Here is a 57671-nt window from a genome sequence, read left to right as displayed (position 1 = left end):
GGGCGAGTACGTCGACCTGTTCAGCTCGCTGCAGACCCAGGGCTTCTCCCGCGTCCGTGTCGACGGTGTGATCCACCCGCTGACCGAGCCGCCGACGCTCAAGAAGCAGGAGAAGCACACGATCGAGGTGATCGTCGACCGCCTCACGGTCAAGGAGAGCGCCAAGCGGCGGCTGACCGACTCGGTCGAGACCGCGCTCGGGCTGGCCGGCGGTCTCGTCGTCCTCGACTTCGTGGACCTCGCCGAGGACGACCCCCAGCGCGAGCGCACGTTCTCGGAGCACCTCGCCTGCGTCGACGACGGACTGTCGTTCGAGGCGCTGGAGCCGCGCTCGTTCTCGTTCAACTCGCCCTTCGGCGCCTGCCCGGAGTGCACCGGCATCGGCACTCGCAAGGAGGTCGACCCCGAGCTGGTCGTGCCCGACCCGGGGAAGAGCCTCGCCCAGGGTGCGGTCGCCCCGTGGTCGAGCTCGATGAGCAACGAATACTTCACGCGACTGCTCACCGGGCTGTCGCAGATGCTCGGCTTCTCCATGGACACCCCGTGGGAGGACCTCCCCGCGAAGGTGCAGAAGGCGGTCCTGCACGGTTCGCCCGACCAGGTGCACGTCCGTTACAAGAACCGGTACGGCCGTGAGCGCAGCTACTACGCCGCCTTCGAAGGCGTGCTGCCGTTCCTCGAGCGACGGCACGACGACACCGACAGCGACTACATGCGGGACAAGTACGAGGGCTACATGCGCGATGTGCCCTGTCCCGTCTGCCACGGCACCCGCCTGAAGCCGGAGATCCTGGCCGTCAAGCTCAACGGGCGGTCCATCGCCGAGGTCACCAACCTCTCCATCGGCGACGCCTGGGAATGGCTCAACGTGCTGGAGCTCGGTGAGCGGGAGCGGGCGATCGCCGACCGCGTCCTCCGCGAGATCCAGGCCCGGCTCTCGTTCCTGGTCGACGTCGGCCTGGACTACCTCTCCCTCGACCGCCCCGCCGCGACCCTCGCCGGCGGGGAGGCGCAGCGGATCCGGCTGGCCACGCAGATCGGCTCGGGCCTGGTCGGCGTCCTGTACGTCCTCGACGAGCCGTCGATCGGGCTGCACCAGCGGGACAACACCCGGTTGATCGAGACGCTCGTGCGGCTGCGCGACATGGGCAACACGCTCATCGTCGTCGAGCACGACGAGGACACCATCAAGGTGGCCGACTGGGTGGTCGACATCGGCCCCGGCGCCGGCGAGCACGGCGGTGAGGTCGTGGTCAGCGGAACGGTCGAGGACCTGCTGGCCAGCGAGCGGTCGATGACCGGCCAGTACCTCTCCGGCCGCAAGCAGATCGCCATCCCCGAGAAGCGGCGCGAGCCCACGCCGGGCCGCGAGCTGGTGGTCAAGGGGGCCCGCGAGAACAACCTGCGCGGCATCGACGTCGCGTTCCCGCTCGGCTGTCTGGTCGCGGTCACGGGCGTCTCCGGCTCCGGGAAGTCGACCCTGGTCAACGACATCCTCTACACGACGCTGGCCAACCAGCTGAACCGCGCCCGGCTCGTCGCCGGCCGGCACCGCACGATCACCGGTCTCGAGCAGCTCGACAAGGTCGTCCACGTCGACCAGTCGCCCATCGGCCGGACCCCCCGGTCGAACCCGGCCACCTACACCGGGGTGTGGGACCACGTCCGCAAGCTCTTCGCCAGCACGTCCGAGGCGAAGATGCGCGGCTACCTGCCGGGCCGGTTCTCGTTCAACGTCAAGGGCGGGCGCTGCGAGGCGTGCTCCGGCGACGGCACGCTGAAGATCGAGATGAACTTCCTGCCGGACGTGTACGTGCCCTGCGAGGTGTGCAAGGGCGCCCGGTTCAACCGGGAAACCCTCGAGGTGCACTACAAGGGCAAGACGGTCGCCGAGGTCCTCGACATGCCGATCGAGGAGGCGGCCGAGTTCTTCGCCGCCATTCCGGCGATCGCCCGCTACCTGCGCACGCTCACCGAGGTCGGCCTCGGGTACGTCCGGCTGGGGCAGCCCGCGACCACGCTGTCCGGGGGTGAGGCGCAGCGCGTGAAGCTGGCCAGCGAGCTGCAGAAGCGGTCCAACGGCCGCAGCATCTACGTGCTCGACGAGCCGACCACGGGCCTGCACTTCGAGGACATCCGCAAGCTGCTCCTCGTGCTGCAGGGGCTGGTCGACAAGGGCAACTCGGTCATCGTCATCGAGCACAACCTCGACGTGATCAAGAGCGCCGACTGGCTGATCGACATGGGCCCCGAGGGTGGTTTCCGCGGCGGCACCGTCGTGGCCGAAGGGACGCCGGAGCTCGTCGCGACGGTGCCGGAGAGCCACACGGGCAGGTATCTGGCGAAGATCCTCGACCCCGAAGCGATCGCCGCGGCCACCGCCCCGAAGAAGCGGGCGCGCAAGAAGGCCAGCTGAGGGAACGCCCCGGCCGTCAGGACGTCGGACTGTCGGCTGGGGCGACCATCCGCTCGTGGTCCGGGGGCTCCTGGGGTCGCGGTGCGGACCGCGGATGGTGTCGGCGACGGCGCGGCCGCTCGGGGCGGGCCGTGGGGTCTCGCCCGCCGGCGAGCACGACCGTCGGTGCAGCTTCCTCTCAGGAGTGCCACCGCTCCATGTGCTCGGCATGCGTGCGCAGGTAGGCGCCCGGAGCGAAGAAGCGGTCGTAGAACTCCAGGTCCAGGTGGTGGGCCTGCACGTAGTTGAGGATGAACAGCGTCGGCACGGTGCCCGGGAACTTGCCGAACGTGTCCAGCACGTATTGGGCCTGCAGCGCCACGCACGCCTTGAACCGCTCGTCATGGACCTGGGCGCTGCCCCGGAAACCCGGGCTGTCCGTCCACGGGCCGGGAGTGCGGGGGTTGAACGGGCCTCCCTCGCCGAACTTGCGCTCCGCGAACGCTTCCACGGCAGCGGTCATGTCGGCGTGGTGCGGTGGGCAGAACGCCTCGAAGACACCGGGCAGGCCCGTCGGGTTCGGCACGGCCCAGCGATCATCGGTGTCGTACCGGAAGCCCAGTCCGGGGACGTCGGGGTTCCCGGACGCGCCCAGCATCGAGAAGCGGTCGATCCCGTCGAACATCCACCCGCCCAGACCCAGGCCCTGCAGCATGAGCACGCCCGCGTAGCAGCTGGTGGCCAGCTCAGCGGTGGCCTCCGTCAGCGCGTACTGCTCGCTGAACGTGAGCGGGAACGGCGCATCGACGTCCACGAGGTCCCGGAACTCGTCCAGGCCGGGAATCTCACGGCCGTTGACGTCGTCGAAGATCGCGTACCCGTTCTGGGCGAAGAAGCACAGGATGGCGAGCATGTGCTGGGCGATGTCGGCCACCGGGATGACCAGCAGCGAACCGGGCACGTTGACGCACCAGGTGTTGTGCCCCTCCAGGTACGGCTCCTCCGCCGGCAGGTGGAGCCGTGTGCCGGACAGCCGGCGCAGCCGGGACGCGTGCCGCTCCACCATGAGCTCTGCTGTGACGTCCTCGACGGCCGGGTCCACCAGAGCACCGGCGTCACGCGTCGGGAAGAAGTACACGCCGGAGTCGTCGGTGAAGAAGAGTTCGGCGGTGTGGAAGCCGGCGGCCGAGGGGAAGGTCCGGCCCGCGGCCCCGCCGGCGTAGTTGGCGGCATGGGGCGCGTAGCGGGCATTGCGGGTGATGGAGTAGTGCCACCCGGTGGTCCCGCCCATGGCGCTCAGCACCAGCAGGCGCTCCAGCTCGTTCAGCGGCACCGGCTCGTGCCGGGATCGGTAGGCCAGCGGCCCGTCCGGGATCTCGTCGCCCAGGGCGAACCGCCGCGATCGGCGCCCGAACAGGGCCTCCACCAACGGAAAGGCCGCCAGCTCGGCCAGCGGGTCGCTGCCGACCGTGGGCCCCGCAGCCGTCGGCGTCCGTGCCTCCGGGATCGGTCCCCGGGCGTCGGGCTCCCGGGTGATCGGGTTCTGCGCCGATCCGGTCGAGTCGCGAGTCGAGCTCATCGCGCCACCTCCGGCGAGGGCTGAACCAGGTGGGACGGGTCTGGTCCCGAGGCCCTGGGATGTCGATAGAACCGGAGGGAGCCGTGCACCGGCAGGTCCGATGGTCCCGGGCCTTCGAACGGTCCCCCAGCCGGCACGGGCGCCCGACCCCCGGCCGCCATGTCGGAGGGCCGACATAATCTGGGAGCCATGGCCGACCCGTCCACGTACCGCCCAGCGGTCGGCAGCATCCCCGAGTCGCCCGGCGTCTACCGGTTCCGCGACCCCACAGGCCGCGTCATCTACGTCGGCAAGGCCAAGAGCCTCAGGCAGCGGCTGAACAGCTACTTCGCCGACGTCGCCGGCCTCCACCCGCGCACCCGGCAGATGGTCACGACGGCGTCGAGCGTGGACTGGACCGTCGTCGGCACCGAGGTCGAGGCCCTCCAGCTCGAGTACAACTGGATCAAGGAGTTCGACCCGCGGTTCAACGTCCGGTACCGGGACGACAAGAGCTATCCCAGCCTCGCGGTGACGCTGAACGAGGAGTATCCCCGGCTGCAGGTGATGCGGGGGCCCAAGCGCAAAGGAGTCCGGTACTTCGGCCCCTACGCCCACGCCTGGGCCATCCGCGAGACGCTCGACACCCTGACCCGCGTCTTCCCCGCCCGGACCTGCTCCAACGGGGTGTTCAAGCGGGCCGGCCAGATCGGCCGCCCCTGCCTGCTCGGGTACATCGGCAAGTGTGCGGCGCCCTGCGTCGACCGGGTCAGCGCCGCGGAGCACCGGCAGATCGTCGACGACTTCTGCGACTTTATGGCCGGCAAGACGGAGTCGATGATCAAACGCCTCGAGCGGGAGATGGCTGCGGCCGCCGAGGCGATGGAGTACGAGAAGGCCGCCCGGCTCCGCGACGACCTCGGTGCCCTCAAGCGGGCGATGGAGAAGCAGGCCGTCGTCCTCGGCGACGGCACCGACGCCGACGTCGTCGCCTTCGCCCAGGACGAGCTCGAGGCCGCGGTCCAGGTCTTCCACGTCCGCGGCGGGCGGGTGCGCGGTCAGCGCGGCTGGATCGTCGACAAGGTCGAGGCGGTTACCACCGGCGAGCTGGTCGAGCAGTTCCTGCTCCAGGTCTACGGCGGCGTCGACGAGCAGACCGGCCTCGGCGAGGCGGGGGAGGCCGTGCCCCGCGAGGTGCTGGTCCCGGAACTCCCGAACGACGCCGACGTCTACACCGAGCTGCTCGAGGAGCTGCGCGGCGGCAAGGTCTCGCTGCGGGTGCCCCAGCGGGGCGACAAGCGCAGCCTGCTGGAGACGGTGGAGCGCAACGCCAAGGAGGCGTTCGCCCGTCACCGGGTCAAGCGCGCCAGCGACCTCACGGCCCGCTCCCTCGCGCTCGCGGAGCTGCAGGAGGCGCTCGAGCTCCCCGACGCACCCCTGCGGATCGAGTGCATCGACATCTCGCACGTCCAGGGCACCAACGTGGTGGCCAGCATGGTGGTGTTCGAGGACGGCCTGGCCAAGAAGTCCGACTACCGCCGGTTCTCCGTCGCCAACGGAACCGACGACACCGCCGCCATGGCCGAGGTCGTCCGCCGGCGGTTTGCCCGTCACCTCAAGGAGGAGGCGGACCGCCGGGACGAGCAGGGCGTGGCGGCGGAGGAGGGCCGGCCACGCCGGTTCGCCTACCCGCCGAACCTCCTGGTCGTGGACGGCGGTGCGCCGCAGGTCGCGGCGGCGGCGCGATCCCTCGACGAGCTGGGCATCGTGGACGTCGCCGTCTGCGGGCTGGCCAAGCGCATGGAGGAGGTGTGGCTGCCGGGAGACAGCGACCCGGTGATCCTGCCCCGCACCTCCGAGGCCCTCTATCTCCTGCAGCGGGTGCGTGACGAGGCCCACCGGTTTGCCATCACGTACCACCGGCAGAAGCGGTCCACCGGCATGCTGGTGTCGATGTTGGACGATGTCCCGGGTCTCGGGGAGTCGCGGCGGAAGGCGCTGATGAAACAGTTCGGATCGCTCAAGCGGCTGCGGGCCGCCACCGTCGAGGAGCTGACGGCGGTGCCCGGCATCGGCCGGCGTACCGCCGAGGCCGTCCTGGCGGCCGTCGCCCAGCCGGCGGCCGACGACGCGTCGACGTCGCCGCCCGCCGCCGACGGGGCTGCCGTGGAGTCCACGACGGCACCCCAGGGACCCGCCGAGCGCGGCACTCCCCGAGCCGGAGCGGGCGCGACCGCCGAGGTTGGTCGGGTGGCGTCGTGACCGTGGGCGCCCCGAGCGGGCTCGACGACGCCCCCGACCAGGCGGCACCACGATCTCCGGGTGGCCCCGCCGGTCCGCACAGCGACGTGGCGCCCGGGCTGGACCCCACCACGACCGAGGTGCAGCCACTGGAGATCGTCGTCGTCACCGGGCTCTCCGGCGCCGGGAAGCTCAGTGCCGGCCGCGTCCTGGAGGACCTCGGCTGGTTCGTCGTCGACAACCTGCCCCCGGCGCTGCTGCAACCCATGGTCGAGCTGGGCGCGCGTGGCGACATCCGCCGCTTCGCCGCCGTCGTCGACGTCCGCAGCCGCGCCTTCTCCAGTGACCTGCAGGAGGCGATCCGTGTCCTGGCCGAGGCGGGCAACCGGCCCCGGGTGATCTACGTGCACGCGCGCGACGAGGTCCTCGTGCGGCGGTACGAGTCCGTGCGCCGTGAGCACCCGTTGCAGGGCACCGGCACGCTCATCGACGGGATCTCCGCCGAGCGGGGCCTGCTCACCGGGATCGCGGGCGAGGCCGACCTCTGGGTCGACACCAGCGATCTCAACGTCCACCAGTTGCGCGCGACGCTCGAGAACGCCTTCGCCCGCGAGGGCCGCACGCCACCGCTCACGGCGACCGTCATGAGCTTCGGGTTCAAGTACGGGCTCCCGCTCGACGCGGACCTGGTGATCGACGCGCGGTTCCTGCCCAACCCCCACTGGATCCCGGAACTGCGGCCCAAGACCGGCAAGGACCCGGACGTGAGCGCTTACGTGCTCGGCCAGGCCGACGCCGGCGAGTTCCTCGACCGCTACTCCGACGTGCTCCGGCTGCTGATCCCCGGCTACCGGCGCGAGGGAAAGCGCTACCTGACGCTCGCGGTCGGCTGCACCGGCGGCAAGCACCGCAGCGTCGCCATCGCCGAGGAGTTCGCGCGCCGTCTCACCGCGGAGGGGCTGACCGCCGCCGCCCGACACCGCGACCTGGGCCGCGAGTAGTGGACGGGAGAAACCCGCGGGTCGTGGCCTTCGGCGGCGGTCACGGACTGGCGGCCGCACTCGAGGCCTGGCGCCGGATCACCACGGAGCTCACCGCAGTGGTCACCGTCGCCGACGACGGGGGGTCATCGGGCCGGATCCGCCGCGAGATGCCGGTCCTGCCTCCTGGTGACCTCCGGATGGCCCTGGCGGCCCTCGCCGACGGCGGTGCGCGGGGGCGCGAGCTGGCCGCGCTGCTGCAGCACCGGCTGGGGGGCACCGGAGTGCTCGCCGGTCACCCGGTGGGCAACCTCATGCTCACCGGCCTCACCGAGATGCACGCGGGCGACACCACGCGGGCGCTCGACGCCCTGGGGAAGCTTCTCGGCTGCTGCGGCAGGGTGCTGCCGATGGCCGACGTCCCGCTCGACCTGGTGGCCAAGGTGGACACCACCGACCCCGACGACCCGGAGCGCACCCGCACGATCCGGGGGCAGGGCGCCATCGCCGCGACCCCGGGCCGCGTGCGGGAGATCCTGCTCTCGCCGCCCGACCCGCCCGTGCACCCGGCTGTCCTCGAGGCGATCGCCGCGGCGGACGTCGTCTCCCTCGGGCCGGGGTCCTGGTACACCTCGGTGCTTCCGCACCTCCTCGTGCCCAGACTGCGCAGCGCGCTGGCCTCCGCGCACGCCCGGGTGGTGGTTGTGCTCAACTTGGTGCCGCAGCCCGGGGAGACCGAAGGGTTCTCCCCGGAGGAGCATCTGAGCGTGCTGCAGTCACATCTGGACGGGGTGGCGTTGCACACGGTGATTGCGGATGCTGACTGGGTCGTTGACCGTCGTGGTCTTCTGTCTGCGGTGCGGGAGTGCGGCGCCGAGCTCGTCCTGGCTCCGGTCGCCGAGCTCGACGGTGCGCCACGGCACGATCCCGTGCGCCTGTCGGCCGCGCTGGCCTCCGTGGTCGGCGCGCGGTGAGGGAGTACGAGTGTCCGATCGGGTATCGGAATTGACTGCGACAGCTTTCGATCCTGAGCGGTCGGTACAAGGGGGAAGGGGACGCCGCACATGGCGATGACCGCAATGGTCAAGGACGAACTCTCACGGGTCGAGTGCACGAAGACCTCCGAGCGCAAGGCGGAGGTCACCGCGCTGCTGCGCTTCTCGGGTGGCCTGCACATCGTGGGCGGCCGGGTGGTCATCGAGGCCGAGCTCGACACGGGCTCGGTAGCCAGACGACTGCGTCGCGACATCAGCGAGGTGTACGGCTACACCAGCGGGGTCAGCGTGCTCGCCGGCGGCAACATCCGCCGGGGCGTGCGGTACCTCGTGCGGATCGCCAAGCACGGCGAGGGCCTCGCCCGTCAGACCGGGCTCGTCGACCAGCGCGGCCGGCCCGTCCGCGGCCTGCCGCCGTCGGTCGTCTCCGGCGGCATCAACGACGCCGAGGCGGCCTGGCGCGGCGCGTTCCTGGCCCACGGCTCGCTCACCGAGCCGGGCCGGTCGTCCTCCCTGGAGGTGACCTGCCCCGGGCCCGAGGCGGCGATGGCGCTCGTCGGCGCCGCGCGGCGCCTCGGTATCCCGGCGAAGGCCCGCGAGGTCCGCGGCGCCGACCGGGTCGTCATCCGCGACGGCGACGCGATCAGCGCCCTGCTGACCCGCATGGGAGCCCATGACGCCGTGCTCGCCTGGGAGGAGCGGCGGATGCGCCGCGAGGTCCGGGCGACGGCGAACCGGCTCGCCAACTTCGACGACGCGAACCTGCGTCGTTCGGCCCGGGCGGCCGTGGCCGCCAGCGCACGCGTGGAGCGGGCGCTGGAGATCCTGGCCAACGACGCACCCGAGCACCTCCTCGTCGCCGGCCGGCTGCGGCTGGAGTACGGCCAGGCGTCGCTGGAGGAGCTGGGTCAGCGTGCCGATCCGCCGATGACGAAGGACGCGGTCGCCGGGCGGATCCGCCGCCTGCTGGCCATGGCCGACAAGCGGGCCAAGGACCTCGGCATCCCGGACACAGAATCCGTCGTCACCGACGACATGCTGGCGCAGTAGAAGGACCCCTCTGCCTCCCACCGCTCCCACGCTCGCGGCGGGGCCCCTGCAGGGGGGCCGTTCCAGCACCTCGCCACGCTCGGCGCGGGCCCCTGAAGAGTGGCCGTTCCAGGACGTCACCCGGCTCGCCGTGAGGGCCGGCCTCCTCGCCCGTCCGGGCGACGCAGGCCGGTCCCCGCCCGGACCGATAGGGTTTCGACGAGCAAGGCCGCGCGCCGACGTGCGGCCTCCGACGCCACAGCTTCATCGTTCAATGGGAGGTCTTCAGTGACGATCCGGGTGGGCATCAACGGATTCGGCCGCATCGGCCGCAACTTCTGGCGGGCCGCTGCGGCCAGCGGCCAGGACATCGAGATCGTGGCGGTCAACGACCTGACCAGCCCGGAGGTCCTGGCCCACCTGCTGAAGTACGACAGCATCCTGGGCAAGCTCGCCGAGGACGTCGCGGCCGACGGCGAGGGCATCAAGATCGGCGGGAAGACCATGAAGGTCCTCTCCGAGCGCGACCCGGCCAACCTGCCCTGGGGGGACCTGGGCGTCGACGTCGTCATCGAGTCCACCGGCTTCTTCACCAAGGCCGACGACGCGCGCAAGCACGTCGACGCGGGTGGCGCCAAGAAGGTCATCATCTCCGCGCCGGCCACCGGCGACGACCTGACGATCGTCATGGGCGTCAACCACGAGCGGTACGACGGCTCGCAGACGATCATCAGCAACGCGTCCTGCACCACGAACTGCCTCGCGCCGCTGGCCAAGGTGCTCAACGACGCCTTCGGCATCGAGCGTGGCCTGATGACCACCATCCACGCCTACACCGCCGACCAGAACCTGCAGGACGGCCCGCACAAGGACCTCCGCCGGGCCCGCGCCGCCGCGCTGAACATCGTGCCCACCTCGACCGGCGCCGCGAAGGCCATCGGCCTGGTGCTGCCCGAGCTCCAGGGCAAGCTCGACGGCTACGCGCTGCGCGTCCCGGTGCCGACGGGCTCGGCCACCGACCTCACCGTCACGCTGTCCCGCGAGGTCACGGCCGAGGAGGTCGACGCCGCCTACCGCGAGGCCGCCGCGGGTCCGCTGGCCCCGTACCTCGTCTACACCGACGCCCCGATCGTCTCCTCCGACATCGTCACCGACCCGGCGTCGTGCATCTACGACGCGAAGCTGACCAAGGTGTTCGGCGACCAGGTGAAGGTCGTCGGCTGGTACGACAACGAGTGGGGATACTCCAACCGCCTCGTCGACTCCGTCGTGCTGGTGGGTTCCAAGCTCTGATGCGGAGCCTGGACGACCTCATCGCCGACGGCGTCTCCGGTCGGCGCGTCCTGCTGCGCGCCGACCTGAACGTCCCGCTGGACAAGAACACGGGGGCCATCACCGACGACGGCCGCATCCGGGCGAGCCTGCCCACGCTGCAGGCGTTGCGCGAGGCCGGTGCCAAGGTGATCGTGGCCGCCCACCTCGGTCGGCCCAAGGGGGCGCCGGACCCGCAGTTCTCCCTCGCGCCGGTCGCGGCACGTCTGGGCGAGCTGCTGGGGACGACGGTGCCGCTGGCCACCGACGTGGCCGGTGCGGACGCGAACGCCAAGGCGGCCGCGCTGGGCGACGGCGACGTCCTCCTGCTGGAGAACGTCCGCTTCGAGGCCGCCGAGACCTCGAAGGACGACGCCGAGCGCGGTGAGCTGGCCGACCGGCTGGCCGACCTGGCCGACGTCTACGTCGACGACGCCTTCGGTGCGGTGCACCGCAAGCACGCGTCGGTGTTCGACGTCGCCGAGCGGCTCCCGCACGTCGCAGGGCGGCTGGTCGCCCGCGAGCTGGAGGTGCTGACCCGGCTGACCGCCGAACCCGACCGGCCCTACCTGGTCGTGCTGGGCGGCTCCAAGGTCAGCGACAAGCTCGCGGTCATCGAGGCCCTGTTGCCCAAGGTCGACCGGCTCCTGGTCGGTGGCGGCATGTGCTTCACCTTCCTGGCAGCGCAGGGGCACGGCGTCGCGAACTCGCTGCTGGAGGCCGATCAGGTCGACACCTGCCGTCGGCTGCTGGCCGAGGCCGGGGAGCGCATCGTGCTTCCGCTCGACGTCGTCTGCGCCACGGCCTTCAGCGCCGAGGCAGAAACCAGCGTCGTCCCGGTGTCGGAGATCCCTGACGGGCTCATGGGCCTCGATGTCGGCCCGCGCACCGTCGAGGTGTTCGGCCAGGCGCTGGGCGCCGCGCGCACCGTCTTCTGGAACGGCCCGATGGGCGTGTTCGAGCTGGCCCCCTTCCAGGCGGGCACCCGCGGCGTCGCCGCGGCCGTCGCCGCCGTGGACGGACTGTCGGTGGTGGGGGGCGGCGACTCCGCCGCCGCCGTCCGGCAGCTCGGGCTCGACGAGCAGGCCTACGGCCACATCAGCACCGGCGGCGGCGCGTCGCTGGAGTACCTCGAGGGCCGGGAGCTGCCCGGGCTCGTGGTGCTCGCCGACGGATCGGGGCAGTGATGGCGCGCAAGGAACGCACCGAACCCAGGCGTGGCGCCTTCCAGGGGGAGGGCCGGCGCACGCTGATCGCCGGCAACTGGAAGATGCACATGACGCACCTGGAGGCCATCGGCCTGGTGCAGAAGCTGGCGTTCACGGTGCCCGAGCTGGTGCTCGACACCGTCGACGTCGTCGTCCTCCCGCCGTTCACCGCGCTGCGCAGCGTGCAGACCCTGGTGACCGGCGACAAGCTCGCCGTCGGCTTCGGCGCGCAGGACCTGTCGGCGCACGACTCCGGGGCGTACACCGGTGAGGTCAGCGGCGGGATGCTCGCCGCGCTGGCCTGCCAGTACGTCACCGTCGGTCACTCGGAGCGGCGGGCGATGCACGCCGAGGACGACGCCGTGGTGGCGGCCAAGGCGCGGGCCGCACTGCGGCACGGCGTCGTCCCCATCGTCTGCGTGGGGGAGGGGCTGGAGATCCGGCAGGCCGGCGAGCACGTCGCGTACTGCACGACCCAGCTCGACGCCTCCCTGGAGGGCCTCACGGCGGAGCAGGTGGCCTCGCTGGTCATCGCCTACGAGCCGGTGTGGGCGATCGGCACCGGAGAGGTGGCTACTCCGGAGGATGCGCAGGAGGTCTGCGGCGCACTCCGGGCGCGGCTCGCCGAGCGGTTCAGCCCGGAGACGGCCGCCTCCGTCCGTATCCTCTACGGCGGGTCGGTGAAGGCCGCGAGCACGGCCGGGATCCTGGCCGGGCCGGACATCGACGGTGCCCTCGTCGGCGGCGCGAGCCTGGACGCCGACGAGTTCGCGCAGATCTGTCGGATCGCCGCCGACGGCAGCTGAGCCCCGCTGCCGCCGCCGGCCGCATGTGGGTGGGAGCGGGCAGCAGGCAGTGGAGAGCACCCTGGAGCGGCTGCGGGACCGGCTCCCCACATGGATCCGCGACCGGCCGCGGCGGCGGGTTCTGGCCGCCGCGGCCGTCGTCCTGCTGGTGGTCGTCATCGCCGTCAGCTGCGGTGGCGGGACCGGGGGGCGCGCCGACGTCCCCGTGGTCGAGGGGACCCCCGACGCGGGAGTGACCGGCGTGCGCGCCCCCTCCGACCGGACCGGCGGGACGCTGCGGGTGGTGTCGGCGGAGATCGACAGCCTCGACCCCCAGCGGTCCTACCTCCCGGGTGTCTGGAACCTGATGCGGCTCTACACCCGCACCCTGGTCACCTACTCCTCCGAGCCAGGCCGCACCGACGAACTGGTGCCCGACCTCGCCACCGACCTCGGCACCCCGTCGGAGGACGGACTGAGCTGGACGTTCACCCTGCGGGACGGCGTCCGCTTCGAGAACGGCCGCCCGATCACCAGTCGCGACCTCAAGTACGGCATCGAGCGGTCCTTCGCCTCCGACGTGATCGTCGGCGGCCCCACGTATGTCGTGGACCTGCTCGACGACCCCGGCAACCCCTACGCCGGCCCCTATCAGGACGAGTCGCCCGACAAGCTGGACCTCGCCGCCGTCGAGATCCCCGACGACCGCACGATCACGTTCCGGCTGCGCGCACCCCAGCCGGACTTCCCGTACGTCATGGCACTGCCGTCCAGCAGTCCCGTGCCCATCGAGGCCGACACCGCCGCCGAGTACGGCCAGGACCCCGTCTCCTCGGGGCCGTACGCGATCGCCTCGGTCGACCCGGCGACGGGCATCCTGCTCGAGCGGAACCCGGAATGGGACCCCGCCACCGACGCCGTCCGCACCGCGCTACCCGACCGGGTCGTCGTCCGGACGGGGCTGACGGGCGTGGAGCGGGATCAGGCGCTGCTGGCCGGGTCCGCCGACGCGGACATCACGGGCACCGGCGTGCAGCCGGCGACCACCGCCCGGTTGGACGCGGACGAGGACCACCCGGTCCGCGACCGGGTGGACGACACGACCACCGGGGCCCTCCGGCTGCTCGCCCTGCCGACCGACGTCGCGCCGATGAACAACGCCGACTGCCGCGCCGCGGTCGCAGCGGCGGTCGACCGCGCGGCGGTGCAGGAGGAGCTGGGTGGGGCGGCCAACGCGGTCCGCCGGTCGCAGCTGTGGCCGCGTGGCCTCGGCGGCGGTCCCGAGGACTCCGACCCGGGTCCCGATCTCTCGGCCGCCCGGGCCTCGCTGGCGGCCTGCGGGCACCCCGACGGCTTCGGCACCGTCCTCGCGGTTGCCGACACGCCGACCAGTGTCGAGGTCGCCGGGCTGATCGCCGGGCAACTGGCCGAGGTGGGCATCGACGCAGAGGTCCGGCCGCTGAGCGCCACGAGCTTCTACGCGACCGATGTCGGGAACCCCGACAACGTGGCGGCGAACGGCTTCGGCATCGTGCTCGCCACCTGGACGGCGGACTTCCCGACGCCGGCCTCGTTCCTGACGCCGCTCGTCGACGGCGGCAGCCTCCGGCACGTCGGCAACACCAACTACGCCCGGCTCGACGACCCGGCCGTCAATGCACTGGTGGACGCCGCCCAGGCCGCCGATGATCCGGACGCGTGGCGCGAGGTCGCCACGGCGGTGTCGGAGACGTCGGTGTACGTGCCGCTGGCCGAGGTGCGGGTGCAGCTGGTCGCGGGCCAGCGGTTGCGCAACGGTGTGGTGATGCAGCCCTACAGCGGCTACGACCTCGCCACCGCGGGCGTGCGCTGAGCGTCGGTTAGGCTCGTAGACCAGAGCCCGGTGCCCTCCTGCCGGTCGCCTAGCCTGGAGAAGTCATGGTCGAGCTGGTCCTCAACGTGCTGCTGGTCCTCACCAGCACGCTCCTCGTGGTGCTGATCCTGCTGCACCGGGGCAAGGGCGGCGGTCTGTCCTCGATGTTCGGCGGCGCGGTGTCCTCCTCGCTGAGCGGGTCCTCGGTCGTGGAGAAGAACCTCAACCGGCTCACGGTGTTCTGTGCACTGATCTGGAGTGTCTGCATCGTCGGCCTGGGAATCCTGCTCAAGGTCGGCTGAGCGCCCGCTCGGGCTCCCGATCGATCCGGCGCAGAAACGTGACCGGAGATGGCGCCACCAGGCCCTAGACTTCGCCCGCGGCCGTGACGTGCCGCACGACCGGCGAGGACTGCAGGGGGCGCTCGTGGCTGGTGGCAATGCGATCCGGGGGACCCGGGTCGGCGCAGGTCCGATGGGTGAGGTCGAGCGCGGTGAGGCGGCTCCGCGGAACCGCATCCCGTTCTGGTGCGCCAACCGGCACGAGACCCGCGTCGCCTTCGCCTCGGAGGCGGACGTGCCCGAGCTCTGGGACTGCCCGCGCTGCGGTCTCCCGGCCGGGCAGGATCAGCAGAACCCGCCGCCGGCGCCACGCAGCGAGCCGTACAAGACCCACCTGGCCTACGTCCGCGAGCGGCGCAGCGACGCCGACGGGGACGCGCTCCTCGAGGAAGCCCTGACCCGGCTGCACCAGCGCCGCAGCGTCTGAGATCAGTCGGCGCGCGGGGCGGACACCGGTCCCCGGGATCGCCAGCTGCCGCTCTCGGCGTGCCAGAACTCGCTGCGCGGTTGTGCGCCCCGGGCTGACCGCCACGGCTCCGGCCAGGGATAGTGCGCCTCGGGAAGCTCCGGAACCAGGGGCGTCCCGGTGCCGGCCGCCTCGGGCAGGCAGGGTTCGGCGTCGCGCGGGCGCGGGATCGGCGGGGCGGTGCTCGCGGTGCGGGCCTCGGAGACGGTCATCGGACAACTCCTGGACGGCTGGTGCTGAGCGGCCGGAGGCGACCGCTCGCCTCAAGTGGAGTCCGTCGCGTGCCTCGCGGATACAGACTTAAGCCCCTGTCCGGGCGACACGGGCAGCCCGGCGGCGGCGGCGCGGTCGAGCAACCACCTGGTGGTCCGGACGCCGTGCACGCCCGCGGCGGGAAGCTGCTCCGCCGTCGCCCCCTCGGCCAGCGCCGCGGCGACGGCCGGCGCCTTCGCCTCCCCGGACACCAGCAGCCAGACCTCCTCCGCGGCGTTGATGGCGGCAAAGCCCAGGCTGACCCGGGTCGGCGGCGGCTTGGGGCAGTCCCGCACCGCGACGACGGGACGCTCGTCCCGCGCGGCCGGTGTCTCCGGGAAGATGGACGCGACGTGACCTTCCGGGCCCATCCCGAGCAGCAGGACGTCGAGGCGGGGCACGGCACGCCCCTCCGGTGCGGCGGCGGCCAGCTCGGCGGCGTACCAGGCGGCGGCGTCCTCGGGCTCGGCGAACTCCCCGTCCGACGCGGGCATCGCATGCACCCGCTCCGCCGGGACGCCGACGACGTCCAGCAGTACGCGGCGGGCCGCCTTCTCGTTGCGTTCGTCGTCGTCGGCCGGAACGAATCGCTCGTCGCCCCACCAGACGTGCACCGCCGTCCAGTCGACGGTCTCGCCGACCGGCTCGGCAGCCAGCTCGGCGACCCGTCGGAGGACCGCGGTACCGATGCCTCCGCCGGTGAGCACCACCGACGCCGTCCCGTGCACGGCCTGCGCCGCGGCGAGGCGCGCGACGAGCGCCTCGGCCCCGGCCCGTGCCAGGTGTTCGGCGTCGGGCTCGACGACGACGTCCGGCGGGGACGTGCTCACGAGTCGGGGCTCTTCGCTGCGGCGCGTTCCCTGGGGTGGTCGCCGTCGGCGTTCTCCTCGGCGGGGTCGACCCACACGTACTCCCGCACCGGCGACCGGTCGGCCAGGCCGGTCACACCGGTCGCGGCCTCCAGTGCGTCGCGGTAGGGCTCGTCGGTGTCCAGCCGGCGCAGCTCCTCGCTGAGCAGGTCACCCAGTGCCCGCTCGGGCAGGGCCACGGTGGCGTCGGGCCGGTGCGGCTGGGAGATCACGGCGCTGCCCTTGCGGTCGGCGTGCAGCTGCACCTCCTCGTCCTGGTCGAGCTCCAGGACGACCGAGTCGACGCCGCTGGAGCCCGGCCTGCGCCCGCCCTCCTCCACGGTGATGGGGCAACCGCACCGCGAGATCAGCCAGCCGGCCAGGAGCGCCGCAGTCGGATTTCCCGGATCGCCTGAGATGCGGCCGCTCCGCACCACGACCGGTTCCCCCCGCCGGCCGGACACCGAGTCGAGGGTCGAGGCCAGGATCGTCCGCCACGCCGTGCTCCGCGTCCACGCCAGGTCCGTGTCACCCGGGGCGTAGTCGGCGGCGCGGGTCTTCAGTGCAGCCAGGGGGTCGTCGGAGATGGAGCTGTCGGTGATCCGCCGGTCGGCGAAGACGGCGAGCGCGTCGGTCGACAACTGATCCGGCGGCGGAGCGTGCCACCAGGCCACCACGGGGGCGTCGGCGGCGAGCAGCGGCAGCACCACCGACTCCGCGTGCAACCCGAGCCGGCCGTACATCCGCATGACCACGGCCTCACCGGGGCCGAGCCGGCCCCCGATCGCCACCTCGGCGTCCAGCCGCGGCGTCGGCGCGTCGATCTGCCGTCGCACCACGACGAGGACGCGGCACGGGTGCGCCTCGGCGGCGTGCGTCGCGGCCTCCTCGGCCTCGGTGACCCGGCTCTCGTCCGCGACGACGACCAGGGTGAGCGCCACGCCGGAGAGCACGGCGCCGCCGGTGCGCCGCTGCGCCGCAAGTTCCTTCACCACGGCCGAGCCGGTCGTGTCCCAGAGCGTGGTCATGGGGTCTCCTCGGTGGGGGACGGGGGAGCGGATCGGCGGGTGGGTGGGGGAACTCGCCCCCTCACGGTCGGCGCCACCGGCGACCCTCGGCGGCCAGCATCTCGTCGGCCGCGCGCGGGCCCCATTCGCCGGCCCGGTAGGAGTGCGGTGTCGTGCCGGCCCAGAACTCCTCCAGCGGATCGATGACCGTCCACGAGGCCTCCACCTCGGCGTTCCGCGGGAAGAGCGTGGCATCGCCCAGGAGCACGTCGAGCAGCAGCCGCTCGTAGGCCTCGGGGCTGGTCTCGGTGAACTGCTCGCCGTAGAGGAAGTCCATCGACACGTCGCGGACCTCCATGACGCTGCCAGGAACCTTCGAGCCGAACTTGAGGGTTACCCCCTCGTCCGGCTGGACGCGGATCACCAGCTGGTTGTTGCCCAGCTCCTCGGTGTCGGTGTCGGCAAAGGGCAGGTGCGGGGCCCGCTTGAAGACGAGGGCGATCTCGGTGACCCGGCGGGGGAGTCGCTTGCCGGTGCGCACGTAGAAGGGCACCCCGGCCCAGCGACGGGTCTCCACCCCGAGCCGGACGGCGGCGAAGGTCTCGGTCGTGGACTCGGGGTCCACCCCCTCCTCCTGGCGGTATCCGCTGACGCGCTCCCCGGCGAGCCAGCCCTGCTCGTACTGGCCGCGGACGGCGAACGTCTCCATGTCCTCGGGGATCGAGATGGCGCGCAGGACCTTGAGCTTCTCCGTCCCGATCTCCTCGGGGGAGAACTCGACCGGCTCCTCCATGGCGGTCAGCGCGAGCAGCTGCAGGAGGTGGTTCTGCAGCACGTCACGGGCGGCGCCGGTGTTCTCGTAGAACTGGGCGCGGCCGCCGATGCCGACGTCCTCGGCCATGGTGATCTGCACCGAGTCGACGTGGTGGCCGTTCCAGATCGGCTCGAAGAGACTGTTGGCGAAGCGCAGGGCCAGCAGGTTTTGGACGGTCTCCTTGCCCAGGTAGTGGTCGATCCGGAAGACGTCGTCGGCGCTGAACACGGAGTCGACCAGCTCGTTGAGCTGGCGGCTGGAGAGCAGGTCGTCGCCGAAGGGCTTCTCGACCACCACCCGGCGCCAGCGCTCCGGGGTGCTCTCGGCCATACCGGTCCGCTGCATCTGCTTGAGCACGGTCGGGAACATCGCCGGGGGGATGGAGAGGTAGAACGCGGCGTTGCCACCGATCCCGTGTGACCCCTCGAGCCGGCCGAGAGTGGCGGCGAGCTGGTCGAAGGCGGCGTCGTCGTCGAACGAACCCGGCACGAAGGTGATGTCGGCGGCCAGCTGCTCCCACACCTCCTCGCGCCACGGCGTGCGAGCGTGCTTCCGGGCGGCCTCCCGGGACAGCTCCGCGAAGTCCTGGTCCGCCCAGTCGCGGCGGGCGAAACCGAGGAGCGCGAAGTTGGTGGGCAGCAGTCCCCGGTTGGCCAGGTCGTAGACGGCCGGCAGCAGCTTCTTGCGGGCCAGGTCGCCGGTGATGCCGAAGACGACGAGCGCGCAGGGCTGGGGCACTCGGGGCAGCCGCCGGTCCCGCGGGTCACGCAGCGGGTTGGGGATCATGATCGGTCCTCGAGATCGGAGGGACACCCGTCGTCCGGCCCGGCGGGGGACCGGACGACGGGGCGGATCAGCACGCGGGTCGTGCGGCTGTAACCACGGCCGTCAGCTGAGCGTCGCCAGGAGCTGATCGAGCCCGGCGGCGCGGTCGGTCAGGTGCAGGTGGAGCAGCGGCCGTTGCCGATCGGCGAGGGCCTTGCGGTCACCACCGGCCTGCGCCGCCTGGAGGGTCCCGAAGCTGTACGGCTGGTCGGGGACCTGCAGGTCCTCGGCCACCACGCCGGTGAGCTGGAGGAACGCCCCGACCTGCGGACCGCCCTTGTGGTACTGGCCGGTCGAGTGCAGGAAGCGCGGACCCCATCCGAACGTGACCGCGTGGTCGCTCCGGCGGGCCAGGGCCGCGCGCAGCCCCTCGGCGCTCGCGTCCTTCTGCCGGTCGAGGTAGGCCATGACCGCGAGGTATCCACGCGGGGGGATCGACGCCAGGAGCGCGTCGATCGCCAGGGACACTCCGTCGTGCGAGGACAGGTCGACGCCGTCGAGGACTCCGCCGCTGCCGTAGACCTCGATGGCGCCGATCGTCGCCGCGGGCCGCTCCTCGGGGAGGCCCTCGCCGAGGATGCGCTGGGTGTTCTCCTTGCTCTCGGTCACGTTGGGCTGGTCGAAGGGATTGATCCCGAGCACCCGGCCGGCCACGGCCGTCGCGTACTCCCAGCCCAGGAACTGGGCACCGAGGGGTCCGGAGACGCCGACCGACGGCTCCAGCGCGGGAGCGCCGGAGCCGACGACCCCCAGCAGGACGTCCGGGCCGGATGCGCCGGGGGCGTCGACGGACTCGAGGACGACGGGCAGGATGCCGCGCCCCTCCTTGCCGGTGGACTCCGCGATCAGCTGCTCGGCCCAGTCGCCGAAGCCCTGCAGCTGCGGCCCCGAACCCTGCGATCCACCAACGGCCAGGGCCAGCTTGTCGCGACCGGCGCGAAAGGCCGCGCCGAGGACCGTCCCCAGCTGCAGCGCCGGGTTGTCCGGCTCGGCCAGCTGGACGGCGAGATCCTCGGCCTCGGCCAGCAGTGCTCCGACGTCGGCACCGGCGAGCGCCGACGGAACCAGGCCGAACGCCGACAGGGCGCTGTATCGCCCGCCGACGTTCGGGTCGGCCAGGAACACCGCGCGGGCGCCCATCGCCGCGGTCGTCTCGGACAGCGGCGAGCCGGGGTCGGTGACGACGACGAAACGCCGGCCGATCTCCTTCTCGTCCAGCCCGGCGTCGGCGAACGCCTGGATGAAGGCGCGCCGCTGGCTGTCGGTCTCCACCGTGCCGCCGGACTTCGAGCTCACCACCACGACCGTGCGGTCGAGGTCGTCCATCGCCGCGAGCACCTGACCGGGATCGGTGGTGTCCAGCACGACCAGCGGCACCCCCGCCGTCCGGCAGATGACCTCCGGCGCCAGGGAGGAGCCACCCATGCCGCACAGGACGATCCGGTCCAGCCCCTCGCCGACAAGTTCCGCGCGCAGGTCCGCCAGCCGGGAGACCAGCTCCCGGGACGTGGCCGGCAGGTCCAACCAGCCCAGCCGGATCGCCGACTCGCTCTCCGCCTCGGGACCCCACAGGGTGGCGTCCTTGGCGACCAGTCGCGCAGGGACGTCGTCCTCGGTGAGCGGGCCCCGGACCGTGTCGGGGACGTCCAGCCCGTGGACGCTGACCGACAGGCTCATGCCTTGTCCTCGAGCTGGGTGCGCACCGACTCGGTCAGCTCGTCCCAGGAGTCGACGAACTTCTGCACGCCCTCCTCCTCGAGCACCCGGAAGACGTCGTCGAGGTCGACGCCGGCGTCGGCGACCGACCGCATCACGGCGGCGGCCTCGTCGTAGGACTTCTGCACCGGCGCGCCGGGCGCGCCGTGGTCGGCGTAGGCCATCAGGGTCTTCTCCGGCATCGTGTTCACGGTGCCGGGCGCGATGAGTTCGGAGATGTACATCGTGTCCGAGTACTCCGGGTTCTTGACGCCCGTCGAGGCCCACAGCGGCCGCTGCGGGCGGGCGCCCTGCGCCTCGAGGCTCCGCCAGCGCTCGGAGGAGAAGACCTCCTCGTAGGCCTGGTAGGCCAGCTGCGCGTTGGCGATGCCCGCCTTGCCCTTGAGTGACGGGTCGGCGCCCGCCTTGTCGAGCCGCTTGTCGATCTCGGTGTCCACCCGGGACACGAAGAACGACGCCACCGAGGCGATTCCGGCGAGCGAGCCGCCCTCGGCCACGCGCTTCTCCAGGCCGGAGAGGTAGGCGTCCATGACCGCGCGGTAGCGCTCCGGGCTGAAGATCAAGGTGACGTTGACACTGATCCCGTTGGCGATGGTTTCGGTGATCGCCGGCAGGCCCGCCTCTGTCGCCGGAATCTTGATGAAGAGGTTCGGCCGGTCGACCAGCCACCACAGGTGACCGGCCTCGGCAGCCGTCGCGTCGGTGTCGTGGGCCAGGCCGGGCGCAACCTCGAGCGAGACCCGGCCGTCGCCGGGCGACATCTCCGCCACCGGGGCCAGCAGGTCGCAGGCGTCCCGGACGTCGGACGCCGTGATGGTCCGCAGCGCCTCCTCGACGCTCACCTTGCGGACGGCGAGGGCGTGCAGCTGGTCGTCGTAGGACTCCGACCCGCTGATCGCCGCCGCGAAGATGGTCGGGTTGGTGGTGACCCCCACGACGGAGTGCTCGTCGACGAGGGACTGCAGGTTGCCGCTGCGGATGCGGTCACGGGAGAGATCGTCGAGCCAGACGGCGACCCCTGCCTCGGAGAGCTCGGCCAGCTTCTCGTTCTGTGCCATGTCTCGTGCCCTTCTCGATCGGGTGGGGGAGCGGCCCCGCTGCAGGGGCCCAAGGCCCCGTCTCGGGGCCCGCACTGAGCTTGCGGAGGGTTGGGGGGACGGAGTCCTTTCACGGCGGGGGCAGTGGGGTCCCTCAGCGGTCGCCGGTGGGATGCGGGAGACCGCCCGTGGCCGCCACGGGGCCGGTCGGGACGGCATCGCCGGATCGGGCGGCCTCCAGGCTCTCCCGGGCGGCGGCCACGACGGCTTCGTCGGTAAGGCCGAACCGCTCGTACAGCACGCTGTAGGCGGCGCTGGCGCCGTAGTGGGTGAGGCCGACGATGCGGCCCGCGTCGCCGACGAACTCGCGCCAGCCCATCGGAACGCCGGCCTCGACGCTCACGCGGGCCCGGACGGACGGTGGGAGCACCTCGTCCTTGTAGGCCTGGTCCTGGTCGGCGAACCATTCGACGCAGGGGACGGAGACGACCCGGGTGGGCACGCCCTCGGCCTCCAGCCGCTCGCGGGCGGCCACCGCGATCTGCACCTCCGACCCGGTGCCGAGCAGGATCACCTCAGGGCTGCCGGTCGAGGCCTCGGCGAGGACGTAGGCGCCGCGCGCCACCCCCTCCGCGGAGTTGAACGCGGTGCGGTCGAAGACCGGCAGGTTCTGCCGGGACAGCGCCAGGCCGGCCGGCCGGTCGTTGTGCTCGAGGATCGTCCGCCAGGCCACCACCGTCTCGTTGGCGTCGGCGGGCCGGACGAAGTCCAGGCCCGGGATGGCCCGCAACGCCGCGAAGTGCTCGATCGGCTGGTGCGTGGGCCCGTCCTCCCCGAGACCGATCGAGTCGTGCGTCCACACGTAGATGACCGGCAGCTGCATGAGCGCGGCCAGCCGCACCGCGCCGCGCATGTAGTCGGAGAACGTGAGGAAGGTGCCGCCGTAGACGCGCGTGCCGCCGTGCAGGGCGATCCCGTTCATGATCGCGCCCATCGCGTGCTCCCGGACGCCGAAGTGCAGCGTGCGGCCGTACGGACCGCCCGACCACATCTTCGTCTGCCGGTTGGCGGGGAGGAAGGACGGTTCCCCCTTGACCGCGGTGTTGTTGCTCTCCGCGAGGTCGGCCGAGCCGCCCCACAGTTCCGGGAGGGTCGGGTAGATCGCCGCGAGCACCTCGCCGGAGGCCTTGCGGGTGGCCACGCCCTTCGGGTCGGCGTCCCAGGAGGGGAGCTCGTCCACCCACCCGTCGGGCAGCGTGCGGGTGGTCATGCGCTCCAGCAGCGCGGCGCTGTCCGGGTGCTGCTGCGCCCAGGCGTCGAAGCGCTGCTGCCAGGCGGCGTGGGCCTCCTGGCCGCGGTCGACGACCTTCCGGGCGTGCTCGATGACCTCGGGGGCGACCTCGAAGGTCTGGTCCGGGTCGAAGCCGAGGATCTCCTTGGTGGCCTTGACCTCGTCCTCGCCGAGCGCCGAGCCGTGCGCCGCGCCGGTGTTCTGCTTGTTCGGGGCGGGCCAGGCGATGACGGTCCTGAGCACGATGATCGAGGGGCGCCCGGTCTCGGCCTTGGCCGCGGCGAAGGCGGCGTCGATCGCGGCGAGGTCCTCGCCGTCGTCGACCCGCTGGACGTGCCAGCCGTAGGCCTCGTAGCGCTTGCCGACGTCCTCGGTGAAGGCGACGTTCGTGTCGTCCTCGATCGAGATCCGGTTGTCGTCGTAGACGAGGACCAGGTTGCCGAGCTGCTGGGTCCCGGCCAGCGACGAGGCCTCGCCACTGACGCCCTCCTCGAGGTCGCCGTCGGAGGCGAAGACCCAGATGGTGTGGTCGAAGAGGCTCTCGCCCTCGGGGGTGTCGGGGTCGAACAGACCGCGCTCCCGGCGCGCGGCCATCGCCATGCCGACGGCGTTGCCGACGCCCTGGCCGAGCGGACCGGTCGTCGTCTCGACGCCCGGGGTGTGGTTGACCTCGGGGTGGCCGGGGGTCTTCGAGCCCCAGGTGCGCAGCGACTCGAGGTCGGTGAGCTCGAGCCCGTAGCCGGACAGGTACAGCTGGATGTAGAGGGTGAGGCTCGAGTGGCCCATCGACAGCACGAACCGGTCACGGGCCACCCAGTTCGGGTCGCTCGGGTCGTGGCGCAGCCACTTCTGGAAGAGCAGGTAGGCGGTGGGCGCCATGCTCATCGCGGTCCCGGGGTGGCCGTTGCCGACCTTCTGGACGGCGTCCATCGCCAGGACGCGTGCGGTGTCGATCGCCCGGCGGTCCAGGTCGCCGAAATCGGCCGGCAGGGTCGGCTGCGGCTGGACCGGGCTGCCGGTCGGGGCGTCGGTCGCCGCCTCGGCCGGAGCCTCGGACGGGGTGCTCTGGGTCATGTGCTGGGTGCTCCCTCGAATACGGCCCTGCGTCGTGTGGCTGAGCGTTCCGCCCGGACCGGCTCTTGACCGGGGGCGCACCGTCGTCGTCGACGTCGGCCCTACCCGCTGCACACGCGGCATCAACGTGATCGACCCTAGTCGTCCGTGCCGATGCCTCACCGCTGCCTGCCCGTGCGCGGGCTACAGTTGCGGCCGTTCCCATCCCCGGTTCGAAGGGACCCCGTGGTGCCCTGCTGCCCGCGCGTCCGCGCGCACGAGGGCACCCGGTGACGGCTCTGTCCGAGCGCCAGGCCGACCCCGCTCGCCGCCTGCCCGCCGTCCTGCGTGCGCGGATCACCGCCTATGTGGCGCTGACCAAGCCGCGCATCATCGAGCTGCTGCTGGTGACCACGGTGCCGGCGATGATGCTGGCCGCCCGCGGCTGGCCGTCCTGGACGCTGCTGCTCTCCACGCTCGTCGGCGGCACCCTCGCCGCGGGCGCGGCCAACGTCTTCAACTGCTACTTCGACCGCGACATCGACCGGCTGATGCACCGCACGCAGAAGCGGCCGCTGCCGACGGGGGAGATCACCCCGCGCGCGGCGCTGATCTTCGGTGCGGTGCTCACGGTCAGCTCGATCCTGCTGCTCGCGCTCACCACGACGCTGCTGGCCGCGGCCCTCGCCGCCGGCGCGATCTTCTACTACGCCGTCCTCTACACGATGGTGTTCAAGCGGCACACCAGGCGCAGCACCGAGTTCGGCGGCGTGCCCGGGGCGGCGCCGGTGCTGATCGGGTGGGCCGCTGTCACGGGATCGCTGGACTGGCCCGCCGTCGTCGTGTTCGGGGTGGTCTTCTGCTGGCAGATGCCGCACTTCTGGGCGCTGGCCATGCGGTTCAAGGACGACTACGCGCGGGCCGACGTCCCGATGCTCCCGGTGGTGACCACCGCGGTGTCGGTCGGTCGGCAGACCGTCGCCTGGGCCTGGGTGACCCTCGCCGTCTCGCTGCTGCTGTGGCCGGTCGCGGCCGACTACGGCATCGGGCTGGGCTACACGATCGCCGCGGCGCTGCTGGGCGGCTGGTTCGTCCTCGAGTCGCACCGGCTGCTGCGTCGCATCGTGCGGGGCGGGGAGACCAAGCCGATGCAGCTGTTCCACGTCTCGATCTCGTACCTGGCGCTGCTGATGGTCGCGATCGTCGTCGACGCCATCGTCTGAAGCCGTGCGGCGTGACCTCGCCAACGCGCGGATGGGCCAGTTCGTGGGGGCGGACGGGCGCACCTACTCGCTGCGCGCCTCACGCATCGAGGGCCCGGAGATCGAGGACCTGATCGAGGCCGGGTGGCCGGTGGTCACCTACGTCGCCGGCGGGCGGCTCCTCTGGCACGACGAGGACGACGCGTGGCCTGCCTGGGCGGACGCACGAACCGCCCCGGAGACGGTCACGAGCGGGCGGTGGGAGTCAGCCGACGGTGCGCTCGCCGTCGTCCCCGTCTGGCCCGAGTGACCGCCGTCGCGCCGGCGGTGTGCGCGGATCGGCAGGTCGAGGCCCAGCACTGCCGATCAGCGCACGCTGACGGCCCGCCCTCAACGCGTGGCGGCGGCGGGCTCCGCGGCGGAGGGGAGCGGCAGCTCGGACGCCGGGCCGCGGACCGACCAGACCAGCCGCGCGGTGTAGGCGGTGATCAGCACCGCGCCGAGCATGTGGGCCAGGACCAGCGCGATCGGCAGGTTCGTGAAGTACTGCACGTACCCGACCACGCCCTGGGCGAGCTGGACGATCAGCAGGTCCCGGGCCGCCCGGCGGACCCGGCCGGGGGACTCGGTGGCGTAGAGCGCGAGGAGCAGGGCCACCGTCAGGCCCAGCAGCAGGAAGACCACGTCGGCGTGCACCTGGCTGACCAGCTCCGGGTCCAGCCCCGTGCGCCCGGCCTGCGGGTCACCGCTGTGCGGCCCGCTCCCGGTCACGACGGTCCCGAGCGCCAGGACGACGGCGGTGACGACGGCGATGCCGCGCACGAGCAGGACCAGCGGACGACGGAGCAGCGGCTGACCGACCCCCGGTTCGCGGGAGCGCAGCCACAGCACGGTGGCGACGGCGACCAGGACCATGGACAGCAGGAAGTGTGCCGCCACCGTCCACGGGTTGAGGCCGGTGAGCACCGTGACACCGCCGAGCAGGGCCTGGGCCGGGATGCCGAGGAAGCCCAGCACCGCCAGCCCCCGCAGGTCGCGCCGCACCGACCGGAAGACCACCACGACGGTGGCGATGGCGACGGCGGTGAGCACGAAGGTCAGCAAGCGGTTGCCGAACTCGATGACACCGTGGACGGCGAGCTCCGGCGTCGCCACGAAGCTCTCCTCGGTGCAGCGCGGCCACGTGGGGCAACCCAGTCCGGACCCGGTCAGCCGGACGAGGCCGCCGGTCACGACGATCAGACCGTTGGCGACCGCGTTCGCCAGGGCGACGCGCGAGACGGTCGCGGGGGAGAAGGCGGTGGGCAGGACCGGCACGCCCCGATGCTAGAAGGACCCCCTGCCCCCCACCGCTCGCAGGCTCGCGGCGGGCCCCTGCAGGGCCCCGTTCCCGGGCGTGAGCCTGCTCACGAACGGACCCCCACCCGCCCTTCTTAGGTGGACCTTGCTTGCGGGGCAGTTGAAATAGGACACACTCGTGTTGTGGAAAGCGCTCGCACCGTCGACGGGGCACACCCGCGCACGTCGGTGACCGCCGACGACGGGCGTACCCGCGACCGCGTCAGTGCCCTGCTGCTGGAGCACGGCCCGCAGACCGCCACCGAGCTCGCCACCCGGCTGGGCATCTCGCCGGCCGCCGTCCGCCGGCACCTGGACTCCCTCGTCGCCGCGGGCCGGCTCGAGGAGCGCGTGGGAGGGCCGGGGAGCAGCACGGCCCACCGGGGCCGGGGACGGCCCGCCCGCCGGTTCCACCTCACCGATGCCGGCCGGGCCTCCTTCCCGCACGCCTACGACGACCTGGCACTGACCGCGCTGCGGTTCGTCGCCGCGTCGGGCGGCGCCGACGCCGTCCGGGCCGTGGCCGAGCAGCAGCTCGCCGGCCTCGAGGCCCGTGCATCGAGTGCGGTGGAGCAGGCGGTCGACGCGCGGCCCGGGGAGCCGGTCGACCGTGCCCAGGCCCTTGCCGCCGCGCTCACGGCCGAGGGCTACGCTGCCACGGCCTCGGCGATCTCCAGCGGGGGGCAGCTCTGCCAGCACCACTGCCCGGTGGCGCACGTGGCCGCGGAGTTCCCCCAGCTGTGCGAGGCCGAGACCGCGGTGATCGGCCGGCTCGTGGGAACCCACGTCCAGCGGCTGGCCACCATCGCCCACGGCGACGGGATCTGCACCACCCACATCCCGGGGCCGTTCGCGGCGGACACCCTCCGCAGCAGCCGGGACCACATCCGGACGGGGAACAGATCGGCCCCCGCACGACCTGTACCAGGTGAGCGAGCAGCGCCGCACCGCGCGCGCACCGCACCGTCCACCAGGACCGCACCGACCAGCACCGCCCTCGTGAACGACCGGGAGAGGACGCCCGTATGACCAGCACCCAGCAGCCGGTGACCAGCACGCCGCTGACGCAGGACGAGCAGATCGAGCAGCTCGGCCGCTACGAGTACGGCTGGGCTGACGCCGACGTCGCCGGTGCCTCGGCCCGCCGCGGGCTCGACGAGGACGTCGTCCGCGACATCTCCCGCCGCAAGAGCGAGCCGGAGTGGATGCTCGAGCGCCGCCTCAAGGCCCTCAAGCTCTTCAACCGCAAGCCCATGCCCGACTGGGGCTCGGACCTGTCCGGCATCGACTTCCAGAACATCAAGTACTTCGTGCGCTCCACCGAGGCGCAGGCCGCCTCGTGGGAGGACCTGCCCGACGACATCAAGAACACCTACGACCGGCTGGGCATCCCGGAGGCCGAGAAGCAGCGGCTCGTCGCCGGCGTGGCCGCGCAGTACGAGTCCGAGGTCGTCTACCACCAGATCCAGAAGGAGCTGGAGGACCAGGGCGTCATCTTCCTGGACACCGACACGGCCCTGAAGGAGCACCCGGAGATCTTCCAGGAGTACTTAGGCTCGGTGATCCCGTCCGGTGACAACAAGTTCGCCGCGCTGAACACCGCCGTGTGGTCCGGGGGGTCGTTCATCTACGTCCCCAAGGGGGTGCACGTCGACATCCCGCTGCAGGCCTACTTCCGGATCAACACCGAGAACATGGGCCAGTTCGAGCGGACGCTGATCATCGTCGACGAGGGCGCCTACGTGCACTACGTCGAGGGCTGCACCGCGCCGATCTACAAGAGCGACTCGCTGCACTCCGCGGTCGTCGAGATCATCGTCAAGAAGAACGCGCGCTGCCGGTACACGACCATCCAGAACTGGTCGAACAACGTCTACAACCTGGTCACCAAGCGGGCCGTGGCCCACGAGGGCGCGACCATGGAGTGGGTCGACGGCAACCTCGGCTCCAAGGTGACGATGAAGTACCCGGCGGTCTGGATGACCGGTGAGCACGCCAAGGGCGAGGTGCTGTCCATCGCCTTCGCGGGCGAGGGTCAGCACCAGGACGCCGGTGCCAAGATGGTGCACGCCGCCCCGCACACCTCCTCGACCATCGTGTCCAAGTCGGTGGCCCGTGGCGGTGGCCGTACCTCCTACCGCGGTCTGGTCCAGATCGACGAGGGCGCCTACGGCTCCAGGTCGACGGTGAAGTGCGACGCCCTGCTCGTCGACACGATCAGCCGCTCGGACACCTACCCCTACGTCGACGTCCGCGAGGACGACGTGGCCATGGGCCACGAGGCAACGGTCTCCCGGGTCAGCGACGACCAGCTCTTCTACCTGATGAGCCGCGGCCTGTCCGAGGACGAGGCCATGGCGATGGTGGTGCGCGGGTTCGTCGAGCCGATCGCGCGCGAGCTGCCCATGGAGTACGCCCTCGAGCTGAACCGGCTCATCGAACTGCAGATGGAAGGTGCCGTCGGCTGATGTCGGCAAGTCCCGAGAACACCAGCACGACCGAACTCACCACCGACACTGCGGCCCTCGCCTCGGAGCTCTTCGCTCCGGGCGTGGGCGCGCAGGCCGGGCCCCCGACCACCCCGGCCGAGGGCACCGGCGTCGCTCCGGGCGCGCACTCGCACGGTGGTCCCGCCCCGACCGGCTCGCCGGCCGAGCGGTTCACCTCGACCGACCCGGACGCCTTCGGCGTGCCCACGGGTCGTGAGGAGACGTGGCGCTTCACCCCGATGAAGCGGATGCGCACCCTGCTCGACGGCGCCCCGTCGGACGCCCACCTCACGTGGACGACCGACCTGCCCGAGGGCGTCGAGCTGACCAGCGTCGAGGCCGGCGACCCGTTGCTCAAGGCCCTGCCCGAGCCGGCCGACCGGCTGGCCGCGCTGGCCCGCCAGCGCAGCGGCGGCGCGGCCGTCGTCCGCGTGAAGTCCGAGGCCCAGCTCGACCGTCCGGTGACCCTCGGGCTCGCCGGCACGGGTTCGGACGACATCGTCTGGGGCCAGCTGGTCATCGAGGTCGGCGCCTTCGCGAGGGCGACCATCGTCCTGGACCACACCGGCCTGGCTCGTTACGCCGGCGGCGTCGCGATCATCGTGGGCGACAGCGCCCAGGTCACCCTCGTCTCGGTGCAGGACTGGGCGCCAGGAACGGTCCACGGCGGCCAGTACGACGCCGTCGTCGGCCGCGACGCGACCTTCAAGCAGGTCGTGGTGACCCTCGGCGGCGACCTCGTCCGCCTGGTCAGCAACGTGCAGTACGCCGGCCCCGGCGGCACCGCGGAACTCTTCGGCGTCTACTTCGCCGACGAGACCCAGCACCAGGAGCACCGGCTCTGGGTCGACCACGCCGTCCCGAACTGCCGCAGCAACGTCCTCTACAAGGGCGCGCTGCAGGGCGAGGAGGCGCGCACCGTCTGGATCGGCGATGTCCGCATCCGGCCCGCCGCCACCGGCACCGAGACCTACGAGCTCAACCGCAACCTGGTGCTCACCGACGGCGCCCGCGCCGACTCGGTCCCCAACCTGGAGATCGAGACCGGTGAGATCGTCGGCGCCGGCCACGCCAGCGCCACCGGCCGGTTCGACGACGAGCAGCTGTTCTACCTCTGCTCGCGCGGCATCGACGCCGAGACCGCCCGCCGCCTCGTGGTGCGCGGCTTCTTCGCCGACGTCGTCCAGCTCATCGGCATCGACGGCCTGCAGGACCGGCTGATGGCCGCCATCGAGGCCCGCCTCGGCGCCCTCCCCGGCCTGGAGGAGCAGTCGGTGGAGCAGCCGGCATGAGTTTCGAGCGGGTCTGCGCGCTGAAGGACATCCCCGAGCCGGGCTCGCTGCGGGTGGAGCTGGACGACGTCGACATCGCCGTCGTCCGGTTCGAGGGCGAGGTCTACGCGATCGAGGACCTCTGTTCCCACGCCGAGGTGCCGCTGTCCGAGGGAGACGTCGAGGAGTTCCACGGCGCCCCGACCATCGAGTGCTGGCTGCACGGGTCGTGCTTCGACCTGCGCACCGGCGAGCCCACCAACCTGCCGGCCACCGAGCCGGTGTCCGTCTACCCGGCCCGCGTGGAAGGGGAGGACGTGTACGTCGATGTCGCCATCGACGACAGCCTTCCCGCCATGCGCGCCGCACACTGAGCCAGCAACTGAGGAGCGAACAAGAGTGTCCGTCCTGGAGATCCGCGATCTGCACGTCACGGTCGGCGAGGGTGATGACGCCAAGGAGATCCTCCGCGGCGTCGACCTGACCGTCCGGTCGGGCGAGACGCACGCGATCATGGGCCCCAACGGCTCGGGCAAGTCGACCCTGGCCTACTCGATCGCCGGGCACCCCAAGTACACGATCACCGGTGGCACGGTGACCCTCGACGGCGAGGACGTCCTCGCGATGACCGTCGACGAGCGCGCCCGGGCCGGCCTGTTCCTGGCCATGCAGTACCCGGTCGAGGTCCCCGGCGTCTCGGTGTCGAACTTCCTCCGCACCGCCGCGACCGCGATCAAGGGCGAGGCCCCCAAGCTGCGCACCTGGGTCAAGGACGTCAAGACCGAGATGGCCGGCCTGGAGATGGACCCGGCGTTCGCCGAGCGCAACGTCAACGAGGGCTTCTCCGGTGGTGAGAAGAAGCGCCACGAGATCCTGCAGATGCGCCTGCTCAAGCCCCGCATCGCGATCCTCGACGAGACCGACTCCGGCCTCGACGTCGACGCGCTGCGGATCGTCTCCGAGGGCGTCAACAAGACCCGTGAGGAGGGTGACGTCGGCGTCCTGCTGATCACCCACTACACGCGGATCCTGCGCTACATCCAGCCCGACTTCGTGCACGTGTTCGTCAACGGGCGGATCGCCGAGGAGGGCGGCGCCGAGCTGGCGGAGAAGCTGGAGAACGACGGCTACGCCGCGTACGTCAAGGGTTCGACGGAGGTCGCTTCCGCATGACCGTCACCGTCTCGCGTCCTGTAGGGGCGCAGCAGGCGCCCCTGCCTCTGGACGTCGAGGCGATCCGGGCGGACTTCCCGATCCTGTCCCGCACCGTGCGGGACGGGAAGCGGCTGGTCTACCTCGACTCCGGGGCCACCTCGCAGAAGCCGCGCAGCGTCCTGGACGCCGAGCGCTGGTTCTACGAGAACGTCAACGCCGCGCCGCACCGGGGAGCCCACCAGCTCGCCGAGGAGGCCACGGCCGCCTACGAGGCCGCCCGCGCTGCCATCGGCGCGTTCATCGGGGCGCCCGAGCAGGAGATCGTCTTCACCCGCAACACCACCGAGGCGATCAACCTGGTGGCCTACGCGCTCTCGAACGCTGCCACCGCGAAGGAGCCGGAGTTCCGGACCTACGCGGTGGGCCAGGGCGACGAGATCGTGGTCACCGAGATGGAGCACCACGCGAACCTGGTGCCGTGGCAGCAGCTCTGCGAGCGCACCGGGGCGACCCTGCGCTGGCTGGGCCTGACCGACGACGGCCGGCTGGACCTCTCCGACCTGACCACGGTGATCAACGAGCGGACGAAGCTGGTCGCGGTCACCCAGCAGTCGAACATCCTCGGCACGATCAACCCGTTGGGCGAGATCACCGCCCGGGCGCACGAGGTCGGGGCCCTGGTACTGGTCGACGGCGCGCAGTCGGTGCCGCACCAGCCGGTCGACGTGACGCAGCTCGGCGCGGACTTCCTGGTGTTCTCGGGGCACAAGATGCTCGGTCCGACGGGTGTCGGGGTGCTGTGGGGGCGCTACGACGTCCTCGACAAGCTGCCGCCGTTCCTGACCGGTGGCTCGATGATCGAGGTCGTCCGGATGGAGCGCAGCACCTTCGCCGCCCCGCCGCAGCGCTTCGAGGCCGGCGTCCCGATGACCGCGCAGGTGATCGGGCTGGCCGCCGCCGTCGAGTACCTCGAGGCGCTCGGCATGGAGAACGTCGAGGCGCACGAGAAGGCGATCACCGGCTACGCGCTGGAGAAGCTGGCCGAGATCCCCGGCGTGACCGTCGTCGGCCCGCCCGACACGGTGGCGCGCGGGGGAGCGGTCTCCTTCACCGTCGAGGGCATCCATCCGCACGACGTCGGCCAGGTCCTCGACGACCTGGGGATCGCCGTCCGTGTGGGGCACCACTGTGCCTGGCCCGTCGTCCGGCGGTACGGCGTGCCGGCGACCACCCGCGCCACGTTCTACGTGCACACCGGCTACGACGACATCGACGCGCTGGCCGATGGAATTCTCGCGGCCCAGAAGTTCTTCGGAACGGTGTGAGGTCGAGCCGCTGATGCAGCTGGAGAACATGTACCAGGAGATCATCCTGGACCATTACCGGAACCCGCACGGCCGCGGCCTGCGGGAGCCGTTCGAGGCCGAGGTGCACCACGTCAACCCGACCTGCGGTGACGAGGTGACCCTGCGGGTGCACCTGGACGGCGACACCATCGCCGACGTGTCCTACGAAGGCATGGGTTGCTCGATCAGCCAGGCCTCCGTGTCGGCGATGTACGACCTGGTCATCGGCAAGACGGTGCCGCAGGCGCTGGAGACCGGCGAGCACTTCATGACCCTGATGCAGGCCAAGGGCGACCCCGCCGTCGCCGAGAAGCTCGAGGACGAGCTGGAGGACGCCGTGGCGTTCGCCGGTGTGTCGAAGTACCCCGCGCGCATCAAGTGCGCGCTGATGAGCTGGATGGCGTTGAAGGACGCGTCCGCCCGAGCCTGGGGAGGGTCCACCCGATGAGCGAGACCACCGAGAACGTGACCGCCGACGAGACGCCGGCCGAGCTGCCCGCGTACAAGTCGGCGCTGCTCGAGGACCTCGAGGAGGCCATGCGCGACGTCGTGGACCCCGAGCTGGGCGTCAACGTCGTCGACCTGGGCCTCGTCTACGGCATCGACGTCGACGAGTCCAACGTGGCGATCCTCGACATGACCCTCACGTCGGCGGCCTGCCCGCTGACCGACGTCATCGAGGACCAGGCCCGTCAGGCGCTGACCGGCGGCCCCGGCCCCGGCCTGGTCGACGACATCCGGATCAACTGGGTCTGGATGCCGCCGTGGGGCCCGGACAAGATCACCGACGACGGCCGCGAGCAGCTCCGCGCGCTCGGCTTCCGCGTCTGAAAAGCACCCCTTGCCCCCCACCGCTCGCAGGCTCGCGGTGGGCCCCTGCAAGGGGCAGGGGCCGCTCCAGCACGTCACCTCCGCGCCCTAGAGGGGCGCGGGCAGTCGTCGTCGGAGGGACGGCGTGGCACGTCGTGGCTGCCGACGTCGACCCGCGCTGGGTGGCCGCAGCGATGGCCCACGACCCGATCGCGGCGCCGCTCGGTGCGCGGTTCCTCGCGGCCCTCGCCGACCGGGTCGGCTGCGAGCCCGGAGTGCTGGACGCCGTCCTCGTCGCGCCACCGGGCGGCGGTGTCCCTCAGACGGACATTCCGGTGCAGGAAGTGTCCGCCACAGGGCTTTCGCACCCGCGTGTGCAGCGGGCGTTCCTGCACCGCACCGATGTCCGCGTCTGGGCCACTCCCGACGGGGCCGGGCTCCTGACCATCGGGCGGGGAGTCGCCGGACGGCTCGAAGCAAGCCTTGAGGTCGAGACGGACTGCCGCGGTCGTGGACTCGGCACCGCGCTCTCCCGGGCCGCCCGGTCCCTGGCGGCCGAGCCGCTGTGGGCGCAGGTGGCGCCGGCGAACACCGCGTCGCTGCGCGCCTTCCTCACCGCCGGCTACCGCCCGGTCGGAGCCGAGGTCCTCTTCGGTTCCTGAAACGCCCCGATGCGCACGCGGGCGGGATACAGCCCGCCGGCACCGTTCCGGTGCGGTCCCGGCGGGCGGTAGCTCAGCGCAGGTCGGCGAGGCGGGCGCCGAAGCCGGCGACCGGACGGCGTTCCCGCCGCATGCCGAGGGCCAGGAGAGCGCATCCCACGACGAGCGCCGTCGCGAGGGGCCAGGGGAGTGCCCGCACGGTGAACCCGAGCCCCAGGAAGAGCACCGTCCCGGCCCCCACCATCAGCGGCGCGCGCACTCCCGTCCGTGCGCCGGCGACCAGCACAGCCGCGGCGACGAGCAGGACGCTCATGGCGCGGTCGCCGTCGGACGTCGTCACCGCCAGCACGGCCGACGGCAGGGCGGCGGTGAGCAGCCCCGGACCCCAGGCCGGCCAGGACGGGCCGTCCACCAGCCTCGGCCCGGCGGCGATCAGCAGTCCGACCGCCGCGGGCAGGGAGTACCACTCGACCGCGGCCAGATCGGCGGCGGCGGCGAAGAACCAGCCCGCGGCCACGAGCTGGACGGCCCCGCCCCGCCAGGCCGTCGCGGACGTCGGATGCAGCGGTTCCTCGGCGCTGTGCGTGCGGCCGGTGCGCCAGGCCCAGCTGAGGGTGAGGACGCCCTGGACGGCCAGCAGGACGGCGAGGGTGGTCCGTTCGTCCTCGACGCGGAGCAGCGCCGCGGCGGCCAGGGAGCAGAGCGCGGCCGCCCGGGCCGTCGCGCTGCGCGAGGTGGCGTCCAGCCCGGCGCCCACCGTCATCGCGACGCCGTAGAGGACCGTCAGCAGCACCGCGGCCCCGACCGGCCCGAGCCAGCCGTCGGGCAGCGCCAGCAGCGCGGCGCCCGCCAGGCAGCCGATGGCCACGGGCAGCGCCACGGGCCGGTCGTCGGGACGGCGGACCGCGACCAGCACCGTCGGCAGCGCGGTGAGGAGCAGCAGCAGGCTGAGCTCCGACCAGCGCTCGCGGGCGACGAGCTGGCCGATGCACAGCAGGGCCATCACGATGCCGGCGGCGAGCGCGACCGGGAGGAACAGCCCGCGCCGCCGGCCGGTCAGCGTGGCCGCGGCCGTATTGGCGAGCAGCACGCCGGCGTAACCCGTCAGCGTCATGGCGACGGTGCCCAGCGACGAGAACGCGCCGGTGACCGCGGCCCCCGCCACGACGCCCGCGACCACCGGTATCGCGACCGGCGGGCCCGTGAGCGGTTCGAGCTCCGCCCGCACCCGGACGACCAGCAGACCTCCCGCCGCGGCGACCACGAGCACGGCAGAGAGCCACCGCTCGGCACCGGCCCCCGTCCAGGCGCTCGACGACCCGCCCACCACCCCGGCCAGCCACCAGGGGGCGGTGGTCACGAGGGCGACCCGCGCCACGACCCGCCGTCCGGACAGCGCGATGCCCAGCCCGATGAGTGCCACGGAGAGGAGGACCGCGGTGTGCAGCACGTCCGGAACCGCGTCCAGCCCGCGGAGCACGGCCAGCTGCGCGGCGCCCCAGGCCGCCAGCGGCCAGCTCACGGTGGTGCGCGCGACGCGGTGCAGCCCCAGGAAGCCGACGGCCAGGACGGCGGCCGATCCCGGAGCCGCGCCGAGCAGCGGGCCGCCGAGGTCGGTGCCGGCCAGCGCGAGACCCGCGGTGCACGCGGCGAGGGTCTCCTCGGAGCTGCGCAGTCCGGTCCGGGCGGCGCGCACGGAGAACCAGGCCGTACCGGCCGCGAGCGCGAGGAGCAGGACGCGGACCGGACCGCCGCCGTAGGCCGACGCGACCGCGCCGCCCGCGCTGACCAGCAGCACCGCGCCGACGCCGAGGAGGACCTGTGGAGGGCTGGTGCGGTAGGGCAGAGGACGGTGCGCCGCCGTCCCGACCGACTGGTTCATCCCCGCCCCCTTCCGTTCCCCTCGGGCCGTCCCACCGTAGGGCGGCCGGGGGAGCGGGGCACCCGGTCAGCGCATCTGCGCGACCCGGGCGACCGCTTCCCGCGCCTGCTGACGACGGCGCTCGTAGGTGGCCCCGGCGGCGCGGAGGGTGGTGGCCAGCAGCTCGTCGCGCTCGCGGGCCAGCTCGCCCATCGTCGTCCCGATCCGCGCCAGGATCACCGCGGACCGCGCGGCGGCCGGCAGCCCATCCGGGGCACGGGCCTGCACCGATGTCGCCGACCGCACTGCCGCAGACCGGGCACGGCGGCCCCCAGGCGCCTCCCCGCGGATCCATGCGCGCATCCTGGCCCGCCGGCGACCGGGACGACATGGAATCCACAGCAACACGCCCGGCCGGGTGATGCCGCCGATGTCACGCCCGGGACATGCGGAGTATCGCCGCGGGGACGCCTATCCTGGGATCAGTGATCACGACGACCGGCCTCGAGCTGCGTGCCGGCGCCCGCATCCTCATCAGCGACGCCGACCTCCGCGTGCAGCCCGGCGACCGGATCGGCCTCGTCGGCCGCAACGGCGCAGGCAAGACCACCACCCTCACCACGCTCGCCGGGGAGCGCGTCCCGCACGCCGGCAAGGTCGACGTCGTCGGGGAGATCGGCTACCTGCCGCAGGACCCGCGCAGCGGCGATCTCGACATCACCGCCAGCGACCGGGTGCTCTCCGGCCGCGGCCTCGACGTGCTGCGCGCTCAGCTGGTCAAGGCGCAGGTCGCGATGGCCGAGCCGGCCGACGACGACGAGCGGGACAAGGCGGTGCGCCGCTACGGGCGGCTGGAGGACCAGTTCGCCGCGATGGGCGGGTACGCGGCCGAGAGCGACGCCGCCCGCATCTGCACCAACCTGGGCCTGCCCGACCGCGTGCTCGCCCAGCCGCTGCGCACCCTCTCCGGCGGTCAGCGCCGCCGCGTCGAGCTCGCCCGCATCCTGTTCTCCGACGCCGAGACCCTGCTGCTCGACGAGCCGACCAACCACTTGGACGGCGACTCAATCACCTGGCTCAAGGGCTTCCTCTCCAGCCACCGCGGCGGGCTCATCGTCATCAGCCACGACGTCGAGCTGCTCGAGGCCGTCGTCAACAAGGTGTGGCACCTGGACGCCAACCGCGCCACCGTCGACATCTACAACCTCGGCTGGAAGCGCTACCTCGACCAGCGGGAGACCGACGAGCGGCGCCGGAAGCAGGAGCGGGCCAACACCGAGCGCAAGATCGACACGCTGAACGCGCAGGCCGACAAGATGCGCGCGAAGGCCACCAAGGCCAAGGCCGCGAAGAGCATGGACAAGCGTGCCGAGCGGCTCGCCGCGGGTCTGGCCGAGGTGCGGGTGCACGACAAGGTCGCCAAGCTCCGGTTCCCGACCCCCGCCGCCTGCGGCAAGACGCCGCTCACCGCCGAGGGCCTGTCGAAGAGCTACGGCTCGCTGGAGATCTTCACCGACGTCGACCTCGCGGTGGACCGGGGCGCCCGGGTCGTCGTCCTCGGCCTCAACGGCGCCGGGAAGACGACGCTGCTGCGCATGCTGGCCGGCACGGAGACCCCGGACACCGGTGAGGTGAAGGCCGGGCACGGGCTGCGGGTCGGTTACTACGCCCAGGAGCACGAGACCCTGGACATGGACCGCACGCTGCTCGAGAACATGCGCTCGTCCGCGCCCGACAGCACCGACACCGAGCTGCGCCGCATCCTCGGGGCGTTCCTGTTCTCGGGCGAGACGGTCGACCAGCGCACCGGCACGCTGTCCGGCGGCGAGCGGACGCGCCTGGCCATGGCGACGCTGGTCGTCTCCGGTGCCAACGTGCTGCTGCTCGACGAGCCGACGAACAACCTCGACCCGGCCAGCCGGGAGCAGGTGCTCGAGGCACTGCGCACCTACACCGGGGCGATCGTGCTGGTCACCCACGACGAGGGCGCGGTCCGGGCGCTCGACCCCGACAAGGTCATCCTGCTGCCCGACGGCACCGAGGACGCCTGGAGCGAGGACCTCACCGACCTGGTCGAGCTGGCCTGACGCTCCTTCGGTCGAGCCTGCGCTGCTCTCCGGCGATGTAGGAAGACGCGTTCCTGCACGTAGGGCGCGTCCAGTTCATCGGGATGCTCGCGGAGGAAGCGCTCGTGCAGCTCGACGGCGTCGTCCACGTGACCGGCTTGCTGGAGCGCCCAGGCCTTGCCCCGCAGGTACAGGGGGCGGCGGGAGCCCCTCGCACGGCCGAGGCGTTGCTCGAAGTCGGCACGCGCCGCAGCGTCCCAGTCCGGCGTCCGGTACCACTCCTGCACCGCCGGGACGGCAGGGCATGCGCGTCGTCGGCGGTCCGGCGCGGTGCGAACGGTCCATCCCGTCCTCTTTCGCGTCGCGGCCCACCCGGGGGTGGGTGATCATGGGTTCCGGGACGTCGTGGTCAGCGGGACGGCGGCGCCCAGGGGGACGGACTGCCGTCACCGGGCCGGTGCCGACCGGTCGCAAGCGGTGGTGACGTGGGCCGGCGGCTGACACGGAGGGGAGTCATGGCGGACTCGAACACTGCGGATCTCGGCAAGGGCAAGCGCATCACCGGAGGGGACCGGTCCTCGCTGGCCGACGAGCTCCGCCAGCGTTACGACGGCGGCGAGAGCATCCGTTCCCTCGCGACGTCCACGAACCGTTCCTACGGGTTCGTCCACCGCCTCCTCTCGGAGTCCGGGGCCACACTGCGCAGCCGCGGTGGGGCCAACCGGAATAGTAAGAAGACGTGAGTGAGCTTGCGAACGAGCCAGTAGACAGAGCACCCCGGGGCACGCGCCCGCCGAGCGTCAGCGAGGCGCGCGCGTGACCTCCTCAGATCTCGAGAACAACGGCTGGGTCCGCACGAGCCGGGACGGTGCCGTCCTCACCGTCACCCTCGATCGCGCGGACCAGCTCAACGCACAGACACCGGCCACCTGGACCGCACTGGCCGCGGTGGGCGCCTCGCTGGACGAGGACGTGCGCGTCGTGGTGCTGCGTGGTGAGGGGCGGTCGTTCTCCGCGGGCCTGGACCGCAGCATGTTCAGCGCCGACCCCTCCACGGACGGCGGTCTCGGCGAGCTCGGGCGACTGCCGGCCGAGGAGTCGCAGGAGCGGATCCGCGCCTACCAGGCGGGCTTCCGGTGGCTGCGCTCCCCGGGCATCGTCTCGGTCGCGGCGGTGCAGGGGCACGCGATCGGCGCGGGCGCCCAGCTGGCGCTGGCCTGCGACCTGCGCGTCCTCGCCGACGACGCGCAGCTGCGGCTGCCGGAGGCGACCCTGGGTCTCGTGCCCGACCTGACCGGCACCAGCACCCTCATGGAGCTGGTCGGCTACTCGCGGGCGATGGAGATCTGCCTGACCGGGCGTGCGGTGAAGGCCGCCGAGGCGCAGGCGCTGGGGCTGGCGAACGTCGTCGTCCCCGTCGCCGAACTCGAGGCCACCGTCGCCGACCTCGTGGCGGCCCTGACCGCCGTGCCGGTGGCCGCCAGCCGGGCGACCGCGGCGCTGGTCCGTTCGGCGGTCCGCAACGACCCCGCCGCACAGGACGCCGCCGAACGTGCCGCGCAGGTCCTGCGGCTGCAGGAACTCGTCGGAGGGCGCTGACAGACTGCCTCCGGAACAGCCCGGCCACCCCCGATGTTGGCCGGACGACGGAAAGGAGGCGGTGTGGACGTGAGTTCATCGATGACCTCCATGGCCGCCATGCGGTCGTTCCGGCGCGACCCCTCGGTGACGGCCCGCGAGCTGCCGAAGGGCACGGTGCGCCGGATCCTCGGCATCGCCCGGCCCTACCGGCGCGAGCTCACCTTCTTCCTCCTGCTGGTGGTCGGGTCGTCGCTGATCGGCGTGATCACCCCGCTGCTGGCCGGGCAGATCATCAACCGCATCGCCGGGCTCGAAGGCACGGCCGGCGACATCGTCCGCATCGCGCTGCTCATCGCCGGGCTGGCGGTGCTCGACGCCGGCATCTCCCTCGCCACCCGCTGGTTCTCCGCCCGCATCGGCGAGGGCGTCATCTACGACCTGCGCAGCCGGGTCTTCGAGCACGTGCAGCGCATGCCGGTCGCGTTCTTCACCCGCACCCAGACCGGCGCACTCGTGAGCCGGCTCAACAACGACGTCATCGGGGCCCAGCAGGCGTTCACCTCGACGCTGTCGGGCGTCGTCTCGAACGTGATCGGGCTGGTGCTCACCGCCGGGGTGATGCTGACGCTGTCGTGGCAGATCACGCTGCTGTCGCTGGTGATGGTGCCGCTGTTCGTCCTGCCGGCACGGCGGATCGGCCGGCGGCTGCAGGAGATCACCCGGGAGTCCTACGGGCTCAACGCTTCGATGAACGCGACGATGACCGAGCGGTTCAACGTGGCCGGCGCGCTCCTGGTCAAGTTGTTCGGCCGCCCCTCGGCAGAGGCGGAGTCCTTCCGCGGGCGGGCGGCGCGGGTCCGCGACATCGGCGTCCTGTCGGCCATGTACGGGCGCACGTTCTTCACCGCCCTCACCCTCGTCGCTGCGCTGGCGACCGCGCTGGTCTACGGGATGGGTGGCTGGCTGGCGTTCACCGGCTCCCTGAGCGCCGGCGACGTCGTCGCCCTCGCCCTGCTGCTGTCGCGGCTGTACGGGCCGCTGACCGCGCTGGCCAACGTCCGTGTCGACGTGATGAGCGCGATGGTCAGCTTCGACCGCGTCTTCGAGGTGCTCGACCTGGAACCGATGATCCGCGAGGCGCCCGACGCCGTCCCGGTGCCGACCGGCGACCGCTCGATCGAGTTCGACGCGGTGTCCTTCAGCTACCCGTCGGCGACCGATGTCTCGCTGCCGTCACTGGAAGAAGTGTCGCTGCCCGAGCACGGGGGACCGGTGGACGTGCTGCACGACGTCTCCTTCCGCGTCGAGCCCGGGCACCTCGTGGCGCTGGTCGGTCATTCCGGCGCCGGCAAGTCGACGATCGCGAACCTGGTCCCGCGGCTGTACGACGTGACGGGCGGAGCGGTCCGGGTCGGTGGGGTCGACGTCCGGGCGGCGACGCTGGAGTCGCTCCGGAACTCGATCGGCGTGGTCAGCCAGGACGCGCACCTCTTCCACGACTCCATCCGGGCGAACCTGCTCTACGCCCGCCCGGAGGCGAGCGAGACCGAGCTCTGGTCGGCACTGGAGGGAGCGCGGATCGCGGCGCTCGTGCGGTCGCTGCCGGAGGGGCTCGACACGGTCGTCGGAGACCGCGGGTACCGCATGTCCGGCGGTGAGAAGCAGCGGCTGGCGATCGCCCGTGTGCTGCTGAAGGGCCCGGGCATCGTCATCCTCGACGAGGCGACGGCGCACCTGGACAGCGAGTCCGAGGTCGCCGTCCAGCATGCTCTGGACACCGCGCTCACCGGCCGGACATCGCTGGTCATAGCCCACCGGCTGTCCACCATCCGGAGCGCGGACCAGATCCTGGTGATCGACGGTGGTCGCGTTGCGGAGTCGGGCACACACGATGAGTTGCTGGCACTCGGGGGGCGGTACGCCGACCTCTACCGGACGCAGTTCGCCGACGGCGAGCGTCGAACGGTGGAGGCGGCCTGAGCACTACCGTCACTCCTGTCCCAGTACCGGAAGAGGAGTTCGAGACAGCGTGACCGAGCTCGAGGGTCACGCCGAAGAACGCAGCACCGTTGGCACGTGGCCGACGAGCGCCAGCGAGGAGAACACGTGACCGCAGCACATCCGCAGGACGCCCAGATCCGCGCGCTCTACCACCAGTTCCTCGACGGGTGGAACCGGCGCAGCGGCGCGTCCGTGGCGGCCGGGTTCGCCGATGACGGGGACATCATCGGCTTCGACGGCAGCCACCATCGCGGTCGGCTGTCCATTGCCGCCGACCTGCGCGCCATCTTCGGCAGCCACCAGACTCCCGCCTACGTCGGCATCATCCGGTCCGTGCGGCCCATCGCACCGGGGGTGGCCGTGCTGCTCGCACACGCCGGGATGATCCCCCCGGGAAGCAGCGACCTCGACCCGGACCTGCACACGGTGCACACGCTCGTCGCGGTGGACGAGGGATCCGGACGCTGGCGGATCTCGCTCTTCCAGTCGACGCCGGCCGCCTTCCACGGCTTCCCGGAGGAGCGCGAGGCGCTCACGGAGGAACTGCGCGGCCTGCTCACGCCGCGGTGAGCGTGCTGGTCTCCGCCACCGACCTGCTGGCGGGTGACCGCGGCCCGACGGTGCTGCTCGACGTGCGCTGGGCGCTCGGCGACGACCCCAGGCGGGCGCGCTACCTCGACGGGCACCTGCCCGGAGCGGTCTACGTCGACCTGGGGAACGAGCTCGCGGACCCGCCGTCGGCGGCGGAGGGACGCCATCCGCTGCCGTCGTTACAGCGACTGCAGGCAGCGGCCCGGCGGTGGGGGATCCGCGACGGCGACGCCGTCGTGGCCTACGACGCGACCGGCGGCCTCGCGGCGGCCCGTGCCTGGTGGCTGCTGCGGTGGGGTGGGGTGGCCGACGTGCAGTTGCTGGACGGTGGCCTCGACGCGTGGCTGCGGGCCGGGGGACCGGTGGCGACCGGCGACGTGGTCCCCGAGCCCGGGGACGTGACCCTGACCGGGGGCGGCCTGCCCGTCCTCTCGATCGATCAGGCGGCGGCGCTGCCGTCGTCCGGGGTGCTGCTGGACGCCCGGGCGGGCGAGCGGTACCGCGGCGAGGTGGAGCCGGTCGACCCGCGCGCCCGGCACGTCCCGGGTGCGGTCAGCGCCCCCACGACGGCGAACCTCACCGTCGAGGGGACGTTCCGCCCCGCCTCCGAGCTGCGGGCGCGGTTCGCGGCCATGGGGGTGCAACCCGGCACGGACGTCGGTGTCTACTGCGGCTCCGGCGTCACGGCCGCACACGAGGTCGCCGCGCTGGCCGTCGCCGGCATCGAGGCGGCGCTGTGGCCCGGGTCGTGGTCGCAGTGGGCGGCCGATCCCGACCGCCCGGCCGCCACCGGCCGATGATCACCTCCGCCTGAGCACCCTCCGGCGCCGCCATACTCCCGGCGTGCAGACCGACACCGCCCGCTCGACCGGGCCGCTCCTCCTCGCCGTCCTGGCCGGGCTCGCCCACCTGGTCGTGGGGTACTTCTCCCTGGTCAGTGGGCTGGTGGTCCCGGGTTACGCGCTGATCCCGCTGTGGATCCTCTGGCTCGTGCTCGCGGCGTTTCCTGGTCCGGTGGGCGGTAGGCCGCTCCTGGTGGACGCCGGCGATCCCGGTGGGGGCCGCCCTGTTCCTCGTGCTGGTCCTCGTCCTGGGCGACCAGGTACTCGTGTGGCAGGCCTGACTCAGGCCCCCGCCGCCACCAGTGCCGCGTCGTAGCGGTCGAGCAGGACGGCGGCGATCCGCTCGTCGGGCAGCAGTGGTGCGGTCACCGCATCGGCGCCCGCTCCGGCCAGCTTGTCGTAGAAGTGCCCCGGCGCCAGCAGGTAGGCGGCGACCACGACCCGCTCGGCGCCGCCCCGGCGAGCAGCCGCGACGGCGTCCGGCACAGGGGGCTGAGCGGCAGAGCCGTAGCCGGTCGTGACCGCGCCCGCCCAGGAGCGCTGCAGGAGGTCAGCGGTGTCCCCGACGTCCGCGACCGCGCGTGGATCGCTGGAGCCGGCCGCGGCGAGGACGACGGCGGTCAGTGGGTCGCGGGGATCGGCTCCCGCCTGCAGCAGGCGGTCGTGCAGCACCTCGACCAGCCGCGGGTCGGGTCCGAGCGGCCGGGCGGCGACCGTCCCAGGTGCGGCGGCCACCGCGCCCGCGATGTCGACGTGCACGTGGTAGCCGCCCGAGAGGAGCAGCGGGACGACGACGGCCGGTCGCCCGGTGGCGGACAACTCCGCGACGACGTCGCCGACGGTGGGCGGCTGGACATCGACGAAGGCCGCGGTGGTGATCAGCCCAGGCCGCTGCGTCCGGGCGGCCAGCGCCAGCTCGGCGATCAGCCGGCGGCCGGTGGGGTTGCGGGTGCCGTGCGCGCAGGCGATGAGCACCGGGGGTCCGGGCGGATGGTTCACAGCGCGCGGAGGACGCCACCGTCGACGGGGATCATCGTCCCGGTCAGGTACGAGGCGGCAGGCGAGAGCGCGAAGGCAGCCACCTGGCCGAACTCCTCCGGCCGGCCCACGCGGCGCAGCGGGATACCGGCCTCGGTGCGGGCCCGCATCGCCTCGGCGTCCCCGGAGGCGGCCTCGATCTCGGCTATCCGGTCGGTCGCGATCGTGCCGGGCATCAGGCCGAACACCCGGATGCCCCGGGGGCCCAGCTCGTCGGCGAGCGCCTTGGCGGTCATCGCCAGCCCCGGTCGGAGGCCGTTCGAGATCGCCAGGTGGCCGATGGGCTGGCGGACGGAGGTGGAGAGGACGAAACCGATCGCGGCGCCGTCGTCGAGATGGGGGACCAAGGCCCGGACCAGCCGCAGGGGTCCGAGCAGAACGCTGTCGACGCCGGCCCGCCAGTCGTCCTCCGCCGTCTCGAGCACGGTGCCCGGTTTCGGGCCACCGACGGAGATCAGGGCGCCGTCGATCCGGTCCAGCCGCTCCCGGGCCTCGGCGACCAGTCGCTCGGCGGCGTCGGGGTCGGCCAGGTCGGCGGCCGACCCGTGGGCGGCGGGTGCGCCACCCAGCTCTTTCACCGCGGCATCGACGGCGTCGGCGGATCGCGAGCTGACCAGGACCCGGGCGCCGTCGTCGACCAGGACACGGGCGGTCGCGAACCCCAGTCCCCGGCTCGCGCCGGTGAGCAGGTATCCGCGACCGCCCAGCCCCAGATCCATGGTGCGGCCCCGATCAGGCGGAGACGGTCCCGCGGAGGGAGCGCAGGACGTACTGCATGATCCCGCCGTTGCGGTAGTAGTTCGCCTCACCGGGGGTGTCGATGCGGACGCGGGCGTCGAACTCCACGTCCCCCGCCTTCACCTTGACCGTGCGCGGCGTCTCGCCGTCGTTGAGCGCGGTGACGCCGGTGATGGTGAACTCCTCGTCGCCGGTCAGGCCGAGCGACTCGCGGTTCTGGCCCTCCGGGAACTGCAGCGGCAGGACGCCCATGCCGATCAGGTTCGACCGGTGGATGCGCTCGTAGCTCTCGGCGATGACCGCCTTGACCCCGAGCAGTGCCGTCCCCTTGGCCGCCCAGTCACGCGACGAGCCCGAGCCGTACTCCTTGCCGGCCAGCACGACCAGCGGGATGCCGGCCTCCTGGTAGGCCTGGGAGGCGTCGTAGATCGTCGTCGTCTCGCCGGTCAGGTGGTTCTTCGTGACCCCACCCTCGGTACCCGGGACGAGCAGGTTGCGCAGCCGGATGTTGGCGAAGGTGCCGCGGATCATCACCTCGTGGTTCCCGCGCCGGGAGCCGTAGGAGTTGAAGTCGCGGCGCTCGACGCCGTGCTCGCGCAGGTACTTGCCCGCGGGGCTGTCGGGCTTGATCGAGCCGGCCGGCGAGATGTGGTCGGTGGTCACCGAGTCACCGAGCACCGCGAGGGTGCGGGCACCGGTGATGTCCTCGACCGGGGCCGGCTCGGCGGGCATGCCCTCGAAGTACGGAGGACGGCGCACGTAGGTGCTCTGCGGGTCCCACTCGAAGGTGTCGCCCGCGGGGGTGGGCAGCGCCTGCCACTGCTCGGTGCCGGCGAAGACGTCGGCGTAGTCGTTGCTGAACATCTCCGCGGAGACGGCGTGGTCGATGACCCGCTGGACCTCCTGCGGGGAGGGCCAGATGTCGTGCAGGAAGACGTCGTTGCCCTCGGGGTCCTGACCCAGCGGGTCGTTGTTCAGGTCGACGTCCATCGACCCGGCCAGGGCATAGGCGATGACCAGCGGCGGGGAGGCCAGGTAGTTCATCTTGACGTCGGGGTTGATCCGGCCCTCGAAGTTGCGGTTGCCCGAGAGGACGGAGACGACGGCGAGGTCGGCCTCGTTGACCGCCTGGCTGACCGGCTCGGGCAGCGGGCCGGAGTTGCCGATGCAGGTCGTGCAGCCGTAGCCGACCAGGTAGAAGCCCAGCTTCTCCAGGTACGGGGTGAGCTCGGCCTTCTCGTAGTAGTCCATGACGACCTTCGACCCGGGGGCCAGCGTCGTCTTCACCCACGGCTTGCTGGTCAGCCCACGCTCGACGGCGTTCTTCGCCAGCAGTGCGGCGCCGATCATGACCTGCGGGTTCGAGGTGTTGGTGCAGGAGGTGATCGCGGCGATGACCACGGAGCCGTGGTCGATGGAGGTCTCCGTGCCGTCCTCCATGACCACCGGGGTCCGCTTCGAGGGACGGCCGGACACGGCATCGTTCTCGTAGTGGTGGGGCTTGCCGGCCTCACCGTTGCCGAAGCCGGCTCCGGGCGCGGGGGTCGCCGGGTCCGACGCGGGGAAGGACTCCGCCGAGGCCTCGTCCTGGACCGACTCGACGCCGTAGGGCTGCTGGTTGGCCGGCACGCCGTGCTTGCGGTCGTCACCGCCGGTCTGGTCGTCCTGGACGTAGTCGGTCAGCGCGGCGCGGAAGGCGGTCTTGGCGTCGGTGATGGCAACCCGGTCCTGCGGGCGCTTCGGGCCGGCGATCGACGGGACGACGGTGGCGAGGTCGAGCTCGAGGTACTCGGAGAACGCGGGCTCGCGGGACGGGTCGTGCCAGAGGCCCTGCTCCTTGGCGTAGGCCTCGACCAGCTTGACCTGCTCCTCGCTGCGGCCGGTGAGCTGCAGGTAGGTGATGGTCTCCTCGTCGATGGGGAACATCGCCGCGGTGGAGCCGAACTCCGGGCTCATGTTGCCGATCGTCGCGCGGTTGGCCAGCGGGACGGCGGACACGCCGGCGCCGTAGAACTCGACGAACTTCCCGACGACGCCGTGCTCGCGGAGCATCTCGGTGATCGTGAGGACGAGGTCGGTCGCGGTCGCGCCGTCCGGCAGTTCGCCGGTCAGCTTGAAGCCGACGACGCGGGGGATGAGCATCGACACCGGCTGGCCGAGCATGGCCGCCTCGGCCTCGATGCCGCCGACGCCCCAGCCCAGGACGCCCAGGCCGTTGACCATCGTGGTGTGGCTGTCGGTGCCCACGCAGGTGTCGGGGTAGGCGACGACGCGGTCACCCTCCTGGCGCGGGAAGATGACGCGGGCCAGGTGCTCGATGTTGACCTGGTGCACGATGCCGGTGCCGGGCGGGACGACCTTGAAGTCGCTGAAGGCACCCTGGCCCCAGCGCAGGAACTGGTAGCGCTCACCGTTGCGCTGGTACTCGATCTCGACGTTGCGCTCGAAGGACTCCGGGGTGCCGAAGACGTCGGCGATCACGGAGTGGTCGATGACCAGCTCGGCCGGGGCGAGCGGGTTGATCTTCTGCGGGTCGCCACCCAGCTCGGCCATGGCCTCGCGCATGGTCGCGAGGTCCACGATGCAGGGGACGCCGGTGAAGTCCTGCATGACCACGCGGGCCGGGGTGAACTGGATCTCCTGGTCGGGCTCGGCCGACGGGTCCCAGTTCGCGATCGCCCGGATGTGGTCGGCGGTGATGTCGGCGCCGTCCTCGGTGCGGAGGAGGTTCTCGAGGAGGACCTTCAGGCTGAAGGGCAGCTTCCCAGCGCCCTCCACCGCGTCGAGCCGGTAGATGTCGTAGTCGGTGCCGTCGACCGTGAGCGTCGATCGCGCTCCGAAGCTGTCTTTGCTGGCTGCCACTTCTCTGCGCCTACCCCTCGCTGGTTCGTCGCGGCTGGTTCGTCGCGCTCGTGTCCACGTCCGATCATCCCAGCCCAGCGCCGGATGCATCGGGTGAGGCACCCCTTCCCTCACCCGGTGACCTCCATCACGGTCGGGGAAACACCTCCGGCGGACTCGCTGCCTACGGTGGGTGCGTGACCGGAGCAGTTCCAGACGTCCTGCCCGACTGGCTGACCGGGGGGCGCCGGGTCGTCGCCCTCACCGGCGCCGGGATCTCCACCGAGAGCGGCATCCCGGACTACCGCGGACCCAACGGGGTGTGGACGCGCGACCCGGACGCCGAGAAGCTGGTGACGCTCTCCTACTACGTGAGCGATCCGGACATCAGACGGCGGGCCTGGCGGATGCGCCGCGACCTGCGGGTCGGGGACATCGCGCCGAACGCGGGCCACCGAGCGCTCGCGGACCTCGAACGGCAGGGCCGCCTGCGGGCCCTGCTCACGCAGAACATCGACGGGCTGCACCAGCGGGCCGGCTCGTCGCCGGACGTCGTCCTCGAGCTGCACGGGACCATCCACGAGGTCGAGTGCCTGTCGTGCGGTGACCGGACGACGATGGACAGCGCGATGGAGCGGGTGGACGCGGGTGACCCCGACCCGGCCTGCCTCGTCTGCGGCGGGATCCTGAAGTCGGCGACGATCAGCTTCGGTCAGATGCTCGACCCCGAGGTGATCGGCGCCGCCGCCGAGGCCGCGGCCGACTGCGACGTCTTCCTCGCCGTCGGGACGTCGCTGACCGTGCACCCCGCTGCGGGACTCACCGATCTCGCCGCGGGCGCCGGCGCACGGATCGTCGTCGTCAACGCCGAGCCCACGCCGTACGACGACATCGTCGACCTGGTCGTCCGTGAGCCCATCGGCACGGCTCTGCCGCGCCTGCTGTCCGGCGGTTCCTGAACGCAGACGCACACCTCGTCGTCGGCCGTCCCGGCGGATAGCGTGACGGGGACCACCACGAGCGGCCGGCGCCGTCCGGCCCACGCCCCCGGGAGCCGGCATGCGCGTGCCCTTGACCACCCGTGACTTCCTGGACCGGGCCGAGCTCGTCTACGGCGACCGGACCGGCATCATCGACGAGCCGACACAGCCCGCCCCGTCCCTGGGCGAGGTGAGCTACCGGGAGGTCGCCCGCCGCGGCCGAGCGCTGCAGGCGGGACTGGACGAGCTCGGCATCGGCGAGGGCGAGCGGGTGGCGATCGTCAGCCACAACGCCGGACGGCTGCTGGAGCTGCTGCTGTCGGTGCCGTCGTCCGGACGCGTGGCGGTACCGATCAACTTCCGGCTCGCGCCCGACGAGGTCAGCTACATCGTCGGGCACTCCGGTGCCCGCGTGCTGCTGGTCGACCCCGAGCTCGAGTCCTCGCTCAAGAGGGTGGAGGCCGAGCACCGGTTCGGCACGGGGGAGGAGTACGAGCAGCTGCTCCGCTTCGACACCGAGCCCCGGCCGTGGTCCGCGCCGGACGAGGACGCCACCGCCACCATCAACTACACGAGCGGGACGACGGCCCGGCCCAAGGGCGTGCAGATGACCCACCGCAACCTGTGGGTCAACGCCGTCACCTTTGGCATGCACATGCAGGTGAGCGACCGCGACGTCTACCTGCACACGCTGCCGATGTTCCACTGCAACGGCTGGGGCCTGCCGTACACGATGGCCGGCCTCGGGGCCACGCAGGTCGTGCTGCGGAAGGTCGACGGGGCGGAGATCCTGCGCCGGGTCGAGCGGCACGGCGTGACCATGATGTCGGGGGCGCCTGCCGTCTGGAACTCCGTCCTCGAGGCCGCCGCGGAGTGGGACGGCGAGCTCCCCGGGCGCGACCGGGTGCGGATCGTGGTCGCCGGCGCTCCGCCACCCTCGCGCACCATCGCCCGCGTCGAGTCCGAGCTCGGCTGGGAGTTCAACCAGATCTACGGCCTCACCGAGACCGCTCCGCTGATCAGCATCAACCGGCCGCGTGCCGAGTACGACGAGCTGGACCCCGAGGAGCGGGCCAGGCTGCTGTCGCGGGCCGGCGTGCCCGCCCTGGGCACCCGGCTGGCGATCAGCGAGTCCGGCGAGGTCCTGGCCCAGGGCAACACCGTGCTGGCCGGCTACTGGCAGAACCCCGATGCCACCGGCGAGGCCCTGGAGGGCGGCTGGTTCCACACCGGGGACGGCGGCGTGCTGGACGACGACGGCTACCTGACCATCTCCGACCGCAAGAAGGACGTGATCATCACCGGCGGCGAGAACGTCTCCTCGATCGAGGTGGAGGACGTGCTCTTCAGCCATCCGGCGGTCGCGGAGGCCGCCGTCATCGGCATCCCCGACGAGAAGTGGGGCGAGCTGGTGACCGCGATCGTCGTCCTGGCCGAGGGGGAGCAGGCCACCGAGGCCGACATCATCGCCCACTGCAAGGCCCGTATCGCGGGCTACAAGGTGCCCAAGCGGGTGGAGTTCCGCGACGAGCTGGCCCGCACCGCCACCGGCAAGATCCAGAAGTTCAAGCTCCGCGAGGCGTTCTGGCAGGACTCGGAGCGCAAGGTCAACTGAGCGAAGGACCCCTTCCTGGTGCCCCCTGGGGGCTCGGGGCTCCCGGGGGGCGGGACCGCGCCGCGGATCGCCCGTGCGGGTCGTCTCCCCCTGAAGGGTGAGACGCCCTCAACGGGTGGCTCGTACCGGTCGATCCTGACCATGGTGGCGCCCTGCCGGGCGCCGTCGGTGTCGAGTGGCACCGGCCTCCGGGTCGGGAGCGTCGGAAGAGGTCGGATCAGTGGACAGGAGTAGGCAGACCGCGTCCGTGCGGCCGCCTCGCCATGGGGCGGACGCCGGCACGCGGTCCCGCCGGGTCCGGACTGCGCTGCGCGTCGGCGGTGTCGCCGTCGCCGCGGCCCTGACGTTCGGCTTGACTCCGTCGGTCGCGCAGGCAGACCCCCGACGGCCCAGCGACAGCGAGATCGCCGCGGCGCAGGCCGCCGCCGACGCCGTCGCCACGCGCATCCGCGAACTGTCGGACCGGCTGACCGCCGCACAGGACGTCGTGGACGCCGCGCAGGCCGACGCGGCGATCGCGCTCGACGAGTACCAGGCCACGCAGGCCGCCTACCTGGTCGCCCAGCAGGAGGCCGACGCCGCCGCCGCCGAGGCCGCGCAGGCCACCGCGGACCTGGATGCCGCCCGCACCGACGTGATTGCCTTCGCGCGCCGCAGCTACATGCAGGGCAGCACGTACCCCGGGGCCGCAGCCCTGATCACCGCCGCCGATCCCGGCGAGCTGATCCAGCGTGCCGCGCTGCTCGAGGCGGCGGGCGCGCACCGGTCCGACGTCTTCGACCGGGTGACGGTGCTGCAGGCGCAGGCCGCCGAGGCCGAGACGGTCGCGCGGACCAGCGTCGAGACCGCGGCCGGCCTGCAGGAGCACGCCGCCGCCGCCCTCGCGGTCGCCAAGGCCGCCGAGGTGGACGCACGCGAGCAGGCCGCCGCGCTGACCACCGAGCAGGCGCAGCTGGAGACCGAGCTGGCCGCCGCCCAGGTGGAGCTGCAGCAGCTGGTCGGCGAGCGGGCTGCCGCGGACCGCACCGCCGAGATCACCCGTCCGGTGGTCACGCCGCCCGCGGCCGGCATCGCGCCCACGCCGGCCGGCAACCCGACCCCGGCCGGAGCGGGGGACACCTCCGCCGCCCAGGCGGCGATCGATGCCGCGATGGCCTACCGCGGCACGCCCTACGCCTGGGGCGGCGGCGGTACGCGCGGGCCGGGGCCCGGCCAGGATCCGGACGAGGGCGTCATCGGGTTCGACTGCAGCGGCCTGACGCAGTACGCCTACGGCCAGGCGGGCGTCACGATCGCGCGCAACAGCCGCGCGCAGTACGCCTCGCTGCCCAAGGTCTCGAGCAACGACCTGCGCCCCGGCGACCTCGTCTTCTGGGCCACGGACGTCTCGGCGCCGGGCACCATTCACCATGTGGCCATCTGGCTGGGCGGGGACCGCATCCTCGAGGCGCCGGAGAGCGGCTCGGTCGTCAAGACTTCCGACATGCGGTGGAAGGGCTACGCCGGCGCCGTGCGGCCCAGCGCCTGACGGCGGATCCGGGGCGCGGGCGGCCGCCGGGACAGGGCACCGGCGCCAGACGTCAAGGCGTCGGGCAGCCACGGGGGGAGCTGCCCGACGCGTGGCAAGGCTAGCAGTCAGCGTGCCCCCCGGGCAGACTTGTGGCCGCGTCACGGAAGTCTCCCAGGAACTCCTCAGGCAACTCTCTCCGCGCGCCCAGTCACCGGTTCAGCCGGTGTAGGACACTGGCACGGGGGACGGTCCTGCCGCCCCGTCGACAGCCGCTCCCACCGGGCGGCCGTCGGCCGGCACGACCAGGGAGCACGCGTGAGCGAGCTTGCGAGCGAACCGATGAGGACAGCAGCGCCGCGAACGCGGCCGACGAGCGCCAGCGAGGAGCGCCCGTGAGCGAGCTTGCGAGCGAACCGATGAGGACAGCAGCGCCGCGAACGCGGCCGACGAGCGCCAGCGAGGAGCGCCCGTGAGCGAGCTTGCGAGCGAACCGATGAGGACAGCAGCGCCGCGAACGCGGCGGACGAGCGCCAGCGAGGAGCGCCCGTGAGCGAGCTTGCGAGCGAACCGATGAGGACAGCAGCGCCGCGAACGCGGCCGACGAGCGCCAGCGAGGAGCGCCCGTGAGCGAGCTTGCGAGCGAACCGATGAGGACAGCAGCGCCGCGAACGCGGCCGACGAGCGCCAGCGAGGAGCGCCCGTGAGCGAGCTTGCGAGCGAACCGATGAGGACAGCAGCGCCGCGAACGCGGCGGACGAGCGCCAGCGAGGAGCGCCCGTGAGCGAGCTTGCGAGCGAACCGATGAGGACAGCAGCGCCGCGAACGCGGCGGACGAGCGCCAGCGAGGAGGTGGCGTGAGCAGCGCTGCCAGCACCCCGATCGGTACTCCGCCCGCGGGCGCCGGATCGCCCGTTCCCCCGTCGGCCGACGCGGCCCGGCTGGAACGGGTGTTGTTCGAGATCAAGCGGGTCATCGTGGGTCAGGACCGTCTCGTCGAGCGGATGCTCGTGGCGCTGCTCGCCCGCGGCCACGTGCTGCTCGAGGGGGTGCCCGGCGTCGCCAAGACGCTCGCGGTGGAGACGCTGGCCACCGCCGTCGGCGGGAAGTTCGCCCGGCTCCAGTTCACGCCCGACCTGGTGCCGGCGGACATCATCGGCACCCGGATCTACAAGGCCGGACAGGACGCTTTCGACACCGAACTCGGCCCCGTCTTCGCCAACTTCGTGCTCACCGACGAGATCAACCGCGCACCGGCGAAGGTGCAGTCGGCACTGCTCGAGGTCATGGCCGAGCGTCAGGTGTCCATCGGCGGCGTCACGCATCCGCTGCCCGACCCCTTTCTGGTGCTGGCCACCCAGAACCCGATCGAGTCCGAGGGCGTCTATCCGCTGCCCGAGGCCCAGCGCGACCGCTTCCTGATGAAGGTGCTCGTGGACTACCCGAGCCCGGAGGAGGAGCGGGAGATCGTCTACCGCATGGGCTCGGAGCCGCCGGTCGCCCAGACGGTGCTCGGCGCCGAGGAGCTGCGCCGGCTGCAGCGGACCGCCTCGCAGGTGTTCGTCCACCACGCGCTGGTCGACTACGTCGTCCGCCTCGTCGTGGCCACCCGCACCCCCCGGGAGCACGGCATGGAGGACGTCGCGACGTGGGTGTCCTACGGCGCGAGCCCGCGTGCGTCGCTGGGGCTGATCGCCGCCAGCCGGGCGCTGGCGCTGGTGCGTGGGCGGGACTACGTGCTCCCGCAGGACGTCCTCGACATCACTGCTGACGTGCTCCGGCACCGGCTGGTGCTCTCCTACGACGCGCTGGCCGACGGAGTCCCCGCCGACCACATCGTGAAGCGGATCGTGCAGACGGTGCCCATGCCGCAGGTCGCTCCCCGGCAGAACGCCACCGGGTTCGGGCCGGGCACCCCGGGCGGGCCGCAGGTGCCGCACTTCGGCCCGCGCCAGCCGGCACCCGGGCCCCAGATGGCGGGGCCGCCGAACGGATCCGGACCGCAGGCCGCCGGCCCGCAGGGCCCCCCGGCCGGTCCCGCGGCCAACGGCTACGCCCACGGGCCGCACCCGGCGTGATCCTGCGTCGCCGCGCCGCCCAGCCGTCCCAGCCGGCGCCCCAGCACCCGGGGCTCCTGCTGCACCCGGCCACGCCGGGGTCCGGGGCGGAGCCCAGGGATGGCGGCGGGGCCCCGCCGCGCTTCACCGACGGCCCGGCGGACGTCCTGCTGCGCCGCCTGGAGCTCACCGTGCGGCGGCGGCTCGACGGCCTGCTGCAGGGCGACCACCTGGGGCTCGTCCCCGGGTCGGGTTCGGAGGCAGGGGACTCCCGCACCTACCACCCGGGGGACGACGTCCGGCGGATGGACTGGCCGGTCACCGCGCGCACCCAGGTGCCGCACGTGCGGGAGACCATCGCCGACCGCGAGCTGGAGACCTGGGCCGTCGTCGACCTCTCCGCGAGCCTGGACTTCGGCACCGCGAACTGCCAGAAGCGTGACCTCGCGATCGCCGGGCTCGCCGCGGTCGGGCACCTGACCGTGCACGGCGGCAACCGGCTCGGCGCCGTCGTCACGACAGGGGAGCGGCTGGACCGCTATCCGGCGATGGCCGGCCGACTGGCCGCCGAGCGCCTGCTGCGCTCGGTGGTTGCGACTCCCCGGGCGGCGAGCGGGCGCCGTGGTGACCTGGCCGCCGCCCTGGAGACGCTGCGTCGGCCGCACCGCCGGCGCGGGCTGGTCGTGGTGATCTCGGACTTCCTCGGCGACAGCGAGTGGGAGCGGCCGCTGCGCGGGCTGGGCACCCGGCACGAGCTGCTGGCGATCGAGGTGGTCGACCCGCGGGAGCTGGAGCTGCCCGACGTGGGACTGCTGACCGTCGTCGACCCGGAGAGCGGCCAGACCCTGGAGGTGCCCACGGGGGACGCGGAGTTCCGTGCCCGGTTCGCCGAGGGGGCGGCGGCCCAGCGGGAGCAGGTCGCCGCCGCGCTGCGCCGGGCCGGCGCCGGGCACCTGCGGCTGCGCACCGACCGCGACTGGCTGATGGACGTGGTTCGCTTCGTCGCCGACCGCCGGCGTGCCGGCAGCGGAGGGGCCTCCCGATGACCTTCCAGGCACCGCTCTGGCTGCTGGGACTGCTGGCCGTCGTGGCGCTGGTCGTCTTCTACGTCCTGCTGCAGATGCGCCGGAAGGCCTACGCGGCGCGCTTCACCAACGTCGCGCTGCTCGGGTCGATCGTGCCCAAGCGCCCGGGCTGGCGGCGCCATCTGGCGTTCGGCGTCGTCGCCCTGGGTCTGGCCGCGCTGGTCGTGTCCCTGGCGATGCCCAGCACCGAGGTGCGGGTGCCGCGCGAGCGGGCGACGGTCGTGATGGCCGTGGACGTCTCGCTGTCGATGCAGGCCACCGACATCGAGCCCGACCGCTTCCGTGCGATGCAGACCGCGGCCAAGGAGTTCGTCGACGTCCTGCCCGAGCGGATCAACCTGGGCCTGGTCTCGTTCGCCGGGACTGCGACCACCGTCGTGCCGCCCACGACCGACCGTGCGCAGTTGGCGGGCGCGATCGACAACCTCGACCTCGCCGAGGCCACCGCGATCGGCGAGGCGGTGTTCACCTCGCTCACCACCATCGAGAACTTCCAGTCGTCGCTGGACGACGGCGAGGAGGAGGCGGCTCCGGCCCGGATCGTGCTGCTGTCCGACGGCTACAACACCGTCGGCCGGGAGGACACCCAGGCCATCGACGCCGCCCGCGCCGCCGGGGTGCCGGTCTCGACGATCGCCTTCGGTACCGACTACGGGACGCTCGACCTCGACGGCGAGACCGTGCCGGTACCCGTCGACCGCGAGACGCTGGAGAAGATCGCCGACGAAACCGGCGGCAGCTTCAGCCAAGCCGCCAGCGCGGCCGAGCTCGAAGAGGTCTACGCGGACCTGGGCAGCCAGATCGGCTACACCACGGAGCCGCAGGACATCAGCTACTGGTTCGTGCGGGCCGGCGTCCTGCTCGCCCTGCTCGGAGCCGTCCTCAGCCTGCTCTGGACCAACCGCCTCGTCTGATCGGGGACTTTCGGTACAGGAACTCCCTCGGTTCCCGGGACTTCCTGTACCGAGAGTCCGTCACCGCGCGGGGTCGAGGACGAGCTTGCCGGTCGTGCGGCGGGCGAGCAGGTCCTGGTGGGCGTCGCGGACGTTCGACAGCGGGTAGCGGCCCCCCACGACGGGCTTCAGGACGCCGTCGGCCACCATCGGCAGCAGCTCGTTCATCGCGGCGTCGAGCATCCGCGGGCGCGCCATGCAGTGGGCCAGCCAGAAACCGATGACGGCCCGGCTCTTCTGCATCAGCGCGCCCGGCGGCACCGCCGTCGTCTCCTGACGTGCGGCCATGCCGTAGGTGACCAGGCGGCCGAAGGGGGCCAACGCGGACAGGGAGCCGGCGAACACGTTGCCGCCGGTCATCTCCAGGACGATGTCGACCGGCTTGCCGCCGTTGGCCTCGCGCAGCGCTCCGGTGAAGGTCTTCGGGTCGTCGTCGGCCAGGGCCGGGTCCACGGTCGCGTGCGCGCCGAGGTCCTCGGCCAGTGCCCGCTTCTCGGGGCTGGAGGCGGTGGCGATCACCCGGCCGGCGCCCCAGTGCCTGGCCAGCTGGACGGCGAGGCTGCCGACGCCGCCGGCGCCGGCGATCACGACGACGGACTCGCCCTCGGCCATGTGCGCGCTCGTGCGCAGCAGGTGCCAGGCGGTCGCCCCCTGGAGGACGACGGCCAGCGCCTGCTCGTCGCTGACGCCGTCCGGGACCGGCCAGGTCAGGACGTCGTGCGCGACGGCCTTCTCCGCGTAGCCGCCGCCGTCGAGCAGCCCGACGACGCGCTGCCCGCCGCCCACCGGCGTGCCGACGAACTCGGCACCCGGAACCAGCGGCAGCTCCTGCGCCGCCAGGTAGGAGTTCTCGATCTGGTGGGTGTCGGCAAAGTTAACTCCTGCGGCCTGCACCTCGTAGAGCTTCTGTCCCGGTCCTGGGGTGGGGTCGGGCAGGTCGACGATGTCGAGGACCTCGGGCCCGCCGAAACGGGTGATCTGCACAGCACGCATGCAAGGGACGCTAGGGGATGGCCCGATGCGGGCGGTACGCGGTCGACCAGAAGCCTTCGGCTCTGGCGGTCAAGATCGAGCCGGCGCATGCGGGCCAGCTTGTCCGGTCAGCCGTACATAACCTCCGACAAGACCCCGCGGAAGTCCGTACGCCGTCTACTCAACGCGCACAACGCGATGCCGCAGCTTCTAGCGATGCCGCAGGATCGGGGGCGGAGATGACCTGTTCGAGGGGTGTTGGACGCGCGGCGAGAGAGCCTCACTGGTCGAGGTCACGAGATGCATGACCCAGGCGCTCGAAGTCGTGTGGGATTGACGGGCGGCAACAGACGTGCCATCGCTGGGACAAAGACGGGGAGTGGCGGAGGACGCCGTGGATGTCCGACTGTGGAGTGCTTCGGGCAACGGTGGCCATCGGTTTGATCTCGCCGATCTGCAAAGGCTGCGGCCCACGCGGCGCCTCGGCCCGCCCGTGGGACGGTTTCGAGATGACAGACATTGCCGGCCGCGTCGGTGTCTCAGTCGTCATGAGAGAGCTGGCTCGACAGCGGAGGTTGTCCCGGGTCTCGTAGAAGTTGAGGTGGCGGCCCCCTGCCCGCACCGGCCGTGAGGTAGGTGTTGGGCGTCCGCCAAGACACCACTTCG

At 72.4% G+C, this 57671-nt stretch carries 50 protein-coding genes (1 of these 50 running past the window's edge); 35 read left to right on the top strand and 15 right to left on the bottom strand.

The window, feature by feature from the left end; translation table 11 throughout:
- On the top strand, window positions 1-2416 hold the 3' portion of the coding sequence (gene uvrA / locus CHB94_RS02055; protein ID WP_089334938.1) for an excinuclease ABC subunit UvrA. The gene continues 476 nt to the left of window position 1, outside the view; 2416 of the gene's 2892 nt are visible here — the last part of the coding sequence; its start codon lies beyond the left edge, outside the window; it ends in the stop codon at window positions 2414-2416.
- A gap of 178 nt (window positions 2417-2594) precedes the next feature.
- On the opposite strand, the gene CHB94_RS02050 is transcribed toward uvrA, so the two are convergent.
- A complete protein-coding gene (locus CHB94_RS02050; protein WP_217899131.1) occupies window positions 2595-3974 on the bottom strand; it encodes a hypothetical protein in 1380 nt (459 codons plus the stop codon).
- Between the two features lie 189 nt (window positions 3975-4163).
- On the opposite strand from CHB94_RS02050, the gene uvrC reads away from it, so the two are divergent.
- The 10 genes from uvrC (at window position 4164) to CHB94_RS02000 (ending at window position 15122) form a co-directional block, all read left to right on the top strand.
- Complete coding sequence (gene uvrC / locus CHB94_RS02045) at window positions 4164-6215, top strand: excinuclease ABC subunit UvrC (protein ID WP_089334937.1); 2052 nt, start codon at window positions 4164-4166, stop codon at window positions 6213-6215.
- A complete protein-coding gene (gene rapZ / locus CHB94_RS02040; RefSeq protein ID WP_089334936.1) occupies window positions 6212-7195 on the top strand; it encodes an RNase adapter RapZ in 984 nt (327 codons plus the stop codon). Before uvrC ends, rapZ begins: the two co-directional genes overlap by 4 nt.
- Window positions 7196-7218: 23 nt before the next feature.
- Window positions 7219-8148 (top strand): gluconeogenesis factor YvcK family protein, encoded by a 930-nt coding sequence (locus CHB94_RS02035; RefSeq protein ID WP_254920339.1) that lies wholly within the window; start codon window positions 7219-7221, stop codon window positions 8146-8148.
- A gap of 90 nt (window positions 8149-8238) precedes the next feature.
- Window positions 8239-9219, top strand: coding sequence for a DNA-binding protein WhiA (gene whiA, locus CHB94_RS02030; protein WP_089334934.1), 981 nt, complete (start codon window positions 8239-8241; stop codon window positions 9217-9219).
- A gap of 267 nt (window positions 9220-9486) precedes the next feature.
- On the top strand, window positions 9487-10491 hold the full coding sequence (gene gap / locus CHB94_RS02025) for a type I glyceraldehyde-3-phosphate dehydrogenase (RefSeq protein ID WP_089334933.1): 1005 nt from the start codon (window positions 9487-9489) through the stop codon (window positions 10489-10491).
- The gene (locus CHB94_RS02020; RefSeq protein WP_089334932.1) at window positions 10491-11696 is read left to right on the top strand and encodes a phosphoglycerate kinase; all 1206 of its coding nucleotides are present in this window, start codon (window positions 10491-10493) and stop codon (window positions 11694-11696) included. Before gap ends, CHB94_RS02020 begins: the two co-directional genes overlap by 1 nt.
- A complete protein-coding gene (tpiA, locus tag CHB94_RS02015; protein WP_089335133.1) occupies window positions 11696-12523 on the top strand; it encodes a triose-phosphate isomerase in 828 nt (275 codons plus the stop codon). Before CHB94_RS02020 ends, tpiA begins: the two co-directional genes overlap by 1 nt.
- Before the next feature lie 49 nt (window positions 12524-12572).
- Complete coding sequence (locus tag CHB94_RS02010) at window positions 12573-14354, top strand: ABC transporter substrate-binding protein (protein ID WP_089334931.1); 1782 nt, start codon at window positions 12573-12575, stop codon at window positions 14352-14354.
- A 65-nt stretch (window positions 14355-14419) separates the two neighbouring features.
- Complete coding sequence (secG, locus tag CHB94_RS02005) at window positions 14420-14656, top strand: preprotein translocase subunit SecG (RefSeq protein WP_089334930.1); 237 nt, start codon at window positions 14420-14422, stop codon at window positions 14654-14656.
- 88 nt (window positions 14657-14744) lie between these two features.
- The gene (locus tag CHB94_RS02000; RefSeq protein ID WP_438264909.1) at window positions 14745-15122 is read left to right on the top strand and encodes an RNA polymerase-binding protein RbpA; all 378 of its coding nucleotides are present in this window, start codon (window positions 14745-14747) and stop codon (window positions 15120-15122) included.
- Between the two features lie 2 nt (window positions 15123-15124).
- Here the strand turns inward: CHB94_RS02000 and CHB94_RS01995 are convergent, their stop codons facing one another.
- The 7 genes from CHB94_RS01995 to tkt all read right to left on the bottom strand — a co-directional run bounded on the left by CHB94_RS01995 (window position 15125) and on the right by tkt (window position 24025).
- The gene (locus tag CHB94_RS01995) at window positions 15125-15373 is read right to left on the bottom strand and encodes a hypothetical protein (RefSeq protein ID WP_089334929.1); all 249 of its coding nucleotides are present in this window, start codon (window positions 15371-15373) and stop codon (window positions 15125-15127) included.
- Window positions 15374-15424: 51 nt separating this feature from the next.
- Window positions 15425-16243 carry a 6-phosphogluconolactonase gene (pgl, locus tag CHB94_RS01990; RefSeq protein ID WP_089334928.1) on the bottom strand — a complete coding sequence of 273 codons (819 nt, stop codon included), beginning with the start codon at window positions 16241-16243 and terminating at the stop codon, window positions 15425-15427.
- Window positions 16240-17289: a glucose-6-phosphate dehydrogenase assembly protein OpcA gene (locus CHB94_RS01985; RefSeq protein WP_089334927.1), complete on the bottom strand. Its 1050-nt coding sequence runs from the start codon at window positions 17287-17289 to the stop codon at window positions 16240-16242. The genes pgl and CHB94_RS01985 overlap by 4 nt, the downstream gene beginning before the upstream one ends.
- Window positions 17290-17350: 61 nt before the next feature.
- Complete coding sequence (zwf, locus tag CHB94_RS01980; RefSeq protein ID WP_089334926.1) at window positions 17351-18868, bottom strand: glucose-6-phosphate dehydrogenase; 1518 nt, start codon at window positions 18866-18868, stop codon at window positions 17351-17353.
- Between the two features lie 102 nt (window positions 18869-18970).
- A complete protein-coding gene (locus tag CHB94_RS01975) occupies window positions 18971-20584 on the bottom strand; it encodes a phosphoglucose isomerase-related protein (protein WP_089334925.1) in 1614 nt (537 codons plus the stop codon).
- The gene (tal, locus tag CHB94_RS01970) at window positions 20581-21681 is read right to left on the bottom strand and encodes a transaldolase (protein ID WP_089334924.1); all 1101 of its coding nucleotides are present in this window, start codon (window positions 21679-21681) and stop codon (window positions 20581-20583) included. The genes CHB94_RS01975 and tal overlap by 4 nt, the downstream gene beginning before the upstream one ends.
- Window positions 21682-21814: 133 nt before the next feature.
- Window positions 21815-24025 carry a transketolase gene (gene tkt / locus CHB94_RS01965; RefSeq protein WP_089334923.1) on the bottom strand — a complete coding sequence of 737 codons (2211 nt, stop codon included), beginning with the start codon at window positions 24023-24025 and terminating at the stop codon, window positions 21815-21817.
- A gap of 269 nt (window positions 24026-24294) precedes the next feature.
- On the opposite strand from tkt, the gene CHB94_RS01960 reads away from it, so the two are divergent.
- Both CHB94_RS01960 and CHB94_RS01955 read left to right on the top strand, forming a co-directional pair.
- The gene (locus CHB94_RS01960) at window positions 24295-25227 is read left to right on the top strand and encodes a heme o synthase (RefSeq protein ID WP_089334922.1); all 933 of its coding nucleotides are present in this window, start codon (window positions 24295-24297) and stop codon (window positions 25225-25227) included.
- A 4-nt stretch (window positions 25228-25231) separates the two neighbouring features.
- Window positions 25232-25516, top strand: a complete 285-nt coding sequence (locus tag CHB94_RS01955; protein WP_089334921.1) for a hypothetical protein — start codon at window positions 25232-25234, stop codon at window positions 25514-25516.
- An 80-nt stretch (window positions 25517-25596) separates the two neighbouring features.
- Here CHB94_RS01955 and CHB94_RS01950 read toward each other — a convergent pair whose 3' ends face one another.
- A complete protein-coding gene (locus CHB94_RS01950; protein WP_089334920.1) occupies window positions 25597-26523 on the bottom strand; it encodes a COX15/CtaA family protein in 927 nt (308 codons plus the stop codon).
- A gap of 165 nt (window positions 26524-26688) precedes the next feature.
- On the opposite strand from CHB94_RS01950, the gene CHB94_RS01945 reads away from it, so the two are divergent.
- The 9 genes from CHB94_RS01945 to CHB94_RS01905 all read left to right on the top strand — a co-directional run bounded on the left by CHB94_RS01945 (window position 26689) and on the right by CHB94_RS01905 (window position 34277).
- Entirely contained in the window at window positions 26689-27573 is an 885-nt protein-coding gene (locus CHB94_RS01945; RefSeq protein WP_089334919.1) for a helix-turn-helix transcriptional regulator, read from the top strand.
- Window positions 27570-29012: a Fe-S cluster assembly protein SufB gene (gene sufB, locus CHB94_RS01940; RefSeq protein ID WP_089334918.1), complete on the top strand. Its 1443-nt coding sequence runs from the start codon at window positions 27570-27572 to the stop codon at window positions 29010-29012. Before CHB94_RS01945 ends, sufB begins: the two co-directional genes overlap by 4 nt.
- Entirely contained in the window at window positions 29012-30325 is a 1314-nt protein-coding gene (gene sufD / locus CHB94_RS01935; protein WP_089334917.1) for a Fe-S cluster assembly protein SufD, read from the top strand. The genes sufB and sufD overlap by 1 nt, the downstream gene beginning before the upstream one ends.
- Window positions 30322-30678: a non-heme iron oxygenase ferredoxin subunit gene (locus tag CHB94_RS01930; RefSeq protein WP_089334916.1), complete on the top strand. Its 357-nt coding sequence runs from the start codon at window positions 30322-30324 to the stop codon at window positions 30676-30678. The genes sufD and CHB94_RS01930 overlap by 4 nt, the downstream gene beginning before the upstream one ends.
- A 25-nt stretch (window positions 30679-30703) precedes the next feature.
- The gene (sufC, locus tag CHB94_RS01925) at window positions 30704-31477 is read left to right on the top strand and encodes a Fe-S cluster assembly ATPase SufC (RefSeq protein WP_089334915.1); all 774 of its coding nucleotides are present in this window, start codon (window positions 30704-30706) and stop codon (window positions 31475-31477) included.
- The gene (locus CHB94_RS01920) at window positions 31474-32784 is read left to right on the top strand and encodes a cysteine desulfurase (protein ID WP_089334914.1); all 1311 of its coding nucleotides are present in this window, start codon (window positions 31474-31476) and stop codon (window positions 32782-32784) included. Before sufC ends, CHB94_RS01920 begins: the two co-directional genes overlap by 4 nt.
- Before the next feature lie 13 nt (window positions 32785-32797).
- On the top strand, window positions 32798-33253 hold the full coding sequence (gene sufU / locus CHB94_RS01915; protein WP_089334913.1) for a Fe-S cluster assembly sulfur transfer protein SufU: 456 nt from the start codon (window positions 32798-32800) through the stop codon (window positions 33251-33253).
- On the top strand, window positions 33250-33636 hold the full coding sequence (locus CHB94_RS01910; RefSeq protein WP_089334912.1) for a metal-sulfur cluster assembly factor: 387 nt from the start codon (window positions 33250-33252) through the stop codon (window positions 33634-33636). Before sufU ends, CHB94_RS01910 begins: the two co-directional genes overlap by 4 nt.
- 134 nt (window positions 33637-33770) lie before the next feature.
- A complete protein-coding gene (locus CHB94_RS01905; protein ID WP_217899130.1) occupies window positions 33771-34277 on the top strand; it encodes a GNAT family N-acetyltransferase in 507 nt (168 codons plus the stop codon).
- 73 nt (window positions 34278-34350) lie between these two features.
- Here the strand turns inward: CHB94_RS01905 and CHB94_RS01900 are convergent, their stop codons facing one another.
- A complete protein-coding gene (locus tag CHB94_RS01900; protein WP_089334911.1) occupies window positions 34351-36159 on the bottom strand; it encodes an SCO7613 C-terminal domain-containing membrane protein in 1809 nt (602 codons plus the stop codon).
- Window positions 36160-36225: 66 nt separating this feature from the next.
- The gene (locus CHB94_RS01895) at window positions 36226-36426 is read right to left on the bottom strand and encodes a hypothetical protein (protein WP_141137399.1); all 201 of its coding nucleotides are present in this window, start codon (window positions 36424-36426) and stop codon (window positions 36226-36228) included.
- A 197-nt stretch (window positions 36427-36623) separates the two neighbouring features.
- Between CHB94_RS01895 and CHB94_RS01890 the strand changes: the two genes are divergently transcribed.
- The 7 genes from CHB94_RS01890 to CHB94_RS24380 all read left to right on the top strand — a co-directional run bounded on the left by CHB94_RS01890 (window position 36624) and on the right by CHB94_RS24380 (window position 43535).
- Window positions 36624-38225, top strand: coding sequence for an ABC-F family ATP-binding cassette domain-containing protein (locus CHB94_RS01890; RefSeq protein WP_089334909.1), 1602 nt, complete (start codon window positions 36624-36626; stop codon window positions 38223-38225).
- A gap of 494 nt (window positions 38226-38719) precedes the next feature.
- Window positions 38720-38947 carry a helix-turn-helix domain-containing protein gene (locus tag CHB94_RS01885; RefSeq protein ID WP_089334908.1) on the top strand — a complete coding sequence of 76 codons (228 nt, stop codon included), beginning with the start codon at window positions 38720-38722 and terminating at the stop codon, window positions 38945-38947.
- A gap of 73 nt (window positions 38948-39020) precedes the next feature.
- Window positions 39021-39803: an enoyl-CoA hydratase/isomerase family protein gene (locus CHB94_RS01880; RefSeq protein WP_089334907.1), complete on the top strand. Its 783-nt coding sequence runs from the start codon at window positions 39021-39023 to the stop codon at window positions 39801-39803.
- A 69-nt stretch (window positions 39804-39872) separates the two neighbouring features.
- Entirely contained in the window at window positions 39873-41765 is a 1893-nt protein-coding gene (locus tag CHB94_RS01875) for an ABC transporter ATP-binding protein (RefSeq protein ID WP_254920338.1), read from the top strand.
- A 126-nt stretch (window positions 41766-41891) separates the two neighbouring features.
- Entirely contained in the window at window positions 41892-42356 is a 465-nt protein-coding gene (locus tag CHB94_RS01870) for an SgcJ/EcaC family oxidoreductase (protein WP_089334905.1), read from the top strand.
- Window positions 42353-43177 carry a sulfurtransferase gene (locus tag CHB94_RS01865; RefSeq protein ID WP_217899128.1) on the top strand — a complete coding sequence of 275 codons (825 nt, stop codon included), beginning with the start codon at window positions 42353-42355 and terminating at the stop codon, window positions 43175-43177. Before CHB94_RS01870 ends, CHB94_RS01865 begins: the two co-directional genes overlap by 4 nt.
- A 43-nt stretch (window positions 43178-43220) precedes the next feature.
- A complete protein-coding gene (locus CHB94_RS24380) occupies window positions 43221-43535 on the top strand; it encodes a hypothetical protein (RefSeq protein WP_141137398.1) in 315 nt (104 codons plus the stop codon).
- Here the strand turns inward: CHB94_RS24380 and CHB94_RS01860 are convergent.
- The 3 genes from CHB94_RS01860 to CHB94_RS01850 are packed head-to-tail and all read right to left on the bottom strand — an operon-like array spanning window position 43502 to window position 47857.
- Window positions 43502-44194, bottom strand: a complete 693-nt coding sequence (locus CHB94_RS01860) for a sirohydrochlorin chelatase (RefSeq protein ID WP_089334904.1) — start codon at window positions 44192-44194, stop codon at window positions 43502-43504. The genes CHB94_RS24380 and CHB94_RS01860 overlap by 34 nt on opposite strands.
- A 20-nt stretch (window positions 44195-44214) precedes the next feature.
- Window positions 44215-44976 carry an SDR family oxidoreductase gene (locus CHB94_RS01855; protein WP_089334903.1) on the bottom strand — a complete coding sequence of 254 codons (762 nt, stop codon included), beginning with the start codon at window positions 44974-44976 and terminating at the stop codon, window positions 44215-44217.
- Window positions 44977-44989: 13 nt separating this feature from the next.
- A complete protein-coding gene (locus CHB94_RS01850; RefSeq protein WP_089334902.1) occupies window positions 44990-47857 on the bottom strand; it encodes an aconitate hydratase in 2868 nt (955 codons plus the stop codon).
- Between the two features lie 176 nt (window positions 47858-48033).
- Between CHB94_RS01850 and CHB94_RS01845 the strand changes: the two genes are divergently transcribed.
- From CHB94_RS01845 to CHB94_RS01820, 6 genes are all read left to right on the top strand, one after another.
- A complete protein-coding gene (locus tag CHB94_RS01845; RefSeq protein ID WP_089334901.1) occupies window positions 48034-48795 on the top strand; it encodes an SIR2 family NAD-dependent protein deacylase in 762 nt (253 codons plus the stop codon).
- Between the two features lie 100 nt (window positions 48796-48895).
- The gene (locus CHB94_RS01840) at window positions 48896-50431 is read left to right on the top strand and encodes an AMP-binding protein (protein WP_089334900.1); all 1536 of its coding nucleotides are present in this window, start codon (window positions 48896-48898) and stop codon (window positions 50429-50431) included.
- Between the two features lie 247 nt (window positions 50432-50678).
- The gene (locus CHB94_RS01835) at window positions 50679-51959 is read left to right on the top strand and encodes a C40 family peptidase (protein WP_089334899.1); all 1281 of its coding nucleotides are present in this window, start codon (window positions 50679-50681) and stop codon (window positions 51957-51959) included.
- A gap of 836 nt (window positions 51960-52795) precedes the next feature.
- Complete coding sequence (locus CHB94_RS01830) at window positions 52796-54016, top strand: AAA family ATPase (protein ID WP_176445365.1); 1221 nt, start codon at window positions 52796-52798, stop codon at window positions 54014-54016.
- Entirely contained in the window at window positions 54013-55041 is a 1029-nt protein-coding gene (locus CHB94_RS01825; protein WP_089334898.1) for a DUF58 domain-containing protein, read from the top strand. Before CHB94_RS01830 ends, CHB94_RS01825 begins: the two co-directional genes overlap by 4 nt.
- Window positions 55038-55994, top strand: a complete 957-nt coding sequence (locus CHB94_RS01820; RefSeq protein WP_089334897.1) for a VWA domain-containing protein — start codon at window positions 55038-55040, stop codon at window positions 55992-55994. Before CHB94_RS01825 ends, CHB94_RS01820 begins: the two co-directional genes overlap by 4 nt.
- Window positions 55995-56054: 60 nt before the next feature.
- Here CHB94_RS01820 and CHB94_RS01815 read toward each other — a convergent pair whose 3' ends face one another.
- Complete coding sequence (locus CHB94_RS01815; RefSeq protein WP_089334896.1) at window positions 56055-57026, bottom strand: quinone oxidoreductase family protein; 972 nt, start codon at window positions 57024-57026, stop codon at window positions 56055-56057.
- Window positions 57027-57671 lie beyond the last annotated feature (645 nt).

Source organism: Blastococcus mobilis, from assembly GCF_900188025.1.
Classification (GTDB): domain Bacteria; phylum Actinomycetota; class Actinomycetes; order Mycobacteriales; family Geodermatophilaceae; genus Blastococcus_B; species Blastococcus_B mobilis.
This window is presented reverse-complemented; position numbering and strand designations above follow the sequence as displayed.

Bases quoted from the DNA above. Each gene is read 5' to 3' on its own strand.
- CHB94_RS02050 (WP_217899131.1), bottom strand. From the start codon at position 3,974: ATGAGCTCGACTCGCGACTCGACCGGATCGGCGCAGAACCCGATCACC.
- uvrC (WP_089334937.1), top strand. From the start codon at position 4,164: ATGGCCGACCCGTCCACGTACCGCCCAGCGGTCGGCAGCATCCCCGAG.
- whiA (WP_089334934.1), top strand. From the start codon at position 8,239: ATGGCGATGACCGCAATGGTCAAGGACGAACTCTCACGGGTCGAGTGC.
- CHB94_RS02020 (WP_089334932.1), top strand. From the start codon at position 10,491: ATGCGGAGCCTGGACGACCTCATCGCCGACGGCGTCTCCGGTCGGCGC.
- tpiA (WP_089335133.1), top strand. From the start codon at position 11,696: ATGGCGCGCAAGGAACGCACCGAACCCAGGCGTGGCGCCTTCCAGGGG.
- secG (WP_089334930.1), top strand. From the start codon at position 14,420: ATGGTCGAGCTGGTCCTCAACGTGCTGCTGGTCCTCACCAGCACGCTC.
- CHB94_RS01995 (WP_089334929.1), bottom strand. From the start codon at position 15,373: ATGACCGTCTCCGAGGCCCGCACCGCGAGCACCGCCCCGCCGATCCCG.
- CHB94_RS01985 (WP_089334927.1), bottom strand. From the start codon at position 17,289: ATGACCACGCTCTGGGACACGACCGGCTCGGCCGTGGTGAAGGAACTT.
- zwf (WP_089334926.1), bottom strand. From the start codon at position 18,868: ATGATCCCCAACCCGCTGCGTGACCCGCGGGACCGGCGGCTGCCCCGA.
- CHB94_RS01975 (WP_089334925.1), bottom strand. From the start codon at position 20,584: ATGAGCCTGTCGGTCAGCGTCCACGGGCTGGACGTCCCCGACACGGTC.
- tal (WP_089334924.1), bottom strand. From the start codon at position 21,681: ATGGCACAGAACGAGAAGCTGGCCGAGCTCTCCGAGGCAGGGGTCGCC.
- tkt (WP_089334923.1), bottom strand. From the start codon at position 24,025: ATGACCCAGAGCACCCCGTCCGAGGCTCCGGCCGAGGCGGCGACCGAC.
- sufB (WP_089334918.1), top strand. From the start codon at position 27,570: ATGACCAGCACCCAGCAGCCGGTGACCAGCACGCCGCTGACGCAGGAC.
- sufD (WP_089334917.1), top strand. From the start codon at position 29,012: ATGTCGGCAAGTCCCGAGAACACCAGCACGACCGAACTCACCACCGAC.
- CHB94_RS01930 (WP_089334916.1), top strand. From the start codon at position 30,322: ATGAGTTTCGAGCGGGTCTGCGCGCTGAAGGACATCCCCGAGCCGGGC.
- CHB94_RS01920 (WP_089334914.1), top strand. From the start codon at position 31,474: ATGACCGTCACCGTCTCGCGTCCTGTAGGGGCGCAGCAGGCGCCCCTG.
- sufU (WP_089334913.1), top strand. From the start codon at position 32,798: ATGCAGCTGGAGAACATGTACCAGGAGATCATCCTGGACCATTACCGG.
- CHB94_RS01910 (WP_089334912.1), top strand. From the start codon at position 33,250: ATGAGCGAGACCACCGAGAACGTGACCGCCGACGAGACGCCGGCCGAG.
- CHB94_RS01900 (WP_089334911.1), bottom strand. From the start codon at position 36,159: ATGAACCAGTCGGTCGGGACGGCGGCGCACCGTCCTCTGCCCTACCGC.
- CHB94_RS01885 (WP_089334908.1), top strand. From the start codon at position 38,720: ATGGCGGACTCGAACACTGCGGATCTCGGCAAGGGCAAGCGCATCACC.
- CHB94_RS01855 (WP_089334903.1), bottom strand. From the start codon at position 44,976: ATGGATCTGGGGCTGGGCGGTCGCGGATACCTGCTCACCGGCGCGAGC.
- CHB94_RS01840 (WP_089334900.1), top strand. From the start codon at position 48,896: ATGCGCGTGCCCTTGACCACCCGTGACTTCCTGGACCGGGCCGAGCTC.
- CHB94_RS01820 (WP_089334897.1), top strand. From the start codon at position 55,038: ATGACCTTCCAGGCACCGCTCTGGCTGCTGGGACTGCTGGCCGTCGTG.
- CHB94_RS01815 (WP_089334896.1), bottom strand. From the start codon at position 57,026: ATGCGTGCTGTGCAGATCACCCGTTTCGGCGGGCCCGAGGTCCTCGAC.